We start from the raw sequence: 57,671 nt of genomic DNA on the forward strand, positions 1-57,671 counted from the left end.
CTTCTGAGCAGCTGACGCAGACCATGCAGTCTGCCCAAACGGTACTGCTGGAAGCCGGTGATTATGTACAGTTCAGCTACCACGGCCCGACCGGCGATCTGCAGGAGTTTATTCTGCTGATTTACGGCACCTGTATGCCAACGCTGGGGCTGACGCGTCGTCAGGGTCAGGATATTGAACGATTCCATACCCACGGTGGTAAGAAGCGCCAGGATCCGCCAAGCGAGATCCGCTGTGATTATCTGATTCCGATTCGGCGCCAGGCCTGATCGATAAGGGCGGCGTTACATTTTCGCCGCCCAACCGTCAAATGTCAGCGCTGCTGCTCATCCAGTGCCGGCGCATCAAGATGTGATACATCCCCCGCGGTTTCAACAATCCAGCCGGATGCCAGCCAGGCACTCTGTTGATGATCGACACGAGAGATCGAGCAGTTACGTAAGCGTAAACGACGCTCAGCACTGGGCGACAGGCCCAGAATCGTACTGACCAGCGCGCCCAGCGCCATACCGTGGCTGACCAGCAGTGGGCGACTTCCTTCCGGCAGCTCAAGGCAGGCATTCAGCGCTTCATGCATGCGCGACGCCAGCTCTGCCATCGACTCTCCCTGCGGAATACGGCCATTTTCGGTGCCATCAACCAGCGCCTTGCGCCAGCTCTCTTCCTCAGCGGTCAGCTCATCTAAAGGACGCTGCTCGAGCACGCCCATATTCAGCTCGCGCAGGCGCGGATCGAGAATTACGCCGCAACCGCAGGCGTCAGCAATAATCTCGGCTGTACGTCGCGTGCGGCCCAAATCACTGGCAATGACATGCGTAATTCCTAATGACTTGACGCGCTCTGCGACCTGAAAAGCCTGCTGCTCACCTTTGGCTGTCAGCGCGCTATCCGATTGTCCCTGAATGCGGCGTGCTGCATTCCAGACCGTTTCCCCGTGGCGAACAAGATAGACCTGTAACATGTAGTTTTTCCGTTATACTGCGACAAATTTGCGTAGAGGGTTCAAACAATTATGTACCATGTTGTCGCTGCAACCACCAATCCGGCAAAAATTAGCGCGATTTCTCAGGCGTTCAGCGATGTTTTCGGAGAGGGATCCTGCCATATCGAAGGTGTTGAGGTCGACAGTGGCGTAGCTGCGCAGCCAGTTACAAATACAGAAACGAGAACTGGCGCACGTCAGCGGGTGATGAACGCCCGACAGGTCAGACCAGAAGCCGACTTCTGGGTGGCGATTGAAGCGGGAATCGAAGAGAACAGCGCCTTTGCATGGATGGTCGTTGAGGATCAAAAACAGCGGGGCGAATCGCGTTCTGCCAGCTTTACCCTGCCGCCGATAGTGATGAAAGGTATCCATGAAGGTCGTGAACTGGGCGATGAGATGGCACGCCTGACCGGCATTGATAATATTAAGCATAAAGGCGGGGCAATTGGTGCATTCACCCATGGCTTACTGACGCGCACCAGCGTTTATCATCAGGCACTGATTCTGGCGCTCTGCCCGTTTCATAACGATATCTATCAGATCAAGCCGGACGACTCAGACCTTATCTGAACCATTAAGTAACTGCGTCTCCAGCCAGGTTTTCAGCACTGGCGGCGCAGCTTTCAGACTGTTTGATCCACGCGTAATAGTGGCGATACCGGCACCCAGTTCGGATTTCAGCTCGCGCTGGCTCATCTCCCCGCGCATTAACTCTTCAATAATCCGCAACCGGGTACCGTAAGACTCGCGCTCATCGGGCGTCATCATCAGCTGCAACAGCGGCATATGCAGATTGTCGGCAAACGCGCGTTGCATCAGCGTCACAAAACGCAGCCACTCGGCATTGTGCGGTTCTTCAGTAACCGGGATTGGGGATTGTGACGTCATAAAGGCTCTTCCGTACTCATTAGCGAGTACGGAAGAATAGCACACTCAATAACGGCGCTGCCACTCACTGTCAGAGAGGATCTTGTCTGACTTACTCATAAAGTGGCGATAGTAAGCATCATATGCCAGCACGTTCTTCACATAACCGCGCGTTTCCGAGAACGGAATGGTTTCAATAAACGCCACTGCATCCAGCCGACCGGCGCTGTTGCCCAGCCAGGTTTTTACCCGCGAAGGCCCGGCATTATAGGCCGCCGAAGCGAATATGCGGTTCTGATCAAACTGCTGGTAGACATGCTCAAGATACTGAGTGCCGATCTGAATATTGGTCTGCGGATCGAGCAGCTGACTGCTGTTTACATAGCCCGGAATACTGTACAGCTTCACGGTATGCTGAGCAGTGGCGGGCATAATCTGCATCAGGCCAGAAGCACCGACCGGTGAACCGGCTTTCGGATTCCATGCGCTCTCCTGGCGGGCAATGGCCATCGCGTAGCTCTGTGGAATCTGCTTGTCCTGGGTAAAGCGCTTAAACTGATCGTTCCACGCCAGCGGGAAACGCTCTTCCAGATGATTCCATAATTTTCCGCTGATGGTGGCCTGCACGCTCAGATCCCACCAGTCCTGCTCGAAAGCGTAACGCGCCAGCATCTGCTGTTCGGAAGAGGTTTTACTGGCGACCAGATAGGCCCACTCGGTGCGCGCCAGATTGTCCATATTCCAGTACATCAGCTCACGCACCCGCGCAATGGCATTGCCCTGCAGCAGGCTACCCTCAGGACGTGGCGCTTTATCCACCCGCAGCGGATACTCAACGCCGAGGCGCTGTGCGGCAACCATCGGATAGAATCCTCGCTCCTGCATCAGTTTCTGCAGAATGCCATCGGCCTCTTCTTTTCGTCCTTGCTCAATCAGCAGATCAGCCTGCCAGTATTGCCACTCATCTTTCTGTTTATCTTCCACCGGCAGACGAGCCAGCCAGGTGTTCAGCCCGCGGCGATCGTTATTACCCAGTGCCATACGCACCCGGCGTTCAATCAGCGAGGTGGAGCCGCTGCGCATCACCACATTGTCGCGCCAGCGCGCCTGTTCTGAGGTGATGTCATTGCCCATCAGACGCCAGGCGACGGCTTCATCCAGATCCTGCTTTTCCTGCTCGCTCATCTTTTGCAGGCGAACCAGCGACGGGATCATCGCCCGGGCATTTTCCGCATCCTGCCTCGCCACGCTGGCGAAGGCAATCGACGTTGCCTGGCGGGTAAAGTCAGTCGGCCCGACCGCGCGGGCAAATGATTCGACGCTGGCAGGATTGTTTTGCAGATCCATAACCGCATTGGCCATGGTCTGATAGTCGGACGGCAGCTGCTTCGCGAGATAGTTCACCAGGCTGGTATTACCGGCGATCATCGCCAGACGGATGCGTTCCAGCGTGGTGATGGGCGTCTGTTCACCGGCGCCCTGCCAGACGGAAAACAGTTTATCGCAGGTTGCAGGCAGCGAGCTTCCGGTCAGCCAGATCTCTTTCGCTCCGGTGTAAGCCACCTGCTGCTGGCCAGTGGCCCACCTGGCGTAGTACCAGTTACAGCGGGCGGAAACCGGTTTTGGTGCTTCGGGGCTGAAAGCCAGCAGGCCGCGCCAGTCCTCACGTCGGGCCAGTTCATTGACGAAACGGGAAGAGAGTGAGCGCACCGGCGGCAGCGTCGGGTGCTGCTTAATAAAATTGCTGACCGCCATGCTGGTTTCCTGATTCAGGTTTTGCGACAGCTGGCGATATTCAAGGTAAGGGTAAAGCGGGTAATCACGCAGCGTGGGCATCAGTTGCTCCACGGTATCCATCTGCTTATTGTCCCAGGCTTGTTTAATTTGCTGATAGCGCTGGCGCTGCGCATCTAATGAATCGGCTTGCACACTGCCAGCCATAACTGTCAGACAGGCTCCAACAATCCAGTACTGCCACTTGTCCGCCATGACCTTTACCACGTTAGCGCCTCTCTTAAGCCGATTGTTGAAAAAATTATACACCGGAAGGGTATAGCCTTTTCATGCTAACCAGGCATATCGCTTAACGCCATGACTCAAACAAATTTTTACCATCATGCCGCAGCAAAGATCAAAGACGCTCGGCAATCTCGAAGATAATCATGCCGACCGCGCTGGCGAGGATTAATCCGCAGAGAATAATCAATGTCATACGTACTGCGCTTATCTGCTTACTTTTTTTCATCAGTACACCCTCGAAAATTAATCCTGGATAGCTATCACATTAGCAAAAACTGCCTGAACCGCGCTTAAACACCACTATGCTGACATTAACGATGTAACCAATTATTAATCTTGATCAAATTATGCCAGCTAATAACAGGGCATCCTTGCGCCACACCCCGGCTCATTAAACAACTGGCTTTCAATATACTGCAATTATCAATCGATACAGCACAAGAAAACCAATTGCTTAATAAGTTCCGGCAGCGAATTTTTTTAAATTTCGATCTGGCAGAATTTTCCACTGGAGAACAACGCCTGCTTACTGGAGAAAAACGATGAGCAAAATGCCTCCCACCAACGAAACCCGTTGGTATCAGCTCAGCAGTGAAGAGACGCTCGAGGCGCAGAAGAGCCGCGAGAGCGGGCTGAGCGCCAACGAAGCCCACCAGCGCCTGATGGAACATGGCCCGAACCAGTTACCGGCGCGCGCCGGTAAAAATGCACTGATGCGCTTTCTTGCTCATTTCAATGACGTACTGATCTATGTCCTGTTGGCTGCGGCGGTGTTAACGGCCGTCATGGGCCACTGGGTGGATACCGCCGTCATCATCGGCGTGGCGGTGATCAATGCAATGATTGGCTTTGTACAGGAAAGCAATGCAGAGAAATCGCTGAAAAGTATCGAAAATATGCTCTCCGCATCGGCCCAGGTGTTGCGAAACGATACGCTGGTAACGGTTGATGCCAGCACGCTGGTGCCGGGTGATGTGGTGGTACTGCGTGCCGGTGACCGCATTCCGGCCGATATCCGGTTACTGGAAGCCCATAACCTGAGAATCGAGGAAGCGATCCTGACCGGCGAATCCATTGCCGTGACCAAACAGACCGCCGCGATTGATGACGAAGTGATGATTGGCGATCGCTATAACCTGGTGTTTTCTGGTACCACCATCAGCGCAGGCAGCGGTAAAGGCGTGGTGATTGCAACTGGCGCGGATACCGAGCTGGGTAAAATCAATCATATGATGGCCGATATCAAACAGCATCGCACCCCGCTACTGGTGCAGATGGATAAACTGGGCAAAGCAATTTTCGCCATTATCCTGGCGATGATGGCCGCACTGTTTGTGTTTATGCTGCTGTTACGCGATATGCCAATGGGTGAACTGCTGCTGTCCTTGATTGGCCTGGCGGTCGCGGCGGTGCCGGAAGGCTTGCCGGCAATTATCTCGATCATCCTGTCACTGGGCGTGCAGGCGATGGCAGGCAAAAAAGCCATTATTCGTAAACTGCCAACCGTCGAAACGCTGGGCGCAATGACGGTGGTCTGCTCCGATAAAACCGGTACGCTGACCATGAATGAGATGACGGTGAAAGCGGTCATCCTCGCTGATAAAAACTTCCGCGTGGAAGGTAACAGCTACCAGCCAACCGGCAACATTCTTGCAGAACATGACGATGTGGTCATCGATGCAACGCAGAATGCCGTTCTCAGCCACTTCTTGCGGGTCATCGACCTGTGTAACGAAAGCACCGTATTTAAAGATGAACAGGGCCATTGGGGCATTACCGGTGGGCCAACCGGCGGCGCGTTAAAAGTGCTGGCGGGAAAAGTCAGCCTGCCACCGCAGCCCTGTGCCCAGTTGGATAAAATCCCGTTCGACTCAGAATGGAAATACATGGCGACGCTGCACCAGATCGGCGCGGCGACCAACTTACTGATGACCGGCGCACCGGATGTGCTGATGAAGCACTGCCGCTACCAGCTGAGTGAAAACGGTATCGAGCCGTTAAACATCGCCCACTGGGAAGCCGAAATTGCCCGCTATGCACGCGAAGGTTTGCGTATGGTCGCAGCGGCCAGCCGTAAAGTGGATGCGCGTCAGACGCTGAGTCATGAAGCTCTGGGCGAAGAGATGGTGTTTGTTGGCATTGCCGGCATGATGGACCCACCGCGTCCGGAAGCGGTGACCGCGATTGCTGAATGTCATCAGGCCGGGATTCGCGTCAAAATGATCACCGGTGACCATCAGGAAACCGCGATGGCGATTGGCCGTATGCTGGGTATCGGCGACGGTAGTCGCGCGCTGACCGGCTACGCGCTGGAGCATATGGATGACGAACAGCTGGCCGATGCCGCCCAGCAGTATGACATCTTTGCCCGTACCAGCCCGGAGCATAAACTGCGCCTGGTGAAAGCGCTGCAAAGCCGCAATGAAATTGTTGGCATGACCGGTGACGGGGTCAATGACGCCCCGGCGCTGAAGCAGGCGGATGTTGGCATTGCGATGGGAATCAAAGGTACCGAAGTTACGAAAGAGGCGGCGGACATGGTTCTGACCGACGACAACTTCGCCACCATTGCCAATGCAGTAAAAGAAGGGCGTCGCGTTTACGACAACCTGAAAAAAACCATCCTGTTTATTATGCCAACCAACCTGGCGCAGGGTCTGTTGATTATTATCGCCATGCTGATGGGCAACCTGCTGCCGCTGACGCCGGTACAGATTTTATGGATGAATATGGCCACTTCCGCCACTCTCTCCTTCGGTCTGGCATTTGAAGCGGCAGAGAAGAATGCCATGCGTCGCCCACCGCGCAATGCGCGTCAGCACGTAATGGATGGTTATGCGGTCTGGCGCGTGGCGTTTGTCGGCACGCTGATTGCCATCAGCGCCTTCGCGCTGGAAGCCTGGTTGCAGCCACGCGGTTACAGCGCCGAGTTTATCCGTACCGTGCTGTTGCAGACGCTGGTCACCGCACAGTGGGCCTATATGCTGAACTGTCGTAAAACCGATGGCTTCTCACTGACGGCTGGCGTGCTGCGCAATCGTGGAATCTGGCTGGTCACCGGCGTGCTGGTGCTGTTACAGGCGGCGATTATCTATCTGCCACTGATGAACCGTCTGTTTGGTACTACCCCACTGCCAGTGCTGTTCTGGATCGTGCCGTTACTGGTCGCAGCGATGGTATTTATCATCGTTGAGATTGAAAAACCGCTGACCCGGAAATGGCGTAAAGCATAAGTATCACCAGGGCGGCGTTCTCGCCGCCCAAATCAATGATTCGCACTCTGCATACCCCCCCTACGATATAACGCTCCGCAAATCCCCCGCCCCATTTTTGCTCAACCCATGCTCAGATAACGTGCACCCTCACAACACTTCACTTATTAAAGCCATAAAATTTAATGAGTTAAATTTTGGCACGCGCTTTGCTCTGTTGAATTCCATCTTGTATACCAGATGGAATTCAGACTATGACATCAATCACAGGGTTTACGCTGCAGCAGTGGCAGCAACACTATCAGCACGATGCTGAAGCCATCAGCGACACGCTGGAAAATCTGCTGGCAACGCTGTCCACCGACGATACCGCCTGGCTCTGTCTGGCGACTCCGGCGCAACTGCGCGCACAGATCGCGCCGCTGCTGGCGGCTTATCGCAAAGACCCCGCCGCTTTGCCACTGTTTGGCGTGCCGTTTGCGGTTAAAGACAACATTGATGTCGCCGGCTGGCCAACCTCAGCTGCCTGTCCGGCGTTTACTTATCAGGCAGAAACCGATGCCGTTGCCGTTGCCCGCCTGAAAGCCGCCGGTGCGGTGGTGTTAGGCAAAACCAATCTTGACCAGTACGCCACTGGACTGGTTGGCTGCCGTTCGCCGTTTGGCGCCGTTCCCAACACCTTCGATGCGGCTTACGTCAGCGGCGGCTCCAGCTCCGGCTCGGCCTCGGTGCTGGCCCGCGGTCTGGTAGGATTTTCACTCGGCACGGATACCGCCGGATCGGGGCGCGTACCCGCTGGTTTTAACAATGTGGTCGGGCTGAAGCCGACAAAAGGCTGGCTCTCCGCCAGCGGCGTGGTTCCCGCCTGCCGCCTTAATGACACCATTTCCGTCTTTGCACTGACGGTGGAAGATGCGTGGACAGTTGCGGATATCGCAGGCGGCTATGACGAAAGCGATGCCTATTCGCGCCGCAATCCGGCGCTGGCACCAGCAGCCATGCCCGCCGCTGCGCGCTTCGCCATTCCGGCCAGCCCAACTTTCTTTGACGATCGGCAGGCCGAAGCCGCCTGGGAAACGGCGCTGGCGGCGCTGCGCGCGACCGGGGCCAGCCTGCATCCGATCGATTTTACCGCTTTTCATCAGTTGGCCGACCAGCTCTACGACGGCCCCTGGGTGGCAGAACGCACCGTAGCCGTCGGCGAAATGCTGCAACATCCGGAAAATATGGATCCGGTGGTATATGACATCGTCGCCAGCGGCGAGAAATACAGCGCGGTGGAGACCTTTAAAGCCGAATACCAGCGGGCCGAACTGACACGCCAGATTCAGCAAACCCTGAGCCAGTTTGATGCTTTGGTTGTACCCACGTCACCGACCATTCATACCCTCGAAGAGATGAAGCAGGAGCCGGTGCGCTACAACTCACAGTTTGGCACCTACACCAACTTTACCAATCTCGCCGACCTCTCGGCACTGGCGCTGCCTGGCCCGTTTCGCGCCGATGGCCTGCCAGCAGGCATCACGCTGATCGCGCCCGCCTGGCACGATCGGGCGCTGGCAACCTTTGGACAGCGCTGGCAGCAGCAGCAAGCGCTGACGCTGGGCGCCACCGGGAAACCTCAGCCTGCCCATCACCTCTCCCTGCCCGATTCCGCGCGGCATGTGCGGGTAGCGGTGGTCGGTGCTCATCTCAGCGGTATGCCGCTCAATCATCAGTTAACCACGCGTCACGCGGTGCTGGTGGAAGAGACGCAAACTGCGGCCTGCTATCGCCTCTGGGCGCTGGCGAATACCCAGCCGCCAAAGCCCGGCCTGGCGAAGGCGGAGGGTGGCAAAGCGATTACCGTCGAGCTGTGGGATATTCCGCTGGCGCGCTTTGGCGAATTTGTTGCAGAAATTCCTGCCCCTCTGGGTATCGGCACCCTGACGCTGGCTGATGGCCGGTCGGTGAAGGGCTTTATTTGTGAACCGGCGGCGCTCAACGACGCCACGGAAATCACCGAGTTTGGTGGCTGGCGTAACTGGCTGGCGCGCAAGGAGACAACCCATGTTTAAAACCGTTCTGGTGGCTAACCGTGGCGAAATTGCCTGCCGTGCTATCAGCACGCTGAAACGTCTGGGGATGACCAGCGTCGCGGTCTATTCCGCTGCCGATAAAAATGCACAGCACGTGAAAGATGCAGATATCGCTATCGCCCTCGGTGGCGATAAGCCGGGCGACAGCTATCTGCGCATAGATAAAATTCTTGCTGCCGCACAGCAGACCGGCAGTGAAGCGATCTGGCCGGGCTACGGCTTCCTGTCGGAAAGCCTGCCGTTTGCTGAGGCCTGCGAAACGGCCGGTATCGCTTTTGTTGGCCCCACCGCCGAGCAAATTGGTGAGTTTGGCCTGAAGCATCGCGCGCGTGAACTGGCGGCCGCCGCTGGCGTACCGATGACGCCCGGTACGCCATTACTCGCTTCGCTGCAGGAAGCGCTGAGCGCCGCCGACCGAATTGGCTATCCGGTGATGTTGAAAAGCACCGCTGGCGGTGGTGGCATCGGCCTGACCCGCTGCGCCGACGCCGCGGCGTTGAGCGCCGCGTGGGAAAGCGTACGCCGGCTTGGCGAACAGTTTTTCAGTGATGCTGGGGTATTTCTTGAGCGCTGCATTGATCGCGCCCGCCACGTTGAAGTGCAGATCTTTGGCGATGGCAAAGGTCGGGTGATCGCGCTGGGTGAACGCGACTGCTCGCTGCAGCGCCGCAATCAGAAAGTGGTGGAAGAGACTCCGGCCCCTAATTTACCGCAGTCTACCCGCGCCGCGCTGCTCGACTCAGCGGTTAAACTGGGGGAACTCGTAAACTATCGCAGTGCCGGTACGGTGGAATATATCTACGATGCCGAACGCGATGAATTTTTCTTTCTGGAAGTGAACACGCGTTTGCAGGTCGAGCATCCGGTTACCGAATGCGTGACCGGGCTGGATCTGGTGGAGTGCATGCTGCGCGTGGCCGCCGATGATCCACTCGACTGGCAGGCGATGAGCGCTGCGCCGCAAGGGGCGTCGCTGGAAGTGCGTATTTACGCCGAAGATCCGTTAAAAAACTTTCTGCCCAGTCCGGGCGTGTTAACCGAAGTCTGCTTTCCGCAGGATGTGCGCGTCGACGGCTGGATCAGCACCGGCACCGAGGTTTCCGCCTTCTACGATCCGATGATCGCCAAATTGATCGTCCACGCCGACAACCGCGCAGCAGCGCTGGCAAAAATGCAGCAAGCGCTGAATGAAACCCGACTGCACGGCATTGCCACCAATCTCGACTATCTGCGTCAGATTATTGCCACCGAAGCGTTTCGCGCCGGAAATGTCTGGACCCGGATGCTGGACAGTTTTACCCCGCAAGCCAGAGTGATTGAAGTCATACAGCCAGGCACCTGGAGCAGCATTCAGGACTATCCCGGCCGCCTCGGCTACTGGGATATCGGCGTACCGCCATCTGGCCCAATGGATGATTTCTCTTTCCGCCTGGCGAACCGCATTGTCGGCAATGCTGAAGAAGCCGCCGGGCTGGAATTTACTCTGCAAGGCCCGACGCTGCGCTTTCACAGCGATAGCATTATTGCCCTGACCGGTGCCGCCTGCCCTGCCGATATCGACGGTGTGGCGGTCGATTACTGGCAACCGCTGACGATAAAAGCCGGGCAAACCCTGACGCTTGGCCGTGCGCAGAACGGTTGCCGCACCTATCTGGCGGTACGCCATGGTTTTGATGTGCCGGAATATCTCGGCAGTCGTTCTACTTTCGCGCTCGGTCAGTTTGGCGGCCATGCCGGGCGCACGCTGCGTGTCGCCGATATGCTGGCCATTTCACAGCCAGAGCTGGATGCCTGCACCACGCCAGCGCCGGTCAGCGAGCCGCAAGCAATGGATCCTGCACTGGTGCCGGAATATGGTGATGAATGGCGCATCGGCGTGCTGTACGGGCCGCACGGTGCACCAGACTTCTTCAGCCACGCCTCCATCGACGAATTCTTTGCCAGCGAATGGCAGGTGCACTACAACTCTAACCGCCTTGGCGTGCGCCTGGTAGGGCCGAAACCGGTCTGGGCACGTGCCAACGGCGGCGAAGCCGGTCTGCATCCATCAAACGTACACGACTGTGAATACGCAATCGGCGCGGTGAACTTTACCGGCGACTTTCCTGTGATCCTGACGCGTGACGGGCCGAGCCTCGGCGGCTTTGTCTGCCCGGTGACTATCGCCAAAGCAGAACTGTGGAAAGTGGGCCAGGTGAAACCCGGCGATCGTATTCGTTTTCATCCGATTAGCATCGAAGAAGCGCTGGCGCTGGAAAAAGCCCAGACCAGCTCAGTCGAACGTTTAGCGCCAACGGCTTTGCCCACGTTTGCCCTGCCCTCGCTGGCAGAGACCACCCAGGGGTCGGCCACTCTGCTGGCGGCGCTTGAGGCTACCGCCACAACCCCATCTGCGGTTTATCGTCAGGCTGGCGATAACTACGTTCTGATTGAGTATGGCGACAACGTGCTGGACCTGGCGCTACGCCTGCGCGTTCATCTGTTGATGAGTGCCATTCAGGCCAGCGCGCAGCCGGGCATTGAAGAGCTTTCGCCGGGCGTGCGTTCGCTGCAAATTCGCTATGACAGCCGGATTCTTGGTCAGAAACCGCTGATTAGTATGCTGCTGACGCTGGAACAGCAACTCGGCGATGTCAGCGAGATGAAAGTGCCGTCACGCATTGTCTGGCTGCCGATGGCGTTTGAAGACGGCGCCACGCTGAGCGCGGTGGAACGTTACCAGGAAACGGTTTGCAGCACTGCGCCATGGTTGCCAAATAATGTTGATTTTATCCAGCGAATTAACGGGTTATCGCGCCGTGAACAGGTCAGCGAGATGATATTTGCTGCCAGCTATCTGATTTTGGGACTCGGCGATGTCTATCTTGGCGCACCGTGCGCGGTGCCGATCGATCCACGCCATCGCCTGCTCAGCTCGAAATATAATCCGGCACGAACCTTCACCGCTGAAGGCACCGTCGGCATCGGCGGTATGTATATGTGCATCTACGGCATGGATTCGCCCGGCGGCTATCAGCTGGTGGGCCGCACTTTGCCAATCTGGAATAAATTCCTGAAAAACGACCAGTTTACCGCCGGTGAACCCTGGCTGCTGCGCTTCTTTGATCAGGTACGTTTCTACCCGGTCAGCGAAGCCGAACTGGACGTGCTGCGTGAAGATTTCCGCGAGGGCCGCGCCCAGATCGCTGTCGAACAGACAACGTTTGATTTCGCCGAACATCGGCAATTCCTTGCCAACAACGCGCAGGCGATTACCGATTTCCGTCAGCATCAGGCCCGTGCTTTTGAGGCTGAGGTCTCCCTGTGGCAGCAGGAAGGAGAAGCTGCGCCGCTGACCAGCGAAGAGAATCTCTACCCGCCACCAGCCGATGACGGTGCGCTGCCGGTCAGCGCCGATATGAACGGCAATATCTGGAAAGTGCTGGTGAAACCAGGTGATGAAGTGGCAGAAGGCCAGCCGCTGATTGTCGTCGAAGCGATGAAAATGGAACTGGCAATTCATGCACCGCAGGCAGGTCGCGTGACGCGTATTGCCTGCCAGCCTGGTCGTCCGGTTAGCCCGGGTGACGCCCTGCTGTGGCTGGAATAAGGAGCGAATGATGCAACAGGCCAGCTTTCACCAGAAGCGCGGTAAAGGTCGCCCGGAAGTGCTGGCCGAGCGTATTTACCAGACGATCAAAAATGACATTTTCGACTTTCGTCTAATGCCAGGCGACCGCTTTAGCGAAAGCGAGATCGCGCAACGCATGGCGGTCAGCCGCACGCCGGTGCGCCAGGCGTTGTTCTGGCTGGAACGTGAAGGCTATGTCGAAGTGTGGTTTCGCAGCGGCTGGCAGGTGCGGCCGTTCGATTTTGAATATTTCGAAGAACTGTATGACTTGCGCATCGTGCTGGAGCGCGAAGCGGTGCGCCGCCTGTGCGGAATGCCGCCGGGGCGCTGCGCGGAACGGCTGGCGGATCTGAAAACATTCTGGATCGACCAGCCACGGCTGGAAGAGGGAAAAGCCGTCTCACTGCATGATGAAAGCTTTCATATGGCAATGGTCAGTGCCGCAGGTAACAGTGAAATGGCGCGCATTCATGCCGAATTAACCGAAAAAATTCGCATTATTCGCCGCCTCGACTTTACCCGTGAGGATCGGGTTGATGCCACTTATCGCGAGCACGCCGCCATTTTGCTGGCGGTGTTAACCCAACAAACCGAGGAGGCGCAACGCATCCTGACCGCTCACATTTCAGTCAGTAAAGCCGAGGTCAGGAAAATCACCTTACATATGCTTCAGCAGGCCAGGCGGCAAACCGCATCACCAGAATAATTCTAACCACTACTTTATAAGGGTTTTGTGAGATGAAAAGACGTTCACTGTTAAAAGCATTCGCACTTTCCGCCACGGTAGTCAGCATGGGGATGGCATGGGCAGCTCAGGCGGCAGAGACGATTAAAGTCGGCATCATGCACTCTCTCTCCGGCACCATGGCGATATCGGAAACGCCGCTGAAAGATGTCGCCTTGATGGCGATTGATGAAATCAACGCCAAAGGCGGCGTGCTGGGCAAACAGCTGGAACCGGTGGTGGTTGATCCGGCCTCAAACTGGCCACTTTTTGCTGAAAAAGCACGCCAGTTACTGACACAGGATAAAGCGGCGGTGGTGTTTGGCTGCTGGACGTCGGTATCGCGCAAATCGGTACTGCCGGTGTTTGAGGAGCTGAACGGCCTGCTGTTCTATCCGGTGCAGTATGAAGGTGAAGAGATGTCGCCAAATGTGTTCTATACCGGCGCGGCACCGAATCAGCAGGCGATTCCGGCGGTGGAATACCTGATGAGTGAAGACGGCGGCGAAGCGAAGCGCTTCTTCCTGCTCGGCACCGATTATGTTTATCCGCGCACCACCAACAAGATTCTGCGCGCCTTCCTGCACAGCAAAGGCATTAAGGACGAGGATATCAAAGAGGTGTATACGCCGTTTGGTTACAGCGATTATCAGACCATTGTTGCCGATATCAAAAAATTCTCAGCGGGCGGCAAAACTGCGGTGGTCTCGACCATTAACGGCGATTCCAATGTGCCTTTCTACAAAGAGCTGGCGAATCAGGGAATTAAAGCTACCGACGTGCCGGTTGTCGCGTTTTCGGTCGGTGAAGAGGAGTTACGCGGCATCGACACTAAACCACTGGTCGGAAACCTGGCCGCCTGGAACTACTTCCAGTCGCTGGATAACCCCACCAACGCCAAATTCGTCGCCGATTATCGCGCCTGGGCCAAAGCACGTAAGTTGCCGAATGCCGACACCGTGGTGACCAATGATCCGATGGAAGCTACCTATGTTGGCATTCATATGTGGGCACAGGCGGTAGAGAAAGCCGGCACTACCGAGGTAGATAAAGTGCGCGCCGCGATGGCCGGGCAGACTTTCGTCGCGCCGGATGGCTACACCCTGACCATGGATAAAACCAACCACCATCTGCACAAACCGGTGATGATTGGCGAAATCGAAGATAACGGGCAGTTCAACGTGGTGTGGCAGACCGAACAGCCGGTTCGCGCCCAGCCGTGGAGCCCGTACATCGCCGGTAACGACAAGAAGCCCGATCATCCGGTGAAATCAGGACAGTAACCCTGGCACAACGCCCCCTCCCGCATTATGGGGAAGGGGTTCAAAGAGTGGTAATTATCATGACGCGAATACTTTTAATGCTGGTGCTGCTGATCGGCACGCCATTCGCCGCTCAAGCTGGCCCGGCGGCTGACTACGCTGCTGCCAGCCGCAGCGAACAGGCAAAACTGTTACAGCAATGGGCGGCTACGCCTGACGCCAGCCGCCTGCCGCTGCTGGAGGCATTACGCGCAGAGTCGGTGGTCATCGATCAGCATAAACAGCCGTTCAGTACTCTCAATGGTCAGCTGACGCCGCTTGAAGGCGATGCGAAACCCAGTGGAACCACTAAAAAACTGTTCACCAATAACCGATTGCGCGTATTAACGATAAACGCGCTGGCTTCACACCAGTTAGTCAGTGATGACGCTGCCACACGCCTGCGCGCCGCACGTGCATTGCAAAATGATGCGGTCGCCGATCAGTTACCGCTACTGAGCCAGCGGCTGGCAGCAGAACAAAATGCTGATGTTCACACTGAGCTGGCGATAGCGCTGGCTAATCTGCAACTGAGCGACGGCAATCCGCAGGTACGACTTAACGCGGTAAAACTGCTGGGTGAAAGCAGCGATCCGCAACGACAGGCCAGCCTGCAACGGCTTACTCAGCCTGGGAATGAAGCCAGTGCCGAGGTGCGCGCCGCCGCCGCTGCCAGCCTGCAGCAAATTAAACAGCGTCTGATGTGGGGCGATTTACTCGGCCAGGCGTTTACCGGCCTGTCGCTGGGTTCGATTTTATTACTGGCGGCGTTAGGACTGGCGATCACCTATGGCCTGCTCGGGGTGATCAATATGGCGCATGGCGAAATGCTGATGCTCGGTGCCTATGCCACCTGGCTGGTGCAGTCGATGTTCCAGCGTTTCGCGCCGGAGTGGCTGGCTTACTATCCGCTGCTGGCGTTGCCGGTAGCATTCTTTCTGACCGCCAGCATCGGCATGCTGCTGGAACGCACGGTGATTCGTCATCTCTATGGTCGCCCGCTGGAAACGCTGCTCGCCACCTGGGGCATCAGCCTGATGTTAATTCAGCTGGTACGGGTGCTGTTTGGCGCACAAAACCTGGAAGTGGCTAATCCGGCGTGGCTGTCAGGCGGCCTGCAATTACTGCCCAATCTGGTACTGCCCTACAACCGTATCGCGGTGATTCTGTTTGTCGCAGGGGTGCTGATCCTCACCTGGCTACTGCTGAACAAAACCCGCCTTGGCATGAATGTACGTGCGGTCACGCAGAATCGCGCAATGGCCGACTGCTGCGGCGTGCCAACCGGACGCGTCGATATGCTGGCATTCGGCCTGGGATCGGGCATTGCCGGGCTGGGCGGCGTGGCGCTGTCGCAGCTGGGCAATGTCGGCCCGGAGCTGGGCCAGGGTTATATCATTGACTCCTTCCTGGTGGTGGTGTTGGGTGGTGTCGGCCAGCTGGCAGGCACGGTAGTGGCTGCGTTTGGCCTCGGCATCCTGAACAAAGTGCTGGAACCGCAAATCGGTGCGGTACTCGGCAAGATCCTGATTCTGGTGCTGATCATTCTGTTTATTCAGAAACGACCGCAGGGGCTGTTTGCATTTAAAGGACGGGTAACTGACTGATGACACAACCCATCACACTGAGCGTGGCGCAAAAAGCACCGCGGCTGACCATCGGGATCGGCACTGTCTTGCTGCTGGCGCTATTGATCCTGCCGTTTTTCGCTTTGTTGCCCGCGAATAATCCACTGGCCATCTCCACCTATACCCTGACGCTGATCGGCAAGATCCTCTGCTATGCGATTGTCGCCGTCGCGCTGGATCTGGTCTGGGGCTACGCCGGTTTACTGTCGCTCGGCCACGGCTTGTTTTTTGCGCTTGGCGGTTACGCGATGGGCATGTACCTGATGCGCCAGGCGGCGGGCGATGGCTTACCGGCGTTTATGTCTTTTTTGTCGTGGAGCGAACTGCCGTGGTTTTGGGCGGGCACCCAGCATTTTGCCTGGGCGCTGTGTCTGATCATGCTGGTGCCCGGTCTGCTGGCGCTGATCTTCGGCTGGTTTGCTTTCCGCTCAAAGATCAAAGGCGTGTACTTCTCGATCATGACCCAGGCGCTGACTTATGCTGGCATGTTGCTGTTTTTTCGCAATGAAACCGGCTTCGGCGGTAACAATGGCTTTACCGGCTTTACCACCCTGCTTGGCTTTCCGGTCACCGCCACCAGCACCCGCATCGGGCTGTTTATCGCCAGCGTACTGCTGCTGATAATCAGCCTCGGCATCGGTTTTGCGCTGGCACGCAGTAAGTTTGGCCGGGTGCTGACAGCGGTGCGCGATGGCGAAAACCGTCTGATGTTCTGCGGTTACGACCCAAAAGGTTTTAAGCTGTTTGTCTGGACGCTGTCAGCCGTACTGTGCAGCCTCGCAGGGGCGCTGTATGTGCCGCAGGTCGGAATTATTAACCCTGGTGAGATGTCGCCAACTAACTCTATTGAAGCTGCCATCTGGGTTGCATTGGGCGGGCGCGGCACCTTGATTGGGCCACTGTTCGGTGCCGCTATCGTCAACGGTGCCAAAAGCTGGTTCACCATGGCTTTCCCTGAATACTGGCTGTTTTTCCTCGGCCTGATGTTTATTCTTGTCACGCTGTTTCTGCCGCGTGGTGTTATCGGGCTGATACGCCGGAGGAAGCATGACTGATCGGCTGTTTACTCAAACCCACCCGGCGGATCGCTTCCGCCAGCACAGCGATCCGCTGCTGCAACTGAGCAATATCAATGTCTCATTTGATGGCTTTCGTGCGCTGACCGACCTGTCACTAAATATTGGCGTTGGCGAACTGCGTTGCATAATCGGCCCAAACGGTGCCGGAAAAACTACGCTAATGGATGTGATTACCGGCAAAACCCGACCAGATAACGGCAAGATCACTTACGATCAGGACACCGATCTCACTACCCTGTCGCCGGTAGAGATTGCCCGCATCGGTATTGGCCGTAAATTCCAGAAGCCAACGGTATTTGAAGCGCTGTCGGTGTTTGAAAATCTGGAAATTGCGCTAAAAACCGATAAATCAGTCTGGGCTTGTCTGCGCGCCTGGCTCAGCAGCGAACAGCGCGATCGCATTGATGAAGTGCTGAAACTGTTGCGTCTTGGCGCTGAACGCGCACGCCCGGCCGGGCTGCTATCCCACGGACAAAAACAGTTTCTGGAAATTGGCATGCTGCTGGTGCAGGAGCCTCATCTGCTGCTGCTTGACGAACCGGCGGCCGGTATGACCGATGCCGAAACTGACTATACCGCCGAGCTGTTTCGCAGCCTGGCCGGCAAGCATTCGCTGATGGTGGTAGAGCACGATATGGGCTTTGTTGAAACCATCGCCGATCACGTTACGGTGCTGCATCAGGGCCAGGTACTGGCAGAAGGTTCATTGCGCGAAGTGCAGGCCAATGAACAGGTTATCGACGTTTATTTGGGGCGCTGAAATGTTACAGGTATCTGAACTGAATCAATATTATGGCGGCAGCCATATTTTGCGCGGGCTGTCATTTGAAACTCGTCTGGGTGAAGTGACCTGCCTGCTGGGGCGTAATGGCGTCGGCAAAACCACCCTGCTGAAGTGTCTGATGGGCTTAATTCCGGCAAAATCCGGCACCATCAGCTGGAATGATAAGGTGATTAACACACGTAAACCTCATCAGCGCGTACAGGCTGGTATCGCTTATGTGCCGCAAGGACGAGAGATTTTTCCGCGCCTGACGGTAGAGGAAAATCTGCTGATGGGGCTGGCGCGATTTTCAGGTAACGAAGCCAGACAGGTGCCCGACGAGATTTATCAACTGTTCCCGGTGCTGCAAGAGATGAAATCCCGGCGCGGCGGCGATCTCTCCGGTGGTCAACAGCAGCAGTTAGCGATTGGCCGTGCGCTGGCCTGCAAGCCACAGCTGCTGATCCTTGATGAGCCAACTGAGGGCATTCAGCCTTCGGTGATTAAACAAATCGGTGCGGTGATCCGCCAGCTGGCACAGCGCGGTGATATGTCGATTCTGTTGGTGGAACAATTTTATGATTTCGCCGCCGAACTGGCCGACAGCTATCTGGTGATGTCGCGTGGTGAAATAGTGCAACGCGGGCGCGGTGACACAATGGAAGCCGACGGCGTACGTGGATTAGTAGCGATTTAAGGTTATTAATAGTGGCGTAAAATGATTCCACACATTTACGCCATATTTATCTTGCCGATATCGGTGAATCAAAAATAGATTGCGGTATTAAATAGAGATAAACATATCTGATAAAATAATATAATTATCGATATCAAGTAATTTATTATTTATTAAAAAATTATACTATTTCATCTCATCTCTGCTAATTATTTATATACTTAATTTCTTTCACCGAAAATTCCCTCTGCCTTGACTGGAGGCGCACGCATGTCTGTGTATCCGTTAACTACCGTACAGCAAGCCGTTTGGATCGATCAACTGCTGACGCCCGCTACCCCTTGCTATAATATTGGCTGCGTCTGGCAGATCCCTCATCAGGTTGAACTAAAGTTATTTCAGCAGGCCATCGCGGAAATAATGCAGCAGCATGACGTATTGAAATTTATTTTATCCGAGACGGAACAGGGCACCGTTCAGAGTATCAGCCATATTCATCAGATGACATTCAGCCATCATGATTTCAGCCTCGCAGAAGAGGCGTTAAACAGTAGCTGGAAGAAAATCCGTCAGCTATTTATTCAGCCTTTTCCCCTCTATGATTGCCTGCTGTGGCGCTGCCACCTGATTAAGGTCAGCAATAATTTATCGCTGTGGCTGCTTAATGGCCATCATCTTATTGCCGACGGCTCCTCCATTGCTCTGCTCAGTCGACTGATTCTCGAGCGCTATCAACAGCTACTGAGCGGCGAACCATTGACTGCGCTGCCAATCGCCAGTTACAGCGATTTTATTGAGCATGACCGGCAGTATCTTGCCTCGCCGCGTTATCAGCTGGATCGCGATTTCTGGCTCAGTCGCTTTGCCGATGTTCCGCCCTCGGCGCTGGAGCGACGTCAGGGGTACAGCGAGGAGATGACCTGGCCCAGCAGCCAGATTAGCCAAAGTTTGCCGCTGGCGCGCTACCAACAACTCGGCGACTACGCCGAGCGGCACGGCGCTTCGGTGATGCACTTTATGACCGCACTGCTCGCCTGTTGCATGGGGAGATTATGGCAGGTTGAGGATCTTACCATCGGGCTGCCCATTCATAATCGTAACGGCGCACGGTTTAAACAGACGCTGGGCATGTTCTCGTCGATGATCCCGCTGCGGCTAAAGCTGGACGATCATCACCCCTTTCCGGCGCTGATGCAGCAGGTTGCCACTGAGCTGCGCCGTAGCTACCGCCATCAACGCTTCCCGATTGCCGAACTCAACCGGCATCTGCGCCTCGGTCAGCAGGGCCGTCGCCAGCTATTTGATCTCAGTTTTTCTCAGGAGATTTTCCTGACGGATATTGATATCGGCGGAGGCGAACTGAGAAGCGTAGCCATGCATCATGGTCATGAACAGACGCCGCTGACTCTCTATCTGCGCCACTATCATCAGGCGGCAGAGCCGCAGCTGGAATTTCATTTTAATCAGGCGTGGTTCAGCGAACAGGATGCCGGGCGCCTGGCATCGCGCATTGTGCATCTGCTGGAGGCGGTGCTTGATGCACCGCCAGAGCAACCGGTCGCCCTGCTGCCACTGCTGTTAGCGCAAGAGCAGCAGCAAATTTTGCACTGCTGGAATAATAGCGATCGTCACTGGCCCACGCCGTTAACCCTCCAGCAGTTTTTTGAGCAACAGGCAGCACGCACTCCGGACGCGATTGCGCTATGCGGTGACAGCGCGCCGCTCAGCTATGCCAGACTTAATCATCGCGCGAATCAGCTGGCATGGTTTCTGCGCAGTACCGACCTGGCGGCTGATGACCGCGTGGCACTGTGCGTTGAGCGCGGTGCACAGATGGTGATTGCGCTGTTGGCGATACTAAAAGCAGGTGCGGCGTATGTACCGCTGGACCCGCAGTATCCGCAAGATCGTCTGCGCCATATGCTACAGGACTGTGGCGCGAAACGGCTGCTGCTCGATGATGCCGGACAGCGGGCGCTACGGGCGCTGAATGGCGAAGGCCCGCTGGCTTATCATCTGTATGATGACCTGCCGCAATGGCAACAGCAGAGTATTGAGAATCCGCCCCCTCTTCCCGGCGATATTTCCCGCACGCTGGCCTATGTTATTTATACTTCCGGCTCCACCGGTCAGCCGAAGGGCGTGATGATTGAGCATCGCGCGGTGATTAACCGCCTGATGTGGATGCAGCACCGTTACCAGTTGTCACCGCAGGATACGGTATTACAAAAAACGCCGTTCAGCTTCGACGTCTCGGTTTGGGAGTTCTTCTGGCCGCTGATGATCGGCGCAAGGCTGGCGCTGGCGAAACCTGGCGGACATCAGGATCCGGCCTGGCTCAGTAAACTGATCGCCACAGAGCAGATCACGACGCTGCATTTTGTGCCCTCAATGCTACAGCTGTTTCTACGTTATGGTGAGATGGCCGCCTGTAGCAGCCTGAAACGTATTTTTTGCAGTGGCGAAGCGCTGCCGCTGACGACGGTGGAACGCTGCCATCAACAGTTGCCGATGGCCGAACTGCATAATCTGTATGGTCCTACCGAAGCGGCGATTGATGTCTCATACTGGCATTGCCAGCCGGACGATCGCCGTCCGCTGATTCCGATCGGTTTTCCGGTTGCCAATACCCGACTCTATATTCTCGATCGGCACCTCCAGCTGCTGCCAGCTGGCGTGCGGGGTGAACTGTATATCGGTGGTATTCAGCTGGCGCGCGGCTATCTGAATCTTCCGGCGCTGACGGCAGAGCGCTTTATTGCCGATCCTTTTAGTGACGATCCGCTGGCGCGGATCTACAGAACCGGCGATGTGGCGCGCTGGCTGGAAGATGGCAGTGTGGAGTACCTGGGCCGTAACGATTTTCAGATGAAGATCCACGGCTTGCGCATTGAAGCCGGTGAGATCGAGCAGCAGATCTGTCGCTTCCCGTCGATCGCCGATGCGGTCGTGATGGCCTGCGATCATCATGACGGTGATAAGCGGCTGGTTGCCTGGGTAATTGCCCCGCCGCAGCCCGATTTAACCGAACGACTGCGCGCGCATTTACGCGCAACCTTACCGGAATATATGCTGCCAGGCAGCGTGGTTGCGCTTGAGGCTTTCCCACTTTCTGCTAATGGCAAGCTGGATCGCAAACGGCTACCGCCACCGCAACCGGTGATAATCGGTAAAGCGTTTTGCCCACCGGCCAACCAGCAGGAGCAGCAGCTGGCTGACTGGTGGCAGTCGCTGCTGGGGGTGGATCGCATCGATCGCGGCGACGATTTTTTCGCCCTTGGCGGCCACTCGCTGCACGCCATTCAGCTACTGCTGCTGCTTAAGCGCGCGGGCATCAACGCCGAGATGAAAACGCTGTTTATCCATCCGACGTTGCAGGCGCAGGCACAGGCGATTCACCGTAATCAGGCGGCCAGTCCGGCCGGCCTCGCTGATAACACCCCGGTTGCCATGCAGAAATTGCTGCGACAGCTTAATCAGCCAGCCGACAATTTTGTGCTGATTCAGCCGCTGAACACCGCGCTGACCAGCAACGATCTGTGGATGATTCATCCGGCGGTAGTTGGCTGTGAGATTTATCGTGATTTAGCACGCGCGCTGACCGGCCACTTTAACGCCATCGGCGTCAATAATTACAATCTGTTTAATCATCCGCATATCAGCGCGCTGCCGGCGCTGGCCAGCTATTATCTGCAACATATCTGCAATTATGGCCTGCCGCGCCATAAAACGGTCAGGCTGCTCGGCTGGTCGTTGGGCGGGATTATCGCGCTGGAGATTGCCGCCCAGCTGGAACAGCGCGGCTTTAACGATATTCACGTCTGCCTGCTTGATAGCCTGTACCAGACCGAGGTCCAACAGCATATTGTTCCGGGCATGCTGGCACCGATTCTGGCGATGATGGGAATTACAGGCGAAGCCGCCCGACGTGGGCAGCAGGTGGAGCAGACCGAGATCAATATTAATAATCAGTGTCTCAGCGCGCCACTGCGCCACAGCAAAGTCACGCTGTTTAAAGCCACTGAGTTTGTTGATTTAAGCCTCTCTGGCGGCATTGATGGACGTGAAATTCTCGCGATTGCTGATAACGGTCTGGCGCAGATTTGTCCGCAGCTGCAGATCATTCCGCTGGCGGTGAATCACCATTCCATCATTCTTTGCCATCAGGAGATAACCGACGCACTGACTCAGCCACAATACGATGCCAGCAGCCGGATTTTCTGATGTGATACGCCTCTGCTCTGGTGGTGCGCGAGGTTTACGCGACGTTCTGATTAAAGGTAATATCAGGAACTTGCCTGTGATGGGCTGCGCGCGAAGTTCACCTGCATCGCATCATCTGGCAGAGGATACTCATTTAAGGAACGTCACCATGGAAACCCGGCGCGACGAGCGCGTGAATAAACTGGCGCAGGCGTTAAAGCGCATCGACAAGATCCATCTGAAGGACGCCGCACAGTTGCTGGCCGTCTCCGAGATGACAATCCGGCGCGATCTGAACGAGCAGCCGTCAACGCTGGTGCTGTTGGGGGGCTATATAGTCAGCGATCCGCGTAACAGCCATGGTCACTACTTTGTCTCCGATCAACAGTCACAAAACGTCAGTAAAAAGCAGCAGCTCGGCCAGCTGGCCGCGGCGCTGGTTAACGCTAATGACACGGTATTTTTCGACTGCGGCACCACCATACCGTATGTGATCGATGCGATTGACGACAGCCTGCCTTTCACCGCCATCTGCTGCGCAATGAACACCTTTCTCGCGCTGAAAGAGAAAAGTGCCTGCAACGTCATTCTTAGCGGCGGTGAATTTCATCCGGACAACGCGATTTTCACCCCGGTTGGTCACCACCACGTGCTGGATGTACTCTGCCCTTCGCTGGCGTTAATTTCTGCGGCGGGCATTGATGCGGAGCAGGGAGCCACCTGCTACAACGTCAATGAGTTGCAGATGAAGCACTACGCATTGCAGCGCGCTCAGCGCAAAGTGCTGCTGGCCGACAGCAGCAAATTCGGTAAAGTGCTGCCGGCGCGCATCGGCGAATTGCAGCTGTTTGACAATCTGATCAGCGACAGCGCGCCACCCCGAGCGCTGGCGCAAAAAATGAAAGAGGCTGAGGTTCAGGTCATGACCTGAGGCAGGCGGCCTCGCCTTTCGCCTCTTTATATAAAACCGTCTTTCGGCAAAATCGACAGATTCCTCCGGGCATCGGCTGTGATTAAAGGCGGAAAACAGCTAAACTTCGTCATCTGAGTGGGCAGTCCCGCCCCAACAACAACACAGACCATAAGAGGCTCATTTTAACGTGGCTCAATTCGTCTATAGCATGCATCGCGTCGGCAAAGTGGTTCCGCCGAAGCGTCACATTCTCAAGAACATCTCCCTGAGTTTTTTCCCGGGCGCAAAGATTGGCGTACTGGGTCTGAACGGTGCCGGTAAATCTACCCTGCTGCGTATCATGGCCGGTATCGATAAAGATATCGAAGGTGAAGCGCGCCCGCAGCCTGGCCTGAAGATCGGCTATCTGCCGCAGGAACCGCAGCTCAATCTTGAGCATACGGTTCGCGAATCCATCGAAGAAGCGGTGTCTGAAGTCGTCGGCGCGTTGAAACGCCTCGACGAAGTGTACGCACTGTACGCCGAGCCGGATGCAGATTTCGATAAGCTGGCAGCTGAGCAAGGTAAGCTGGAAGAGATTATTCAGGCTCACGACGGCCATAACCTCAATGCCCAACTGGAGCGCGCTGCTGATGCACTGCGCCTGCCGGACTGGGATGCGAAAATCGCTAACCTTTCCGGTGGTGAGCGTCGCCGCGTGGCGATTTGCCGTCTGCTGCTGGAAAAACCAGATATGCTGCTGCTCGATGAACCGACCAACCACCTGGATGCTGAATCCGTGGCGTGGCTTGAGCGCTTCCTGCACGACTTCGAAGGTACAGTGGTGGCGATTACCCACGACCGTTACTTCCTCGATAACGTTGCTGGCTGGATTCTGGAGCTTGACCGTGGTGAAGGTATTCCATGGGAAGGTAACTACTCTTCATGGCTGGAGCAGAAAGATCAGCGCCTGGCACAGGAAGCCTCTTCCGAAGCCGCTCGTCGTAAATCGATTGAGAAAGAGCTGGAGTGGGTGCGTCAGGGTGCTAAAGGCCGTCAGTCTAAAGGCAAAGCCCGTCTGGCGCGCTTTGAAGAGCTGAACAGCACTGAATACCAGAAACGTAACGAAACCAACGAACTGTTTATTCCACCAGGCCCACGCCTCGGTGACAAAGTGGTTGAAGTTAACGGCCTGAGCAAGTCTTACGGTGACCGCGTACTGATCGACGATTTGACCTTCTCCGTACCGAAGGGCGCAATCGTCGGCATTATCGGCCCGAACGGTGCCGGTAAATCAACCCTGTTCCGCATGTTATCCGGTCAGGAACAGCCGAACGGCGGCAGCGTCGAACTGGGCGACACCGTTAAGCTGGCTTCCGTCGATCAGTTCCGCGACGCGATGGATAACTCAAAAACCGTCTGGGAAGAAGTGTCCGGCGGCCAGGACATCATGCGTATCGGTAATACCGAGATGCCAAGCCGTGCCTATGTGGGCCGCTTTAACTTTAAAGGCGTCGACCAGGGCAAACGCGTTGGCGAGTTGTCCGGTGGTGAGCGTGGCCGTCTGCATCTGGCTAAGCTGTTGCAGGTTGGCGGCAATATGCTGCTGCTCGATGAACCTACCAACGACCTGGATATCGAAACCCTGCGTGCGCTGGAAAACGCCCTGCTGGAATTCCCTGGCTGTGCCATGGTGATCTCGCATGACCGCTGGTTCCTTGACCGTATCGCTACCCATATTCTGGATTACCAGAATGAAGGTAAAGTCGAGTTCTTCGAAGGTAACTTTACTGAATACGAAGAGTATAAGAAACGCACCCTCGGCGCGGAAGCGCTGGAGCCGAAGCGTATTAAGTACAAACGTATGACCAAATAGCATCTCTCTTCTGAACGGGCGGCGTGAACACCGTCCGTCAGGAAAACAGATGTCATCAACGGGTGGCGTTTACGTCACCCGTTTTTATTGCGGGCGGCGTCCGCGACTCCAGTAGGCCATAAAGCTGATGGTATCCTGTGATAATCCGCACTCGCCGATCAGATAGCGGCGCAGATGTTTTACCGAACGGGACTCCGCCGCGACCCAGCCGTGAAAACGGATATCCTCACTGGCGGCACGATCCCAAAGAATTTCGCCCTCAGCTTCTTCACGTAATGCCTGCCGCGTCAGCGCATATTCCGGCAGCCTGACGTGCTGCTGAACCGCACTCAGCAGGGCTTCGCCATAGCTGGCACCGCTCTCTTCACGCGGCAGCCAGTGCACTTCAGCAAAAGCGAACTGGCTCAGATCGATGCAGTCACTTCGCTTCGGCACTTCGAGGAAAATCTGTACCTGCGGTGGCGTCTTACGCAGTGCCAGCTGCTCAAGAATACCTTTCGCCGCCGGTAGCGCCGTCTCATCGGCGATCACCAGCGCGCGTTCTGCCTGCGGATCGGGTTTCCACTCGTAACCGCCGCTGTCATCGCAATGGTCGCGATTTGGCGCAACAATCTGCAATCCGTCACCCGGCTCTGCCGCCGCTGCCCAGGCTGATGCTGGCCCCTCCGTGCCGTGCATCACAAACTCGACTTCCATCTCGCCGGCATCGGCATTCACGCGGCGAATTGTGTAAGTGCGTGCAATCGGGCGGCACTCTGCTGCCATCGCTTTGGCCTGCTCCCACCAGGAGCCTTCAACTGAAAAGGCGGCGGGCGAGCCGTTCAGGGCGGGAAACAGCAGCTTAATGCGCTGATCCGGCGCGTCCATCTTCATATGCCGGACTTCTTCTCCACTGAACACACAGCACAGCATTGATGGAGAGAGCAGCTGTTTGCGTGCCAGCACCACATTGAATACACGATAACCCGGAACCGCTGCCATACACCCGCCTTTGATTGAGTCAGGAAAAATCTTAAGCAAGCAGAATAGCAAAGCCAAATGATAATGAGAATGCTTATTAAGTTGATCTGTTGTTGATTTAAGGTTGGCTGGCCAGCCTGGTCGCCAGGCTGCGAAATCTATCGTGTCGTTAAGGGTTTTGGCCATGCTGATAAATCAGATCGGAGTGACGGCGGGGACAATAAATATTAGCGAACACAAATAAACCATCACTGCTACTTCGATATTGATTTTTAACCCCATGACAACCATCTCTTTTAAGTCAAATTACAAATCGGTTAGAATTTCATCAGTTAAACCATGGGAATGACAAGGAAAAAGGAATGACACGTCAATTTACCAATGAACTGGCACCGGAACTGCTGTCAACAATGGAGCAATCATCGTTTACGGCCCTGTACCGTATTGCTGTGGAGGGTAGCCACACCAGGGAGGGCGGAACGGTTCATGCCCCCTGGAATGGAAATCAGATCGAACTTTCAGATGGAACAAAAGTGAATGTTGCACTGCAAGGTGATGAGGTTGTTTATGCGGATGGCAGAACTGCGAAAATTATAACGGGAGCGGGTACGAGAAGTGAAGTCAATGCCCGCAGTGTGGCGCTCGTTGGTAGCCGTCTGGATAACGGTTATGAGATTATCAGCACTTTGTGCCATGGGCCAATGATTGTCGGGCGTGAAGGAGAAACGATGCCAGAAGATTTCCTGCCATCCAGCGAGGTGGCGTAATGGGAAATCGTTCTAACTGTTATGGGCGAGGCACGGCACTGGAGGGGGATAAAACAGCCTCGGGTGCTGAATGTATCGCCTCAATGTCCAATGATATCGAGCACGGACGAAGGGTTGTCCGTGTTGGTGATAAAACTACCCGATGCCCCAAATGTGGTGAGGCTGGGGTTATCGTATCCGGTGAACCCCGTGATACCAATAATGGAAAAATAGCGGCGGTAGACGGTTCAATTGTGCACTGCGGTTGCCCTTCCGGGTCGAACTGGATTATTGCGCCTGCCGGACAATGGGTTGGTAGAGGCCCGGATCCGTCTATTGCAGCCCTTGCAGCATGGGTTGCTGAACGTAAGGCCGCAGAAGAAGAAAAAGCCAAACAACTGGCTGAAGCACGTGACCGCAATCGTGTGTTCGCCAAATCCTGCCTGCGGGGTGAGGGCTGTAATGATGCCGGAGAAGATCAGGAACCTCATACCAATTTCGCTGTGATGGCATTTTATCAGGCCGTTCCCCCTGCTGATCCTGTATCAGATAATGATGTTGTCCAGCACGCTCAGACAGCCAGGAAAAAGAAAGCTGCAGAAGATATTCCAAAGCCGAAAAAGCGAAGCGCCCTGTATAAATGGTGGTTCGGTAATCATGAGGAGGTCGAATACCAGCGTGCAACAGCAGCAGCCACAAGTGCTGCTAACGCTCAGATGGCGGTTGAAGGAGCCAGTGTGCTTGGGCTGGTGGGTGGAAAAGCCATTACAACAGGAACATGGGCAGTAAAACTTGGTGAGATGGCTACAGGACTCGGAAGAGTAGCAGCCAGCGGCCCCGGTGCTCCCATCGCAGCAGTTGTGATGGGAATGATGCCCGGCAGACTGAACGACGGTGAACAGGACTTTATTGACCGGATGCGTCTGGAACAGATGCGTGAAGCGCCAAGCCGTGTGCGTTATACATGGGAACAAGATGATAAAGGTAATCCGGTTCCTCATGGCTGGCATACTCCACCCGGTAAAGATAGGGTGCGTGTGCGCAAAATGGAGTGGGACAGCAGCCGAAAAGCTTATACGTTCACCACAGAGGAAGATCCGCGTATTACCATTATCTGGACGCCCGACAGTTCAGGTGTCAATGTTCCTTCAAATACAGGTAACCAGAATCCGGTAAGGATACCGAATCCTGTTATTGTTAATCCGCTGCCGGAAGACACCGGGATTGAGGCTACAACCAGCCCTACGCCGGAAGAGAAAAAATTTGCAGATTATATTCTTATCTTGCCAATATCGGATATTCCACCGATATATATATATTTGCGCAACAGCTCTGGAGAGGTTACGGGTAAAGGTCAGAAGGTCAGCGGGATATGGCTGTTGGATGCAAATACCGGTAATGGTTCCCCGATTCCAAGCCAAATAGCGGATAAGCTGCGAGGCCGAACGTTTGCGAACTTTGACCAGTTCCGTGAAGCATTTTGGATTGAAGTATCTAAAGATCCTGAGTTATCAAGGCAATTTAAAGGTTCAAATATTATTAATATGAAGAAAGGGAAGGCTCCGGCAACGTATAGAGAGGGGCGAGTTGGAAAACGTATCAAGTTTGAGATTCATCATATCAAGCCGATAGGCCAAGGTGGTGAAGTCTATGACGTTGATAACATGGGCGTTACAACACCCCGGCGGCATATTGATATTCATTCTAATAAATAAGGTGGTTATATGAATAATAAAAAATCCATTTCTGATTATACTGAGCAAGAATTTTTAGCATTGGTTAGTAGGATCTACAATGCAGAAGAAGAAAGCGAAGAACAAGATGTAAATAATCTTTTGGAGTTTGAACGTCTGTGTGAACATCCAGAGGGTTCAGACCTTATTTATTATCCACGAGAAGGACGCGAAGATAGTCCAGAAGGTGTTGTTCAGGAAGTCAAAGAATGGCGTCAGGCCAACGGAAAACCGGGCTTTAAGAATTAGTCTCCAGCTGCATAAATGAGTATCGATCCGCGCTTAAGGGCGCGGTTTTAGTCGATCGCAGGAGTGATAAGAAATAGATAATAATATGTTTTTATTAAAATTACATACCGAAAAAATCACGCCTGTACACATTCTTACACACAAGAAAATTTTGTGAGATCACTCTTCTAAGTAGCATATTTAACTCATGTCATAGAAAAATGATTTTGTAGAAAAGTGTTCACCCTGTTCATTCTTGCTTTATATACTATATTTATTAATCACTTAAATGATAATCAGTTAGCTGATAACTCTTCACCATTACCTGCCCCCAGGATTAGATACAAGGCTCAGTTAATAATCTCGAATCCGGAACCGCTGCCATACACCCGCCTTTAATTTAGCCAGGAAAAATCTTAAGCAAGCAGAATAGCAAAGCCAAATGATAATGAGAATGCGTATTAAGTTGATCTGTTATGCATTAGTGGCTACTTGTAGAACTCCGTAAACACCGGCGAACCGATGGCATAGTCGATAAAACAGGCCAGCGCCGGTGAGTTCAGCTTACGGCTGGGATAAACCAGCCATAACTCATTGCCTTCGACTTCCCACTCCGGTAACACCTGTACCAGCGCATTATCTCGGGTTAAATCATGGGTTAAAAAGCGCGGCAGCAAGGTAATGCCCGCTCCCTGTAGCGCACATTCGCGCGCATACACCAGGTTGTCCGTCATATGCGTCGGAGGCAGTAGCCAGCTGTACCACTCCTCGCCGCGCTTCAGTAGCCATTCGCTCCAGGCGCGATGGGCAATACAGCGATGTTCCGCCAGCCGTTGCGGATGCAAAATCGGCGAATGCTGCGCCAGATAGCCCGGAGCCGCCACCAGATAGCGCTGGCAGTAGCCAATGCGCCGGCCAATCAGCGACGAATCCTGCGGCTTGCCGGTGCGCAGGGCGATATCAAAGCCATCCTGCACCAGATCTCGCATATCATCGGATACCGAGACTTCCAGCGTCACGTCGGGAAACTGCTGCTGAAAGCCGGCATTACAACGCGCCAGCAGCGTCGCGCCAATACCCGCCGGGCTGGTGATGCGCAACCTGCCGCTGGGGTTATCGCGCAGTCGCTCAATCGCCTGATCGGCGCGTTCGCTGGCCTGTAGCATCTCCTGACAGTGAATCAGGTAACGTTCACCAGCAAAGGTCAGATTCAGCTGGCGGGTGGTACGGTTCAGCAAACGTAAGCCGAGCGACTGTTCCAGCTGGCTGATGCGTTGGCTGACGCTCGATTTTGGTAGCCCGGCGCGGCGTGCCGCTGCAGTAAAGCTGCCGCCCTCTGCCACCAGCGCAAACAGCGCCATATCCTGTAACTGCTTAAACATGATTGTTCACCTGAGACGAACACTCTGTGATTGATTGTCCATCTTATCACTCCAGTTTACAGCATCTACAATTAACCCACTAACCTGAGGAGAATTGAGATGAATAACAGAGCGATTGCAATCAATCCGGAAAATCCACAGCAGTTTATTGAAATTCAGCCAGAGCGTCCGACGCCGGATGAATATGATTTGTTGGTGGAAGTGAAGGCCGCATCGGTCAACCCGGTGGATACCAAAGTGCATAAAGGCGCACAGAAGAATGGTCTGCAAGCGCCGCGGGTTCTGGGCTGGGATGCCAGCGCCGTGGTGCTGGAAACCGGCAGCAAAGTCAGCGGTTTCAAACCCGGCGACGAGGTTTATTATGCTGGCGATATCACTCGTCCGGGCAGTAACAGCACGCTGCAACTGATTGATGCGCGGATTACCGGTCACAAACCGAAAAGCCTCGACTGGGCAGCCGCTGCCGCTATTCCGCTGACCGCGCTGACCGCCTGGGAGGGCCTGTTTGAGCGGCTGAATATTCAGGATGCGCCGGAAGGTAAAACCCTGTTGATTGTTGGCGGCGCTGGCGGCGTTGGTTCACTGGCGATCCCGTTTGCCAAACTGCACAGCAAACTGAAAGTGATTGCGACCGCCTCACGCCCGGATTCCGTGCAGTGGTGCCTGGATCGCGGTGCTGACCTGACAATTAACTACAAGGATATGCCAGGCGAACTGGAGAAGCTGGGCCTGAAACAGGTGGATTATATTTTCTGCCTGAATGATACCGACGGCCACTGGGACACCATGGCGAAGCTGATTGCGCCGCAGGGCCATATCTGCACCATTGTTGAAAATGAGCAGCCGCTGGATATGAATGAGCTGAAGCTGAAAAGCGCGGCGCTGCACTTTGAGTTTATGTATACCCGCAGCATGTATAACACGCCGGATATCGCCCGTCAGGGAGAAATTCTTGATGACGTCGCCGCATTACTGGATGCCGGTAAAATTGCCAGCACGCTAAATGAGACCTTGCAAGGACTGTCAGTGGATACCCTGACTGAAGCTCATCAGCGTGTGCTGGAGGGCCATATGCGCGGAAAAGTAGTAATAGTGTATTAAGTATCAGCCTCTTTTTCTGGGGGAAATCCCCAGAAAAAGCCTTTTCCATTTCCAAACGATGAATGACTTATTGCCCATCAGGACAACGCCCTCCCCTCACATTAAATTGCCGATAAATTCACTTCTCTTGAACACTAAATATATTGAGTGATAATTAATTCACGACTTAACGTTAAAATAATCGCCAGAAAATCATAATCTGACCTGTTTGTTATTTTGCTGTCATGCCGATGTCAGCAGATAAAATATATAGTGACCTTTCAATATTCCCACTGGCCGACATTTTCGCCAGGCCAATAAGCGCGAAATATTTGCGAGGTAATTATGATCAACAAAATCATATTAATTATGGCTGGCGTGATTATTCTGGCGTTGGTCGCAATGCAACTCAGGTCATTGCCAGAAAAATCCGCCGCAAAATCAGCGACGCCGCCGTCAAAAGTTGGCGTAGTGACATTGCATAAACAGCCGGTCGAAATTACCACTGAATTGCCCGGCAGAACCATGCCATTTCGTCAGGCAGAAGTTCGGCCGCAAGTCAGTGGCATTATTCAGCAACGATTATTTATTGAGGGAGAAGAGATCGGCCTTGATCAACCGTTATATCAGATTAATGCTGCACTTTTCGAGGCAGAAGTCAGGCAAAGGCAAGCATCCCTGGCCCGCGCTAACGCCCAGCTACATATTGCCTCACAGCTACTGCATCGATATAACACCCTGGCTAAGCAAAATATTATTAGCCGTCAGGATTATGAAAATGCCGAGTCCGGCAAAAATCAATCTCAGGCTGATGTACTGGCGGCGCAGGCCGCGCTGGATACCGCTAATATTAATCTCTCTTTTACCCGCGTGCTTTCGCCACTGAACGGCATTATTGGCCGCTCGCGGGTGACTGAAGGTGCCCTGGTCACGGCTCAACAGGAAATGGCAATTGCCACTATTCAGCAAATTGATCCTATTTATGTCGATATCGTGCAGTCCAGCAGCGAACTGCTGCGTCTGCGGCAAATGCTCGACAGCGGTGAATTAAGCCGTGGCAGTGCAAAAATGTCCGCCAGCGTGCAGTTACGACTTGAAGACAATACGGAATACGCCCATCAGGGCACATTACAATTTGCCGAAGTAACGGTCGATCGCTCAACCGGATCCATTGTGCTGCGTGCCCTGTTTCCCAACCCGGAACGCCTGCTTTTGCCCGGTATGTTTGTTAAAGCGCGTCTGAACCAGGGTATCGCTGCCGAAGGATTATTGATCCCCCAGCGCGGCGTCACCCGCTCAGTACAAGGAGATTCGCTGGTTCTGCTGGTTAATGACAGCAATATCGTTGAGCAACGAGTTATCCGCACCGCACAGGCCATTGACGATAGTTGGTTAGTGACGCAGGGCGTTAAACCGGGTGACAGAGTCATTATCGAGGGCAGCCAAAGAGTAAAACCAGGGATGACGGTAGCGGTTGAGGAGTGGCGCTCGTCTGCGGATGACATCGCCACCGCTGCCGGAGGGCGCGCCTGATGGCTACTTTCTTTATTGCGCGTCCGGTTTTGGCATGGGTTATTGCCATATTGATCATGCTGTTTGGTGGCCTGGCGATGTTCTCGATGCCGGTCAGTCAATTCCCGGCCATTGCCCCGCCAACCATCAATATTCATATCAACTGGCCCGGCGCTTCAGCCAAAACCGGGCAAGATTCTGTGGTGCAGGTTATCGAGCAGCAGATGAATGGCCTTGATAATCTTGAGTACATGTCATCTGAAAGTCATTCTGATGGCAGCATGACCATCGTGTTGACCTTTTCTCAGCGTACCAATGCCGATACCGCGCAAGTTCAGGTGCAGAATAAAATCTCGCTGGCGCAACCGATGCTGCCGGTCGAAGTGCAACAACAGGGTATTCGGGTAACCAAAGCACCGGCAAATAACCTGTTGTTTCTTGGTTTTATCTCCAAAGATGGCAGCATGTCGCGCCAGGATATCGCGGATTATGTTGCAACATTTATTCAGGATCCGATCGGTCGCACCGCTGGCGTAGGGGACTTCCAGCTTTTTGGATCGCCTTACGCGATGCGGATATGGCTCGATCCGGCAGCATTATTTAAATTCAATCTGACGGCAACGGATGTCAGCCGCGCGGTGAGTGAACAAAATATTGAAATTTCATCCGGTCAGTTAGGCGGCCTGCCCGCCGCGCGAGGACAGGAAATAAACGCGACGATTCAGGGAGCAACGCGCCTGCAATATCCGGAGGAATTCGCTGCCATTCTGATTAAAACCAACAGCGATGGATCTCAGGTTCGCTTAGGTGACGTGGCAAAAGTTGAGCTGGGGGCGCAAAACTATGCGGTAACCTCCTGGTACAACGGGGAGCCCGCTGCCGGGCTTGCGGTGCGAGTTGCCAGCGAGGCGAATGCGCTTGATACCGCAAAAGCGGTGTATGCCACTCTTGATCAGCTGCGGCCTTTTTTCCCGCCGGGTTTTGAAGTCGTCACCAACTATGACTCGACGCCTTTTATTAGTCTCTCGATTAAGAATGTGGTGAAAACACTTATCGAAGCCATTGTGCTGGTCTTCGTTATTATGTTTCTTTTTTTGCAAAATTTAAGAGCAACATTGATCCCTACCTTAGCTATCCCGGTTATTTTACTCGGGACATTTGGCGTACTTTCTACCCTCGGTTACAGCATCAATACGCTGACCATGTTTGCGATGGTACTCGCTATTGGGCTATTGGTGGACGATGCCATTGTGGTGGTAGAGAACGTTGAGCGCCTTATGCAGCAGCAGAAACTGTCACCGGTACAGGCGACACGGCAATCGATGAAGCAGATTAGCGGCGCGCTGTTTGGTATGACAATGGTGTTATCCGCGGTGTTTATCCCGATGATGTTTTTTAGCGGTTCGACCGGCGTTATCTATCGTCAGTTCGCGATTACCATTATTACCGCGATGGTTTTATCGCTATTTATCGCCCTCATTTTTACCCCCGCCCTTTGCGCCACGCTGTTGAAAACGCCCACTGCCGATCGCCATCAGGGACGTTTTTTCCAAAACATAAATCGATTTATTGAGCAAATAACAGATCGTTACAGCAACCTGGTCGGTCACTGTATTACGCGTCCTTTACGACTTATCGCTCTGTATATTCTGCTGATTGTGGTAACGGTAGTGATGTTTATCCGCTTACCTGGCTCATTTCTGCCGCAGGAAGATCAGGCATTTTTGTTTGTGCAGATAACCACTCCCGCCGGCTCCAGTGCTGAACGCACACAGCAAATACTGCATCAAGCCAGTGAATACTTGCTGACGAAAGAGAAAGACACGGTTTTATCCGCATTTATCGGCTCCGGATTTAATTTTGGTGGGCGTGGCCAAAATACCGGGATGATCTGGGTGCGGTTATTACCCTGGGAGCAGAGAACCGCGCCGGCTCAGCATGCCGAAGCGGTTACGCAGCGGCTTAATGCCGTGTTCAGGGAGCAGCTCAGGGATGCAAACGTGGTTGTCTCAATGCCGCCATCGGTCAGGGAACTGGGTAATGTGGCAGGTTTTAATCTCCAGTTAATGAATCAGGCGGGCCTCGACCATCAAGCCTTTCTGGCCGCACGTAACTTGTTTATCGACCAGGCGCGTCAAAGCGCAATACTGGCGAATATTCGGGTAAATAGCGTTGAAGATGCTGCGCAATATCAACTGATAATTGATAAAGAGCGGGCCAAAGCGTTAGGTGTGCCATTAAATGAAATTAATCAAACATTATCACTCGCCTGGGGGTCGGGATATATCAATGACTTTATCGATCGCGGACGCGTCAAGCGCGTTTATATTCAGGGGCAGGCAGAATCACGTATGCAACCTGATGACCTGCACAAATGGTATGTGCGTAATGAACTGGGAAATATGGTGCCGTTTTCATCCTTCGCGGCGGCAGAATGGGGGGTGGGTTCGCAGAAGCTGACGCGATATAACGGCGTTCCCGCCTATAATATCCAGGGCGTTCCGGCGAGCGGTTATAGTTCAGGCGATGCGATAGCAGAAATAGAGCGCCTTGCCGCCACCCTGCCGGACGGTGTGGGCTACGACTGGACCGGTCTCTCCTATGAAGAGAGGAAAGCCGGGTCGCAGACGGCGATGCTGTACTTAATGTCTTTGATGGTGATTTTTTTATGTCTGGCAGGGCTTTATGAAAGCTGGAGCATTCCTTCAATTGTGATACTGGCGGTGCCTGGCGGCATTATTGGCACAGTACTGCTGATGCTGCTTCGTGGGCTGGCAAATGATGTTTACTTCCAAATTGGCTTACTGACCACCATAGGACTGGCGGCAAAGAATGCCATCCTGATTGTTGAGTTTGCCAAAGCACATTATGACTCAGGGGGAAGTGCCACTGAATCCGCTATGCTCGCCGCACGCCAGCGACTGCGGCCGATAGTCATGACCTCACTGGCTTTTATGCTGGGTGTTCTTCCGCTATTTTTTGCCAGTGGTGCTGGAGCAGCCAGCCAGAATGCAATTGGCACTGCGGTGCTCGGCGGAGTGTTAGCCTCGACTTTTCTGGTGATCCATTTTGTTCCGGTTTTCTTTGTTATTATTACCCGAATTTTTCGCATCAAGCGGAAAAATAAGCACGATGCCAGCATCTTTCCGCAGGTTTAAATCAGATTGACACACAGCCGCTGATTAATTCAGTTAATTACCAACAGGATATTAATACAGGAGTTGTCAATGGACAGACATCATGAAACAGTCGCTCACTTGTTAATCTGGATAGAAGAAAACATCCGTTATCCAATAAAAATAACTGACGTAGTTAAAAAATCAGGCTATTCAAAATGGTATCTACAAAAGTTATTTCGCAAGATAACCAATGAAAATCTGGCAAGTTACATCAGAAACAGAAAGTTAGAATTGGCAGCACGGGATCTCCATGAAACGGATTATAGCATTAGCTATATTTGTTATAGTTATGGCTTTGAGTCGCAGCAGGCGTTTTCACGCGTCTTTTCCAGGCGATTCAGGCAACCGCCGTTGAAATATCGTCAAAGTAAAAGAAATGTAAGCACCGCTCATTCTGTCAGCTTTGTCATCCCAGGGTAATTTTGATGACAGCTTCGATTGATACAGTAAAGCGATGAAACGCAATCAATAAATTTACAATGACAATATTAAATAAAGAGGAAAAGAGATGAAAATTAAGTCCATCGCCGCGCTCGCTGTTATTTCACTGTTTGCGACTAAAAATGTTATCGCAGCAGATCTTATTTCGTCTGATTACGGTAAAGAAAAAATAGGCGTCATTAGCGTTAGCGGCATGTCAACACCGTCAGAAGTATCAGGAAAGCTCAGAGAAAAGGCTGTTGAAGCCGGTGCAACCGCCTATAAAATTATTGCTACCGGAGGCAACAACAGGCAGTTTGGTGTTGCAGTTATCTATCGCTAAACAACGCTATTCCCGCTCACATATCTTCAATCGATAATGAGATTGCCTGTCTTTGATGGATTATTCTTCCCCATCAGGACAGGCAACGAAAACAATGATCACAACGCCTCAACTGAAACACGACTGGCAGATAAAATCGCCCTGTTACTGGCTATATCCGGGGCATTTATCCTCAAGGTGAAGCCAAAGGTATTTACGCCATTTTCACTGCGGGCAAAAGCTTCTCCGCCATGCATCAGGGCAACAGCCTTGACGATAGCCAGCCCTAATCCATGGTGAACACTGCTCAGATTACGCGCCTCATCGACACGATAGAAGCGCTCAAACAGTCGGCTTAAATGCTGAGGTTCAATCGGCTCCCCCACATTTGATACCGCAATGTAAGTAAAATTTCCTTGTTGTGACAATTCAACCCCGACTGAGCTACCTGCTAGCGCATAACGCGCGCTATTTTCCAGCAAATTAGCCAGTGCCCGATGAAAGAGTCTTTTATCAATCATTACCTGAACATCCCCAATCACATCGATATTGATATTTTTCTCGAGGAAAGAGGGTTCGACATATTCGCAGGTTTTGTGTGTTTCTTCACGCAGTGATACCTGACTGAGCTCAACCGCATGCTGACCAGCCTGAGCGTGTGAAAGGAACAGCATATCATTCACAATCGATGCCATACGCCCCAGCTCTTCCAGATTCGATTCAAGCAGTTCGCCAAGCTCGTCAGAGGCTCCCGGACGCGACAAGCCGAGTTGAGTTTGACCAATCAGATTAGTAAGAGGGGTTCTGAGTTCGTGCGCAACATTAGCATTAAAGCTTTCAAGCTGTTTCCAGGCGACTTCCTGACGCTCAAGGACACCATTAAAAGAGACCGCTAATGAATACAGTTCATCCGGCAAGGTATCACAATCAAGACGCTGGAACTGTTTGCCCGGTGCAAGGCAATTTGCCTGTTCGCTCAGTTTTCTTACCGGACGTAATCCATAACGTGCGAGAAAATAACTTAACATCACCACCAGAATCAGCCCTGCAAGTGAAATAAACACCAGAGAACGAGTGAATTCGTTAAGAGTTGCATAATAAGGTTTGGATTTAATCGCGACAATAAATTTTACTTCTGGTCTTTCCCCCAGAGGTTTGAGGGTCTCAACCAGAATATACAGCGGGTAGGATTCATTCTGATGATGAACAGTTGAAAACCCTTCGGGCAAGCCATCATAGTTTATTTTATCGGCTACTTCACCGCCCAAATTAAATTTTCTGTCTTTGCTGAGAACAAGATAGTCAACCTTCCTTCCTTCATGCTCGGTTAACGTCGCTATCTTATCTTTGACATTCGACCAGTGACTGGCACTTCCCTGGGTAGAAATATATTTTGCCATTAGCGAGTGACGGAAGATAAGTTCTTTCTGCATCAGGTTTTCCAGCGATGAGAATAACGATGTTCTCAAAAAGCAATTGGAAATCAACATAATAACAATCAGCAGTGTGGCAAACAGGCAGGTCAGCCGAAGGGAAATAGAGGTTTTCATGGCGCATACTCCCGATGAGTAATGCGCGAAGTGCGCGTTTCCAACACATATCCCATGCCGCGCGCAGTGTGAATAAGTTTATCCTCATAGGGTACGTCAATTTTATTACGTAACCTCTTAATGGCAACTTCAACCACATTTGCATCACTGTCGAAATTCATATCCCAGACTTCTTCAGCGATCATCATCTTCGACAGAATTTTTCCCTGATGCCTGGCCAGAAGACTTAATAATGAAAACTCTTTTGCCGTCAGATCAATGCGGATGCCAGCGCGAAAAACTTTCCGCGCAATAAGATCGATTTGCAGATCGTCAATGCACAGATGCTGAGGATCGCTGGCATCGGACATTTTTCGCCGCAGCAAAACCTGAATACGTGCCACCAGCTCAATCAATGAGAACGGTTTAGCCAGATAATCATCCGCTCCGGATCGCAGCCCTCGCACTCTTTCATCAACCGAACTTCTTGCTGATAACATCAAAACAGCCGTTTGTTTCACTGCCCTGATCTTTTCCAGCACGGCATAGCCATCGAGGCCTGGTAACATTACATCGAGGATGATCACGTCATAATCATGTTGTAGAGCCAGGAATAATCCTTCATTGCCATCTTCCGCAACATCAACAGAATAGCTCTGTTCAACCAGCGCACGGCGAATATAGGATGAGGTTTTTTGCTCGTCTTCCACTAACAGTAAACGCATAAGTTCGACTCTCCGTAGTCTTAAAGAACAGAACAATTTTACCTGTCTATTCTGTCAACTTACTTACGTCAAACTTGCAAATTTGTCAGCAAACCACGGTATAACCGGTTAGGGAATTCGCCTCAGCGATTCCCTAACATCTCCTTGACTAATTCGACGCAGCGCAGAAAACGACTGTCGTAATCATCCTCTTCAACATGCACAAATGGAACCTGGTTATCGTTAAGCATGGTGATAAGCAGATCCTGAAACTCCTTACGATCCACCGAGCTGCCGAGACTACGCAGACCGTCTGCCACCCATGGCACGTTATTCTCCACCAGGATCACCAGGTCAAAGCGGTACTCATCAATCAGCGCCTGCACAAACGGATGCTCACGCCCTTCATACTTTTTACAAAATGCCTGAGTAGTGACAAAATCGGTATCGATAAACGCCACTTTATTGGCATATTTAACTGCAAAATCAATATATTGCGCCTGACCCAGCGCGATTTTGTCGTAGTCCGAATATTGCAACGCCATCTCATCACCACCGAGATGCGAGAAGACGTAATCGCGACCAAACTCCCACGCACTGGTAGTATTAAAGATATTCGCCAGCTTATTAACCAGCGTCGATTTCCCGCTCGATTCGCCACCGAGAATCGCCACGGTGCGCACGAAGAACGGTTTCACTTCCGTCGGAATGTAGTCCCAGTAGCGGAAAGGATCCTGGCGAATCTGCGCACCGCTAATGTTCATAAACGATCGTTTTGGATCGATCAGCACCGATTCAATACCCAGATGCTCCGAATATTGTGCTGCGTCCTGCTCTTCGCTGGTATAAACGCGGTTTGGCTCAATACCCTGCTTCGCCATAAACGCCGTGATGCCCTGGCTCCAGACATCCCAGCCGTGCGGATAAGGCTCCATTCCCTCTTCGTTAAACGAGTGAATGCGAATATTTTTCTGATATTTAAATGTTTGCAGCAGCCAGCGCAGGCGGTCACTGATGGTCGGCTGTTGTGACATGGCACTGTTTTCAAACAGCATCTTATCGCGCGGTTCGTCATATCCCATAATGATATGCAGCTCATCCACCTGGCTACAGGCGCGCTGAATCAGATAGATATGACCGGTGTGTAACGGATAAAATTTACCGAACAGCACACCGACAGTTTTTTCACGACGCGGAAACTCCAGCCCCAAATAACGATGCAGCGCCTCCAGCTTTTGCGCGCTGGGGCTTTTGATTTTGGCATTCAGTAACTGACTGAGATAGCCTTTGGTCATGCCGCTGGCGTCCGCCACCTGTTGCAGAGTGTGGCCCTGCTGGCGAATAGCCGTTTTCAGATAATCAAATGACGACATGAACTGCCTCCTGCATATCAATCCGGAATACACTGACCACCTGACGCCGGGAATGCCCGGCGCAGGAAATTATAAATCTTCGAGAATCGCCAGCGCGTCAGCCAGTTTCTTTACACCAAATACCTGCATATTTTCCGGCGGTTTTTTCGGCACGTTAGCGGCCGGAACAATGGCGCGGCGGAACCCATGCTTGGCGGCTTCAGAAATACGCTCCTGACCGCTTGGCACCGGACGGATCTCTCCGGCAAGGCCGACTTCACCGAATACCACCAGATCCTGCGGCAACGGACGGTCGCGCAGACTGGAGACCATAGACAACATCAGCGCCAAATCGGCACTGGTTTCCGTCACCTTGACGCCACCCACCACATTGACGAACACATCCTGATCGGCCATTTGCAGGCCACCATGTCGATGCAGTACCGCCAGCAAAATCGCCAGGCGGTTCTGCTCCAGCCCCACCGCGACACGACGCGGATTGCCCATCATCGAATGATCAACCAGCGCCTGGATCTCAACCAACAGCGGACGCGTCCCTTCCCACAGCACCATTACCGAACTGCCTGAGGTCACTTCATCACCGCGCGACAGGAAAATTGCCGAAGGATTGCTGACTTCACGCAGCCCCTGCTCAGTCATGGCAAACACCCCCAGCTCATTCACCGCACCAAAGCGGTTTTTATGGCTGCGCAGCGTGCGGTAGCGAGAATCGGCATCGCCATCCAGCAGTACCGAACAGTCGATACAGTGTTCCAACACTTTTGGACCGGCCAGCGAGCCGTCTTTGGTGACATGACCCACCATTACTATCGCCACACCGCGCGTTTTGGCGAAGCGGGTCAGGTAAGCGGCGGTCTCACGCACCTGCGCGACGCTGCCAGGCGACGACTGAATATCCGCCATATGCATCACCTGGATTGAGTCAATCACCATTAGCTTCGGCTGTTCCTGCTCGGCGATCAGACAGATCTGCTCGATGCTGGTTTCCGACAGCATATTGAGATTTTCGGTGGGCAGGCCTAATCGATGCGCACGCATCGCCACCTGTTGTAGCGACTCTTCACCCGTGACGTACAGGGTTTTCATTCCTTCCGACAGCTTACACAACGTTTGCAGCAGCAGAGTACTTTTTCCTGCGCCGGGGTTACCGCCAATCAGGATAGCACTGCCAGGCACCACGCCGCCGCCGAGCACGCGGTCAAACTCTTTAAAGCCGGTGGTAAAACGCGGCAGAGCTTCAAGGCTGATCTCAGAAAGTTTCTGCACCCGGCTGGTGCCGGCGCTACCGGCGTATCCCGACAGACGCTCGTTACGCGCCACCGTGGGTGAAGCGGCAAGGCGCACTTCAGTAATGGTATTCCAGGCTTGGCAGGCGCTACATTGCCCCTGCCAGCGCGGATAGTCTGCGCCACATTCGTTGCAAACGAAGGCGCGTTTTACCGCTTTTGCCAAATTTTATCCTTAGATTAACGCTCTTCGTGAATCAGGCTGCCGCTGAGAATACAGAACACGCCCATCAAATCCGCATGGCGGATTGTCACTTCGGTTTTTTCATTTACGGTCGGTTTGGCGTGATACGCAATGCCAAGCGCGGATGCAGCGATCATCGGCAGATCGTTCGCTCCGTCGCCGATCGCCACGGTTTGATCTTCTGCGATAGCAAACTTCTTCGCCAGCTCCAGCAGCGTTTTCGCTTTATATTGCGCATCAACGATCTGGCCGATCACTTCACCGGTCAGCTTGCCATCACAGATCTCCAGCTCGTTGGCCGCCACCGCCGCCAAATGCAGCTTGTCACGCAGATATTCTGCATAGTAGGTAAAACCACCGGACGCGATAGCGACCTGCCAGCCAAGAGCCTGTAGCTTCTGTACCAGCGTGGTTAAGCCTGGCATTAATGGCAGCTCATCGCGAACCTGTTTGAGAATATTGGCGTCGGCGTCTTTCAGCGTGGCAACACGCTGACGCAGGCTGGCCGCAAAATCGAGTTCACCGCGCATTGCCCGCTCGGTCACTTCCGCGACCTGCTCACCGCAGCCTGCCAGTTTAGCGATTTCGTCGATGCACTCAATCTGGATAGCCGTCGAGTCCATATCCATCACCAGCAGACCCGGGGTTTTCAGATGAGGTATTTTGCCCAGCGGCGCCACATCCAGCCCGACGTCATGCGCCAGTTTGGTCGCGCGCGGCGTCAGCGACCCGGCCAGACGAATCACCTGATAATCATCCACGCACCAGGCGCTGACGATCACCATCGCAGCACCCAGCTGGTGCTGATACTGGGTCAGACGAGCTTTATCGAGCTGACGCCCGTAAAGCAACCAACCGGTACGCCCGGCACGATAATCCAGCGGCATCACTTCGTCGCCGCTAAGAGAAAGAGGTAAACCTGGCCAGAGAGAGACATCGGAAGGCAGGTCACACCAGGTCAGACGATTTGGCATTACAGCTCCTGTAGGGGACATATCAGGCTGCGTAAGGTTTCGCTACGCAACCCAAACAAAACCACGCAAGAGGCTACCTTGTATGCCGCGCTTCTGGCAACATAAACTGTCGAAAACAGCGTCTTCGCTGTTCACAAAATTCAAAGGTTAGAGATGGCTAAAGCTAAACTGAAATTTCGCCTGCATCGTACCGTGATTGTACTGATCTGCCTGACGCTACTGGTCGTACTGATGCAGGGCGCATCGTGGTTCAGCCTCGGCCATCAGATGGCGCGATCCGGCCAGGTAGAAGAGCTGGCGCGCACCCTGACAAAACAGGTGGCTTTTAGCCTGACGCCGCTGATGGAAAACAGCGAGGATAATCGCCAGCAGATTCAGGCGCTGCTCGGCCAGATGACCGATCGCAGCCGGATTCTGGATGCCTCGGTGTATAACGATGATGGCACTCTGCTGGCGCGTAGCGGCGAAAACATTAATGTGCGCGACCGGCTGGCGCTTGACGGAAAGCGCGCAGGTAGCTATTTCAATCATCAAATTGTGCAGCCGCTGGCAAGCAACGGCAGCCCGCTGGGATTCTTGCGCGTCACGCTGGATACCCACGTACTGGTGACCGAGGCCAAACAGGTCGACAACACCACCAATATTCTGCGCCTGATGATGCTGCTGGCGCTGGCGATTGGCATCATTCTGACGCGTACTCTGCTGCGTGATCGCCGCACACGCTGGCAGCAATCACCGTTCCTGCTGACCGCCAGCACTCCGGTTAAAGAGGACGATGAAGAAGAAGCTGACGCTGGCGAAACGGTAAAAGAAGAGAAAGCCTGATTACGAGGGAGTAAGTGAATAGGTAATGTTGCAGAATAACTGCCGGTTACTGGGGCGGTGAGAATACCGCCCCCGGGTTCAGCAGAGATTTACTCTTTGTCACCCAACAGCACTGATTCCAGCGCGATTTTAATCATATCGTTAAACGTCGTCTGACGTTCAGCCGCGGTGGTCTGCTCATGGGTACGGATATGGTCAGACACGGTACAGATGGTCAGCGCTTTAGCACCAAACTCAGCCGCCACACCGTAAATGCCCGCCGCTTCCATTTCCACACCGAGGATGCCGTATTTCTCCATCACGTCGAACATCTGCGGATCTGGCGTATAGAACAGATCAGCAGAGAAGATGTTGCCAACGCGCGCATCAACACCGAGCTGTTTAGCTGCGTCTACGGCGTTACGCACCATGTCAAAATCAGCAATCGCCGCGAAATCGTGATCTTTAAAACGCAGACGGTTAACTTTGGAATCGGTGCAGGCACCCATACCAATCACCACGTCACGCAGTTTCACATCCGCACGAACCGCACCGCATGAACCGACACGAATGATTTTCTTCACGCCAAAATCGGTGATCAGCTCTTTGGTGTAAATCGAGCAGGACGGAATGCCCATGCCGTGGCCCATTACGGAGATTTTACGGCCTTTATAAGTACCGGTGTAACCAAGCATGCCACGCACGTTATTCACTTCAACCGCGTCGTCGAGGAAAGTTTCAGCAATATGCTTAGCACGCAGCGGGTCGCCCGGCATCAGAACCACGTCAGCGAAATCACCCATCTCGGCGTTAATATGAGGCGTTGCCATTTAGTATTCCTTAATTAGTCAGTGTGGGGCCAGCAAGCGCGGCCCCGAAGTGGTTGCATTGTGCTGCAATCACAGCATATTTTTGCCGTAATCCATATCGGACAGGCCAAAGTATTTCGCCACGGTCTGGCCGATATCGGCGAAAGTTTCACGGTATCCCAGCGAGCCTGGCTTCACATTCGGGCCGTAGATCATAATCGGAATGTGCTCACGCGTATGATCGGTACCTGGCCAGGTTGGGTCACAACCGTGGTCGGCGGTGAGGATCAGAATATCGCCCTCTTTTACCAGTGCCATCAGCTCCGGCAGACGACGGTCAAACAACTCCAGCCCGCCGGCATAACCCGCTACGTCGCGACGATGGCCCCAGGCCGAATCGAAGTCAACGAAGTTGGTAAAGACGATGGAGTTATCCGGTGCGGATGCCATCTCTTTAATCGTGGCATCAAACAGCGCATCAAGACCGGTGGCTTTGACCTTTTTGGTGATACCAACATGGGCATAGATATCGGCAATTTTACCCACCGAAATCACTTCACCGCCCTGCTCATCCACTAGCTTTTTCAGCATGGTTGGCGCTGGCGGCTCTACCGCCAGATCGTGACGGTTACCGGTACGCTCGAACTGACCGGCTTTATCACCCACAAACGGACGCGCAATCACGCGGCCGATGTTATAGCCGCCTTCGGTCAGCTCTTCACGAGCGATTTCGCACAGCTCATACAGACGGTCGAGGCCGAACGTCTCTTCATGACAGGCAATCTGGAACACCGAGTCAGCAGAAGTATAGAAAATCGGCTTGCCGGTTTTCATATGCTCTTCACCCAGCTCATCAAGCACTACGGTGCCGGAAGAGTGGCAGTTACCGAGGTAGCCCGGTAAATTGGCGCGCTCTACCAGCTTGTCCAGCAGTTCCTGCGGAAAGCTGTTCTGCTTGTCACTGAAGTAGCCCCAGTCAAACAGCACCGGTACACCGGCGATTTCCCAGTGGCCCGACGGTGTATCTTTACCAGACGACAGCTCGCTGGCGTAGGCGTAAGCACCAATAATTTCGGCGTTAGGATCCAAGCCCGGCGGGAAAGTGCCCGTGGATTCTTCCGCGGCTTTGCCGAGGCCCAGTGCGGTCAGATTTGGCAGATGCAGTGGCCCTTTACGCCCATGATCCGCTTCACCTTTAAAGCACGCCTCAGCAATGTGGCCCAGGGTATCCGAGCCTTTATCGCCGAACTTGTCGGCGTCTTTGCTGGCACCGATTCCGAAGGAATCAAGCACCATGATAAATGCACGTTTCATCCTGCTCTCCTGCGTATCAACGCGATGAGGATTAAAAAATAGCGATCAGAATAGTATGACGCTTATTCAGTAATTCTGCGATAGATAACTGGTGTAGATTGCGGCGCACTATCGCTGACTGCGATCGCCGATTTCAGCGCCAGGGCAGCTTCCTGCCAGCTGGCCTCGCTGGAGGCGTGAATAATTGCCAGCGGACGCTGCGCATCAATCTGTTCACCGAGCTGTGCCATATCGCTCAGTCCAACGCTGTAATCAATGCTGTCGCTGGCGCGGCGACGGCCACCGCCCATCGATACCACCGCCATACCCAACGCGCGGGTGTCCATGGCGCTGACGATGCCGGAGCGATCGGCATAGACCGCTTTGCTCAGCATCGGCGCTGGCAGATAGCGGTCGAGATTATCAATAAAGTCAGTCGGGCCGTTTTGCGCCGCCACCATGCGCGCAAAGATCTCTGCGGCTTTGCCGTTATCCAGCACCGCTTGCAGTTTAGCGCGGGCATCTTTTTCATCGACGGCCAGTGAACCCGAGATCAGCATTTCGGCGCTCAGCGCCATCGTCACTTCATACAGACGTGGATTACGGTAAGCCCCGGTCAGGAACTGCACCGCTTCACGCACTTCCAGCGCGTTACCGGCGCTGGATGCCAGCACCTGGTTCATATCGGTCAGCAGCGCGGTGGTTTTACAGCCTGCGCCATTCGCCACGCCAACAATCGCCTGCGCCAGCAGCTCAGATTGCTCGAAGGTCGGCATAAAGGCACCGGAACCCACTTTGACGTCCATTACCAGCGCATCGAGACCTTCGGCCAGCTTCTTCGCAAGGATTGACGCGGTAATCAGCGGAATCGAGTCAACGGTAGCGGTGATGTCACGCGTCGCGTAGAAGCGCTTGTCAGCCGGTGCCAGCGAGTTAGTCTGGCCAATAATCGCCACGCCGACATCCTTGATGATGCGGCGGAATGTCTCATCATCCGGGAAAATATTAAAACCAGGAATCGCTTCCAGTTTATCCAGCGTACCGCCGGTATGGCCCAGCCCACGGCCAGAGATCATTGGTACATAGCCGCCGCAGGCGGCAACCATGGGACCCAGCATCAGCGAGGTCACATCACCGACACCACCGGTCGAATGTTTATCGACGATCGGGCCATTGAGATTCAGCGATTGCCAGTTCAGCACCGTACCCGAATCACGCATCGCCATGGTCAGCGCCACACGTTCAGGCAGGGACATATCGTGGAAGTAAATGGTCATCGCCAGTGCAGCGATCTGCCCTTCAGAAACGGTGTTATCACGTACGCCATTAATAAAAAAGCGGATCTCATCTTCGTTCAGTGGCTGGCCATCGCGTTTTTTGCGGATAATTTCTTGCGGCAAAAACAAGGTAAACCCCCTGTTTAAAAAGGTAAGTGGGCGAGAAGTCTCTCGCCCGGATTATCTCGGAATACGGTGCAATCTCATTGAAAACGGCGACGGCGTGCTTGCCGTCGTTACTGATTAGTAAGCAGATTTACTGGCTGCAACCTGATGACCGGCCGCGTTCAGCAGGCTGGTTAACAGGCTGGAAGCGCCAAAGCGGAAATGGCGCGCATCGGCCCAGTCGCTGCCAAGGATATCGTCAGCCAGTTTCAGGTAGATGGCGGCATCTTCTGCGCTGCGCACGCCACCAGCAGGTTTAAAACCGACGTCAGCTTTAACGCCTTTATCGCGGATAACCGTCATCATAATTTCGGCGACTTCCGGGGTGGCGTTAACCGGCACTTTACCGGTTGAGGTTTTGATAAAATCAGCACCGGCATCGATGGAGATTTCAGAAGCCTGACGAATCAGCGCCGCCTCTTTCAGTTCACCGGTTTCGATAATCACTTTCAGCAGCACATTGGCCGCCGCGCACGCCTCTTTACAGGCTTTCACCAGCTCAAAACCAACTTCGCTGTTGCCAGCCATCAGTGCGCGGTAAGGGAACACCACGTCAACTTCATCCGCGCCATAGGCAATTGCCGCACGGGTTTCTGCCAGCGCGATAGCAATATCATCGTTGCCATGCGGGAAGTTAGTGACCGTCGCGATGCGAATGTCCGGCGTTCCCTGCTCACGTAAGGTTTTACGGGCGATCGGGATAAAACGCGGATAGATGCAGATGGCAGCAGTGTTGCCAGCCGGGGATTTTGCCTGATGGCACAGCGCGATCACTTTCGCGTCGGTATCATCATCATTCAGGGTAGTCAGATCCATCAGTTTCAACGCGCGCAGCGCTGCAGCGGTTACATCAGTCATATTACTCTCCAAAACAGATTTAATGAGCCTTCCGACACAGGCCAGCTTCTATGTTATTATTCTAACAGTCCCAGCCCGCCATTGATGTGCGTTAACTCACAGTTGATTAAGAAACGTCTGCCATCATTCTACTCTGATTGTGACTTTAATCACATTAAATCAACCAAAGCCCGGCCCTTAAAAACAAAAAAGCCGCGATGAAGATCCCTCATCGCGGCAATGTGATAATTTTCACATTTTAGTTACAGCGCGAGGAATACCCCGGCAATACTGGCACTCATCAGGTTAGATAAGGTACCGGCTATCACCGCTTTGATTCCCAGACTGGCGATATCGTGGCGGCGATTCGGTGCCATGCTGCCCAGCCCACCGATCAGAATGGCAATCGATGAAAGGTTAGCAAAGCCACACAGCGCAAAAGAGATTATCGCTTTAGTGTGATCGGAGATGACCTGCAGACCGGCAGCTGCCACTACCGCATCTTCTTTCAGATAGGCACCAAAATTAAGATAAGCAACGAATTCGTTCACGATCAGCTTCTGGCCGATAAACGAACCCGCGATCATGGCCTCTTCCCACGGCACGCCAATCAGAAACGCAACGGGTGCAAACAGATAACCGAGAATCAGTTCCATCGACAATTGCGGATAGTCAAACCAGCCACCGATACCAGAAAGAATTCCGTTCAGTAACGCAATCAGCGCGACAAAGGCCAGCAACATCGCACCGACATTCAGCGCCAGCTGCATACCCGAAGAAGCACCCGAGGCTGCCGCGTCAAGGATGTTGGCGGGCTTATCATCTTCCGCCACCATTTCAGCCGCATCGCGCTTGTCGAGGCTGGTTTCTGTTTCCGGCAGCATCAGCTTGGCAAACAATAACCCGCCAGGTGCGGCCATAAACGAAGCGGCGATCAGATATTCCAGCGGCACGCCCATCTGAGCATAGCCCGCCAGTACTGAGCCTGCTACGGATGCCAGTCCACCAGACATCACGGCAAACAGTTCGGAACGGGTCATGGTGGCGATATAAGGACGTACCACCAGCGGCGCTTCGGTCTGTCCGACGAAGATATTTGCCGTTGCCGACAGCGACTCTGTACGCGAAGTCCCCAGCAGTTTATGCAAACCACCACCGAGCAGACGAATCACCAGTTGCATAATACCGAGGTAATAAAGCACAGCGATTAACGAGGAGAAAAAGACAATAATTGGCAGTACGCGCAGTGCGAACACAAAGCCGCCGCCGCCGAACAGTTCAAACATTTTGTCCGACGCCAGGCCGCCAAACAGGAATGAAATCCCCTCATTACCATAGGCAATCACGCTGGAAACGCCCTGCGACATGCCCAGCAGCACGCTGCGCCCAACCGGTACATACAGCACTAATGCACCGATACCCACCTGCAATAAGAAGGCACCCAGCACCGTACGGAGTTTGATAGCTTTGCGGTTAGTCGACAGCAGGACGGCAAACAGCATCAGCGCCACCATGCCAATCAATCCCATGATAAGTTGCATTTTTCCCTCGTTATAATTTAAAAGTCGCGAAGTGACACGCCGAACAAAAATGGCGGATGTGCAAAAAGTCTTAAGCGCGGGCGATTATAACCACAGGGAAGCAGAAGGCACGGATTGAAGTCACACAAAAATACAAATAGAAGCAATTGTAAATTCTATAGGGTGATCTAAGTCACATTACTAGATGTGAAACAGGCGGCGGGTATTCTCACGCAGGGTATCGCGAATCAGTTCAGGCGCTTCATGACGTAATTCACACAGCGTTTGCCAGACATTAACTACCCGTTCCGGGCGATTAGGCTGGCCCTGAAATCCACACAGCGGCATATCCGGCGAATCGGTTTCCAGCAGCAGCGAAGCCAGCGGTAAACGGGCGATGGTCTCACGGGTTTTACTGGCGCGCGGATAAGTAATCGTACCGCCAACGCCAATCGCATAACCGGCTTTGATAAACGCTTCGGCCTGTTGCAGGCTACCGGCAAAACCATGAATCACTCCCCGCCGCGGCAGCTCAATGCGCCGCAGCTGCATCGCCAGTTTATCGTGCGTGCGCCGCGAGTGCAGAATCACCGGCAGATCATAATCACGTGCCAGTTTCAGCTGCGCGTCCAGCAACGCCTGCTGCTTATCAAACAGCGGATTCTCGATATAGAGGTCGAGTCCTATTTCGCCGATCGCGACCAGCTTTTTCGGGCGCTGCTTCAGATGCTGCTCCAGCAAAGCCACGGCGGCATCATTATGCTCAGCAATCGCCATCGGATGCAGTCCCAACGCGGCATACAGCGGCGGATAATTATCGGCCAGTGCCAGCACCTGTTGAAAACGCGATGCGGCAACCGCAGGAACAATAATTTTTTCCACTCCCGCCGCAGTTGCCCGTTGCAGGCTGTCACTTTCATGCTCGCTGAAGGGCGGAAAATCAAAATGACAGTGGGTATCGACAAAACTCATGCGCGTGATCCCTCATCATAGTCTGCATCATTGCCGGCAACCGGATCGCGAATAATCGTGGTGTTAGCTGGCTGATTCGCCACCGCAGCAGGTGGCATGACAAACCGCGGCCGCAGGGGCGTCTCACTGTCACTCAGCCACTGACCGAGGGTCGCGAGAAAATAGCGGCCACAGCGGCGTCCTAAATGATAATCCTGATTCAGTGAAGCTATCCGACTTCCCAGTGCACTGCTGGCCAGCGGTTTCGGTGGAAAGATCTCCAGCACCCGCAGTTTACCTGGTGGATTATCAATAAATTGCTGAGTGTCATGATAGCTTTGCTCATGCTGCTGCATCACATTGACCAGGGGCCGCAGCGCACTTTCGCTCAGCCAACGCTCCATACGTTTGATCCACTGTGGGGTATAATGCATCTGCGAAGGCACGGTGCGGATCACCACGATGGTATCCGCGCCCCGCCGTGCTGCTTCACGAACCGGTATCGCATCGCTGATGCCGCCATCCAGATAACTGATACCGTCCAGATCGACACCCGGCCGATAGAATCCCGGAATAGCGCTGGATGCTTTAATAATATTCAGCCAGTTATCAGCCGTTGGCGCAAAATACCCCGGTGTATAGTCATCACTGCGGCAGGCACACATATAAAATTCTTTGCCGCTGCTTAACATCTTTTGTGCACTGGTAATTGCCAGCGGAAACTCTTTCGCTGTGATATCCAGTAACCAGTCGAGATCGATCAGATGACCACCGCGCACAAAACGCAGCGGATTGAAAAACAGTTTATTGGTGGTATAGCGGGTGATGACCCGACGCGCATAGCCAGGTTGAGCACAGACAAAAGCCGACAGATTTTGTGCTCCGGCAGAGGTACCGAGCATCAGATTAAAGGGATTGAAATGCGCACGCTGAAATTCATCCAACACGCCAGCGGTAAAAATGCCACGCTGCCCACCGCCTTCGCAGACCAGCGCGATTTTACCTGGTTTAAAAGGTTTTAATGCCAGTGGCTCAATATTGCCCAGCGTAATGGGGATGCGTTTGCCCAACAGCTCATTCCTTAAAGATGCTTTTCCGATGTTTTCTGCGTGTTGCAGCTTAACGGAGTTATAACATCTGAGGACAAGCGATGACAAACCAGGTAGCCCTTATTGCAAAGGCTCCTTTGCAACAGTGACGTTTGGCTCGCCGTGCTGCTGCTCTCTGCCGTAATCCTCCTGGAGAATTCCGGAGAACCAGTCATTATTCCCTGCGACCCAGGCGCAATCGTTATCAAACCATTCCGCCCATATTAACCACAGTTGGCCTTTCCATTGCTTGTACTTACCAACGATGATGTCGCTATTCATGACTGGTCTCCGCTAACAGAGCTTAATCGAAACAGATATCCGATTTAACTAAGGTCTTTTACGACCGGTAAACAGGCTGACGAGGAACAGAATGATACCAACGACGAAGACAATTTTCGCTGCCCACGCGGCTGTACCCGCCAAACCACCAAAACCTAATGCGGCTGCAATCAGCGCAACGATCAGAAAAATAATACCCCAACGAAACATAAGCCTCTCCTTCACCATAGTTAAAATCGAACTGCCTGTCTCAATACCGTTCGGAGAAATAATCCCTCGAACCTATTCTCTTTCTTTTTTGGTTAGTGACCTTATTGCGCGGCTTTTATCAAGCCGCGCGGTACTGAAGATTAAGGTTTGACTACCACGTCATTCTTAACGCTTTTCACGCCTTCAATGGCTTTAGCAATTCCTTCAGCACGCTCTGACTGTGCTTTATTCTCAACCGTACCGGAAAGCTGAACCACACCGTCGTTGGTTTCTACTTTCACATTACGTGACGGCACAATGTCGTCTGCTAATAGTTTAGCTTTAATTTCGCTGGTTGTAGCGGCATCACCTGCATAACCACTCATTGACTGAGATTTACCGTCTTTAACGTGCAGTTTGTCACTGACGGATTTAACGCCTTCAACTTTCTTGGTCAACGCGACCGCTTTTTCAGCCTGATCCTGAGAGGTAACGAAACCGCTCAGGGTTACCACGCCAGAATGGGTCTCGACTGAAATATCGGTGCTTTTGATCGCATCGTCGTCAACCAATGCTGCTTTTACTTTCGCTGTGACTGAGCTGTCGCCCATGTAGCCATCGACTTTTTTCATAGAACTATCGATTTTAGAACCCGCGCTTTCGGTAGTGCTTGCAGCCATAGCGGAACCGCTAATCAGCGCAGAACCTACCATTACAGCCATCAGAGTTTTTGCAATCTTAGTCTTGTTCATCGATATATTCCTTCTTTCTGTTGATGCGCCCACAATCGTGAGATTTACAGCTACAAACGGCGTAACTGTTGAAACGGGGATTGGGTAAAACACCACATGAATCAGCACCCGATAGAAATAATCATAGTCAACGATCAGGATTTAGCAGGCGTTTATGGTTTAAAAACCGGCAAAAGCCGAAAAACAGAGGTTTTTTAGGAGGAGTCTGTGTGAAAAGGGCAAAGAGTGAGCGGTTTTACGCGTCCGCAATTAAGCATAGCTCAAAAAAAAAGGAGAGTGTCCGGTTAACCGGACACTCTCCACATTACCGTGCGACAGGATTAATGTTCGCGGGTTTTGCGGAACACCACATCAGGATAACGTTCCTGAGTGATATTCAGATTTACCATGGTAGGGGCGATATAAGTCAGGTTGTCACCGCCATCCAGCGCAAGGTTAACTTCGTTTTTGCGTTGGAACTCGTCGAACTTCTTCACATCGTCACACTCTACCCAGCGGGCAGTGGAGACGTTGATCGACTCATAAATCGCTTCGACGTTGTACTCGCTCTTCAGACGCGCAACCACCACGTCGAACTGCAGCACACCGACCGCACCAACAATCAAATCGTTGTTATGCACCGGACGGAACACCTGTACCGCGCCCTCTTCCGACAGCTGGACCAGTCCCTTCAGCAACTGCTTCTGCTTAAGCGGATCGCGTAAACGGATACGGCGGAACAGCTCTGGCGCGAAGTTCGGTATACCGGTGAACTTCATGTTCTCACCCTGAGTAAAGGTGTCGCCAATCTGGATAGTGCCGTGGTTATGCAAGCCGATAATATCGCCTGGAAAAGCTTCTTCCACGTGCGAACGATCGCCAGCCATAAAGGTCAGCGCATCAGAAATCACCACATCTTTACCGGTACGCACCTGGCGCAACTTCATGCCTTTTTCGTATTTACCGGACACAACGCGCATAAACGCCACGCGGTCACGGTGTTTCGGATCCATATTGGCCTGAATCTTAAACACGAAGCCGGTGAACTTATCATCAGCAGCGGTCACGATGCGGGTATCAGTTTTACGCGGCATCGGAGACGGCGCCCACTCAACCAGACCATCAAGCATATGGTCGACGCCAAAGTTACCCAGTGCAGTACCGAAGAATACCGGCGTCAGCTGGCCTTCAAGGAAAGCTTCTTTATCAAACTCGTGCGACGCGCCCTGTACCAGTTCCAGCTCTTCACGCAGTTGTACGGCCAGGTCTTCACCGATTGCGGCATCCAGTTCGGGATTATCCAGCCCTTTAATGATGCGCACTTCCTGAATGGTATGACCTTTACCGCTCTGATAAAGATAGGTTTCATTTTTATACAGGTGGTAGACGCCTTTAAACAGCTTGCCGCAGCCGATTGGCCAGGTGATTGGTGAACAGGCGATTTTCAGCTCGCTTTCCACTTCATCCAGCACTTCCATTGGATCGCGGATATCACGGTCCAGCTTGTTCATAAAGGTCAGGATTGGCGTATCGCGCAGACGGGTGACTTCCATCAGCTTACGGGTACGATCCTCAACGCCTTTTGCGGCATCAATCACCATCAGACAGCAGTCGACCGCCGTCAGCGTGCGGTAGGTATCTTCAGAGAAGTCTTCGTGACCTGGGGTATCCAGCAGATTGATCAGGCTTTCACGATAGGGAAATTGCATTACCGAGGTGGTGATCGAAATACCACGCTGCTTTTCCATTTCCATCCAGTCGGATTTAGCATGCTGGTTGGACCCGCGACCTTTAACCGTACCGGCAGTCTGAATCGCCTGTCCGAACAGCAGCACTTTTTCAGTGATGGTGGTTTTACCGGCATCGGGGTGAGAAATAATGGCAAAAGTGCGGCGGCGAGCCACCTCTTGCATAAACGGTGCATTTGACATGGGGAATCTTCTGGTCTGATGTGGTGATACTGCGGCACAAACCGCGCGGACAGCAGTCACCAACGATTAATCATCAATGGCCGGCATTTTCGCCGATCCGAGGGCTATAAACAATCCAGAACGCCGCTTTATCGGTCATAAAAGGCTAACAAGCCGCCATACGGCACCTTCAGCAACCTGCTGCTGTAACCATTTTTGCGGACGATTTGCCTTTTTCTACACTGGACTGGCCTCAGAATGGGGATAACAATTGTTGATTAGCAGTGTAGGGCAGAAAAGTGCCCGCGCCAAGCATCGAGGATGAGGGATAAAGTTACGCCAGCCCGCCGCCTTCGACCAGCAGGCTGGTGATTTCGGCAAACACGCTGGTGTGCACCAGCGTGTCGTTCTGGCAGGCGGCAAAATGATCACTCATGGTTCAGGCGTCCTGTCCGTAGGATTTAAAATTAGCGTGCTTTTCAGCTCGTCCCACTGCTGTAACTCTTGCTCGCTTAGCCCATGCTGTGATGAATAGGTTATCACCAGCAAAACGGCAGTATCAGGCACCTGCACTGCCAACTGTCGTTGAAACAGGTATTGCCCATGATGTTCAAATTCGCTAACAACTTCTATCGCGCGTATCTGCCGCAACGGGCCTGCGCTGATACGTTCGAAAGCGGACTGTTTAACCCGCCCCATTTGTTCGCGCAGGGTGGACCATTGCTGATTAAATGCCTGTTCAAAGTCACAATCTTCCGGAATAGGTCCACGACTGATAACAATGGAAATACCATCCTGATCGTTGCGTAATATATTTAAACTATTATCCAGCCAGCTCCTGTTACCAACAGAGAAGGTTCCTTCCTGAATATGATATTTCATTATAATTAACTCATCTTAGATAAAATAAAAAACTTCATGTGAAATTTTCATTGCGATGTTTATTAATTACCATAAGCACTCTTTTAACTTATAAAAATCTCCATTTAAAATTTCATCTAAATTCTCTGAACGATAAATTTATGGCGCATCCCGCTTGAACCGCCTCTGAACTCCATCGGGTATCAGCACATTTTTCTCAGCAATCAAAGAGGTTTGGATACCATTCAGACATAGAGTAAACCCAGGAGATAACAACGCGTAACAACGTGAAAAAAGCTATTTATCCTTCCACACTCCCTTTTGAGAAAAAATAATCTTATTATCTTTTATGATCTCTATCTTAGCCTCATCCAGATAAACTCGATAACTGAATTCTTTATTAGAAAACTCATATCCCGAAACAACACCAGAGTAGTTGACAGAATAAAATGATGTTCCAGAAAGATTTATCACATTATTATCAGACTTTCTGATACCAAGATATGAAACATTATTACACGGCTTACTCACAACCTCACAATTATTCGTTACTGTCACAATATAATCTTTGGTTTCTAAGGTATTATGCGAATGGGTTTCGGCAGCCTTCCTGGTTAAAAGATACTCTTTAGGAATATAATACTTACCATGCATTGGTAGAGTTAAAACCGTCCACTTTAAATGATCACCCTCGATAGTTAACTTGGCTTTTCCATCTTTTCCACCAAAAGATGAGTTAAAGGTTACAAGTGAAATATATTTACTTTGTGCTACTCCTTTAATATTTATCTCATCATCATTCACGCAGTCAATACGATTACCATATTTTGTGATAAAACAGTAGCGCCCACTCACCTTTTGTAGGTTCTGTATGAGCTGTAGCTCAAAGGTAGACTCTGGTATTTTCTTATTATCATAGAAAACTTCTCCATACCATTTCCCCGTGAAATTTTCGAGTGCAAATGACGACGGAGAGAGAAAAGTATAAAGCAAAATAAGATAAGACATTGAAAATTTCATTCTAATATAACCTCTGAACAATTATCTACACGATTAAGCCAGCCAGTCAAAAACTTAACATTTTTAGTTTCATTGACTGCTAATTCTCTATAATATTCCTTTCTTATATCTGTAATTCTTGACGTGAGAATACTGCTATCTCCTACACTATTCATTGCTTGAATTGTCTTAGGCCCTATAACTCCATCTAATGATAAATTTTGATTAAATTCCTCATTAAGCAACTTCTGGATTTTCTTTCCTGCGCCACCCGAAGTGATTGTCCAGTCATACGACATTAACGCGAGTTTAGGGTTCTGAATTTTATCAAAACCTCCAGCATCCCAATATCTTTTTTTATATATAATTTCAGCTTGTTCGTTAGAGATTTTCTTTAAATTATCCAATGTTGGTTCCAGGTCAAGATCCT

At 52.9% G+C, this 57,671-nt stretch carries 47 protein-coding genes (2 of these 47 cut by a window edge); 23 read left to right on the forward strand and 24 right to left on the reverse strand.

Annotated features, from left to right (window positions below; all coding sequences use genetic code 11):
- Positions 1–269, forward strand: the final stretch of a protein-coding gene (gene robA / locus ACP3TC_RS18295; RefSeq protein WP_426816985.1) for an MDR efflux pump AcrAB transcriptional activator RobA. The gene continues 607 nt to the left of window position 1, outside the view; the window shows 269 of its 876 coding nt (coding positions 608–876); the start codon falls outside the window, past its left edge; it ends in the stop codon at positions 267–269.
- A 44-nt stretch (positions 270–313) separates the two neighbouring features.
- Here the strand turns inward: robA and gpmB are convergent, their stop codons facing one another.
- Entirely contained in the window at positions 314–961 is a 648-nt protein-coding gene (gene gpmB / locus ACP3TC_RS18300; protein WP_426816986.1) for a 2,3-diphosphoglycerate-dependent phosphoglycerate mutase GpmB, read from the reverse strand.
- Positions 962–1,012: 51 nt separating this feature from the next.
- Here gpmB and yjjX point away from each other — a divergent pair, with 51 nt between their 5' ends.
- Positions 1,013–1,555 (forward strand): inosine/xanthosine triphosphatase, encoded by a 543-nt coding sequence (gene yjjX, locus ACP3TC_RS18305; RefSeq protein WP_426816987.1) that lies wholly within the window; start codon positions 1,013–1,015, stop codon positions 1,553–1,555.
- Here yjjX and trpR read toward each other — a convergent pair.
- Positions 1,541–1,873 carry a trp operon repressor gene (trpR, locus tag ACP3TC_RS18310; RefSeq protein ID WP_313855593.1) on the reverse strand — a complete coding sequence of 111 codons (333 nt, stop codon included), beginning with the start codon at positions 1,871–1,873 and terminating at the stop codon, positions 1,541–1,543. The genes yjjX and trpR overlap by 15 nt on opposite strands.
- Positions 1,874–1,918: 45 nt before the next feature.
- Positions 1,919–3,841 (reverse strand): murein transglycosylase, encoded by a 1,923-nt coding sequence (sltY, locus tag ACP3TC_RS18315; protein WP_313855591.1) that lies wholly within the window; start codon positions 3,839–3,841, stop codon positions 1,919–1,921.
- A 581-nt stretch (positions 3,842–4,422) separates the two neighbouring features.
- Here sltY and ACP3TC_RS18320 point away from each other — a divergent pair.
- The 12 genes from ACP3TC_RS18320 to ettA all read left to right on the forward strand — a co-directional run bounded on the left by ACP3TC_RS18320 (position 4,423) and on the right by ettA (position 25,913).
- Positions 4,423–7,104 (forward strand): cation-transporting P-type ATPase, encoded by a 2,682-nt coding sequence (locus tag ACP3TC_RS18320; RefSeq protein WP_426818299.1) that lies wholly within the window; start codon positions 4,423–4,425, stop codon positions 7,102–7,104.
- Positions 7,105–7,337: 233 nt separating this feature from the next.
- On the forward strand, positions 7,338–9,140 hold the full coding sequence (gene atzF / locus ACP3TC_RS18325; RefSeq protein WP_426816988.1) for an allophanate hydrolase: 1,803 nt from the start codon (positions 7,338–7,340) through the stop codon (positions 9,138–9,140).
- Positions 9,133–12,750 (forward strand): urea carboxylase, encoded by a 3,618-nt coding sequence (uca, locus tag ACP3TC_RS18330; RefSeq protein WP_426816989.1) that lies wholly within the window; start codon positions 9,133–9,135, stop codon positions 12,748–12,750. Before atzF ends, uca begins: the two co-directional genes overlap by 8 nt.
- Before the next feature lie 10 nt (positions 12,751–12,760).
- Positions 12,761–13,477: a GntR family transcriptional regulator gene (locus tag ACP3TC_RS18335; RefSeq protein ID WP_313857578.1), complete on the forward strand. Its 717-nt coding sequence runs from the start codon at positions 12,761–12,763 to the stop codon at positions 13,475–13,477.
- Positions 13,478–13,509: 32 nt separating this feature from the next.
- Positions 13,510–14,778, forward strand: coding sequence for an urea ABC transporter substrate-binding protein (gene urtA, locus ACP3TC_RS18340; protein ID WP_426816990.1), 1,269 nt, complete (start codon positions 13,510–13,512; stop codon positions 14,776–14,778).
- Between the two features lie 59 nt (positions 14,779–14,837).
- A complete protein-coding gene (urtB, locus tag ACP3TC_RS18345; RefSeq protein ID WP_313855584.1) occupies positions 14,838–16,403 on the forward strand; it encodes an urea ABC transporter permease subunit UrtB in 1,566 nt (521 codons plus the stop codon).
- Positions 16,403–17,479 (forward strand): urea ABC transporter permease subunit UrtC, encoded by a 1,077-nt coding sequence (urtC, locus tag ACP3TC_RS18350; RefSeq protein WP_426816991.1) that lies wholly within the window; start codon positions 16,403–16,405, stop codon positions 17,477–17,479. Before urtB ends, urtC begins: the two co-directional genes overlap by 1 nt.
- Positions 17,472–18,263 (forward strand): urea ABC transporter ATP-binding protein UrtD, encoded by a 792-nt coding sequence (urtD, locus tag ACP3TC_RS18355; protein WP_426816992.1) that lies wholly within the window; start codon positions 17,472–17,474, stop codon positions 18,261–18,263. The genes urtC and urtD overlap by 8 nt, the downstream gene beginning before the upstream one ends.
- 1 nt (position 18,264) lies before the next feature.
- Positions 18,265–18,963 carry an urea ABC transporter ATP-binding subunit UrtE gene (gene urtE, locus ACP3TC_RS18360; RefSeq protein WP_426816993.1) on the forward strand — a complete coding sequence of 233 codons (699 nt, stop codon included), beginning with the start codon at positions 18,265–18,267 and terminating at the stop codon, positions 18,961–18,963.
- Between the two features lie 249 nt (positions 18,964–19,212).
- Entirely contained in the window at positions 19,213–23,166 is a 3,954-nt protein-coding gene (locus tag ACP3TC_RS18365; protein ID WP_426816994.1) for an amino acid adenylation domain-containing protein, read from the forward strand.
- Positions 23,167–23,314: 148 nt separating this feature from the next.
- Positions 23,315–24,076 (forward strand): DNA-binding transcriptional repressor DeoR, encoded by a 762-nt coding sequence (gene deoR, locus ACP3TC_RS18370; RefSeq protein WP_313855575.1) that lies wholly within the window; start codon positions 23,315–23,317, stop codon positions 24,074–24,076.
- Between the two features lie 169 nt (positions 24,077–24,245).
- Complete coding sequence (ettA, locus tag ACP3TC_RS18375; RefSeq protein ID WP_313855573.1) at positions 24,246–25,913, forward strand: energy-dependent translational throttle protein EttA; 1,668 nt, start codon at positions 24,246–24,248, stop codon at positions 25,911–25,913.
- A gap of 84 nt (positions 25,914–25,997) precedes the next feature.
- Here the strand turns inward: ettA and ACP3TC_RS18380 are convergent, their stop codons facing one another.
- On the reverse strand, positions 25,998–26,894 hold the full coding sequence (locus ACP3TC_RS18380) for a siderophore-interacting protein (RefSeq protein ID WP_426816995.1): 897 nt from the start codon (positions 26,892–26,894) through the stop codon (positions 25,998–26,000).
- A gap of 341 nt (positions 26,895–27,235) precedes the next feature.
- Between ACP3TC_RS18380 and ACP3TC_RS18385 the strand changes: the two genes are divergently transcribed.
- From ACP3TC_RS18385 to ACP3TC_RS18395, 3 genes are read left to right on the forward strand one after another with little or no spacing between them, the layout of a single operon-like run.
- Positions 27,236–27,640, forward strand: a complete 405-nt coding sequence (locus ACP3TC_RS18385) for a hypothetical protein (protein ID WP_426816996.1) — start codon at positions 27,236–27,238, stop codon at positions 27,638–27,640.
- Positions 27,640–29,334 carry an S-type pyocin domain-containing protein gene (locus ACP3TC_RS18390; RefSeq protein WP_426816997.1) on the forward strand — a complete coding sequence of 565 codons (1,695 nt, stop codon included), beginning with the start codon at positions 27,640–27,642 and terminating at the stop codon, positions 29,332–29,334. Before ACP3TC_RS18385 ends, ACP3TC_RS18390 begins: the two co-directional genes overlap by 1 nt.
- A gap of 9 nt (positions 29,335–29,343) precedes the next feature.
- A complete protein-coding gene (locus ACP3TC_RS18395) occupies positions 29,344–29,601 on the forward strand; it encodes a bacteriocin immunity protein (RefSeq protein ID WP_426816998.1) in 258 nt (85 codons plus the stop codon).
- A gap of 467 nt (positions 29,602–30,068) precedes the next feature.
- Here the strand turns inward: ACP3TC_RS18395 and ACP3TC_RS18400 are convergent, their stop codons facing one another.
- On the reverse strand, positions 30,069–30,965 hold the full coding sequence (locus ACP3TC_RS18400) for a LysR family transcriptional regulator (protein WP_426818300.1): 897 nt from the start codon (positions 30,963–30,965) through the stop codon (positions 30,069–30,071).
- A gap of 96 nt (positions 30,966–31,061) precedes the next feature.
- Between ACP3TC_RS18400 and ACP3TC_RS18405 the strand changes: the two genes are divergently transcribed.
- The 5 genes from ACP3TC_RS18405 to ACP3TC_RS18425 all read left to right on the forward strand — a co-directional run bounded on the left by ACP3TC_RS18405 (position 31,062) and on the right by ACP3TC_RS18425 (position 37,496).
- Positions 31,062–32,063, forward strand: a complete 1,002-nt coding sequence (locus ACP3TC_RS18405; RefSeq protein WP_426816999.1) for a zinc-binding alcohol dehydrogenase family protein — start codon at positions 31,062–31,064, stop codon at positions 32,061–32,063.
- A gap of 324 nt (positions 32,064–32,387) precedes the next feature.
- Positions 32,388–33,575 (forward strand): efflux RND transporter periplasmic adaptor subunit, encoded by a 1,188-nt coding sequence (locus ACP3TC_RS18410; protein WP_313855565.1) that lies wholly within the window; start codon positions 32,388–32,390, stop codon positions 33,573–33,575.
- Positions 33,575–36,712: an efflux RND transporter permease subunit gene (locus ACP3TC_RS18415; protein WP_426817000.1), complete on the forward strand. Its 3,138-nt coding sequence runs from the start codon at positions 33,575–33,577 to the stop codon at positions 36,710–36,712. Before ACP3TC_RS18410 ends, ACP3TC_RS18415 begins: the two co-directional genes overlap by 1 nt.
- 69 nt (positions 36,713–36,781) lie before the next feature.
- Positions 36,782–37,153 carry a helix-turn-helix domain-containing protein gene (locus ACP3TC_RS18420; RefSeq protein WP_313855563.1) on the forward strand — a complete coding sequence of 124 codons (372 nt, stop codon included), beginning with the start codon at positions 36,782–36,784 and terminating at the stop codon, positions 37,151–37,153.
- Between the two features lie 88 nt (positions 37,154–37,241).
- Positions 37,242–37,496, forward strand: coding sequence for a DUF1471 domain-containing protein (locus tag ACP3TC_RS18425; protein WP_313855561.1), 255 nt, complete (start codon positions 37,242–37,244; stop codon positions 37,494–37,496).
- Between the two features lie 98 nt (positions 37,497–37,594).
- Here the strand turns inward: ACP3TC_RS18425 and ACP3TC_RS18430 are convergent, their stop codons facing one another.
- From ACP3TC_RS18430 to serB, 5 genes are all read right to left on the reverse strand, one after another.
- The gene (locus ACP3TC_RS18430) at positions 37,595–39,025 is read right to left on the reverse strand and encodes a heavy metal sensor histidine kinase (RefSeq protein WP_426817001.1); all 1,431 of its coding nucleotides are present in this window, start codon (positions 39,023–39,025) and stop codon (positions 37,595–37,597) included.
- A complete protein-coding gene (locus ACP3TC_RS18435) occupies positions 39,022–39,729 on the reverse strand; it encodes a heavy metal response regulator transcription factor (protein ID WP_313855558.1) in 708 nt (235 codons plus the stop codon). The genes ACP3TC_RS18430 and ACP3TC_RS18435 overlap by 4 nt, the downstream gene beginning before the upstream one ends.
- Before the next feature lie 122 nt (positions 39,730–39,851).
- Entirely contained in the window at positions 39,852–41,081 is a 1,230-nt protein-coding gene (nadR, locus tag ACP3TC_RS18440; RefSeq protein WP_313855556.1) for a multifunctional transcriptional regulator/nicotinamide-nucleotide adenylyltransferase/ribosylnicotinamide kinase NadR, read from the reverse strand.
- A 69-nt stretch (positions 41,082–41,150) separates the two neighbouring features.
- Positions 41,151–42,533, reverse strand: a complete 1,383-nt coding sequence (gene radA / locus ACP3TC_RS18445) for a DNA repair protein RadA (protein WP_313855554.1) — start codon at positions 42,531–42,533, stop codon at positions 41,151–41,153.
- A 14-nt stretch (positions 42,534–42,547) separates the two neighbouring features.
- Positions 42,548–43,525, reverse strand: coding sequence for a phosphoserine phosphatase (gene serB / locus ACP3TC_RS18450; RefSeq protein WP_313855553.1), 978 nt, complete (start codon positions 43,523–43,525; stop codon positions 42,548–42,550).
- Positions 43,526–43,678: 153 nt separating this feature from the next.
- Between serB and ACP3TC_RS18455 the strand changes: the two genes are divergently transcribed.
- Positions 43,679–44,350, forward strand: a complete 672-nt coding sequence (locus ACP3TC_RS18455; protein WP_313855551.1) for a YtjB family periplasmic protein — start codon at positions 43,679–43,681, stop codon at positions 44,348–44,350.
- 89 nt (positions 44,351–44,439) lie between these two features.
- Here ACP3TC_RS18455 and deoD read toward each other — a convergent pair whose 3' ends face one another.
- From deoD to tssI, 14 genes are all read right to left on the reverse strand, one after another.
- Positions 44,440–45,159, reverse strand: a complete 720-nt coding sequence (gene deoD / locus ACP3TC_RS18460; protein ID WP_052902444.1) for a purine-nucleoside phosphorylase — start codon at positions 45,157–45,159, stop codon at positions 44,440–44,442.
- Positions 45,160–45,228: 69 nt separating this feature from the next.
- On the reverse strand, positions 45,229–46,452 hold the full coding sequence (deoB, locus tag ACP3TC_RS18465; RefSeq protein ID WP_426817002.1) for a phosphopentomutase: 1,224 nt from the start codon (positions 46,450–46,452) through the stop codon (positions 45,229–45,231).
- A 62-nt stretch (positions 46,453–46,514) separates the two neighbouring features.
- A complete protein-coding gene (gene deoA / locus ACP3TC_RS18470; protein WP_313855547.1) occupies positions 46,515–47,837 on the reverse strand; it encodes a thymidine phosphorylase in 1,323 nt (440 codons plus the stop codon).
- A gap of 114 nt (positions 47,838–47,951) precedes the next feature.
- Positions 47,952–48,731 carry a deoxyribose-phosphate aldolase gene (deoC, locus tag ACP3TC_RS18475; RefSeq protein WP_313855546.1) on the reverse strand — a complete coding sequence of 260 codons (780 nt, stop codon included), beginning with the start codon at positions 48,729–48,731 and terminating at the stop codon, positions 47,952–47,954.
- 242 nt (positions 48,732–48,973) lie between these two features.
- On the reverse strand, positions 48,974–50,251 hold the full coding sequence (locus ACP3TC_RS18480) for a NupC/NupG family nucleoside CNT transporter (RefSeq protein ID WP_313855545.1): 1,278 nt from the start codon (positions 50,249–50,251) through the stop codon (positions 48,974–48,976).
- 180 nt (positions 50,252–50,431) lie between these two features.
- Positions 50,432–51,202 (reverse strand): TatD family hydrolase, encoded by a 771-nt coding sequence (locus ACP3TC_RS18485; protein WP_426817003.1) that lies wholly within the window; start codon positions 51,200–51,202, stop codon positions 50,432–50,434.
- Positions 51,199–52,251, reverse strand: a complete 1,053-nt coding sequence (locus tag ACP3TC_RS18490) for a patatin-like phospholipase family protein (RefSeq protein ID WP_426817004.1) — start codon at positions 52,249–52,251, stop codon at positions 51,199–51,201. Before ACP3TC_RS18490 ends, ACP3TC_RS18485 begins: the two co-directional genes overlap by 4 nt.
- 99 nt (positions 52,252–52,350) lie before the next feature.
- Positions 52,351–52,551, reverse strand: coding sequence for a CsbD family protein (locus tag ACP3TC_RS18495; protein ID WP_313855540.1), 201 nt, complete (start codon positions 52,549–52,551; stop codon positions 52,351–52,353).
- A 48-nt stretch (positions 52,552–52,599) separates the two neighbouring features.
- Positions 52,600–52,761, reverse strand: a complete 162-nt coding sequence (locus ACP3TC_RS18500) for a DUF1328 domain-containing protein (RefSeq protein WP_017800599.1) — start codon at positions 52,759–52,761, stop codon at positions 52,600–52,602.
- A 140-nt stretch (positions 52,762–52,901) separates the two neighbouring features.
- Positions 52,902–53,492 carry a molecular chaperone OsmY gene (osmY, locus tag ACP3TC_RS18505; RefSeq protein WP_426817005.1) on the reverse strand — a complete coding sequence of 197 codons (591 nt, stop codon included), beginning with the start codon at positions 53,490–53,492 and terminating at the stop codon, positions 52,902–52,904.
- A gap of 320 nt (positions 53,493–53,812) precedes the next feature.
- On the reverse strand, positions 53,813–55,402 hold the full coding sequence (prfC, locus tag ACP3TC_RS18510; RefSeq protein ID WP_313855535.1) for a peptide chain release factor 3: 1,590 nt from the start codon (positions 55,400–55,402) through the stop codon (positions 53,813–53,815).
- A 411-nt stretch (positions 55,403–55,813) separates the two neighbouring features.
- Entirely contained in the window at positions 55,814–56,263 is a 450-nt protein-coding gene (locus ACP3TC_RS18515; RefSeq protein WP_426817006.1) for a DcrB-related protein, read from the reverse strand.
- Between the two features lie 276 nt (positions 56,264–56,539).
- Positions 56,540–57,262: a hypothetical protein gene (locus ACP3TC_RS18520; RefSeq protein WP_313855531.1), complete on the reverse strand. Its 723-nt coding sequence runs from the start codon at positions 57,260–57,262 to the stop codon at positions 56,540–56,542.
- A protein-coding gene (tssI, locus tag ACP3TC_RS18525; RefSeq protein WP_426817007.1) for a type VI secretion system tip protein TssI/VgrG crosses the window boundary here: on the reverse strand, positions 57,259–57,671 show its 3' end. Its footprint extends 2,146 nt past the window's final position; 413 of the gene's 2,559 nt are visible here — the last part of the coding sequence; its start codon lies off the right edge, out of view; it ends in the stop codon at positions 57,259–57,261. Before tssI ends, ACP3TC_RS18520 begins: the two co-directional genes overlap by 4 nt.

It is taken from the genome of Winslowiella sp. 2C04 (assembly GCF_050037805.1).
In the GTDB taxonomy this organism is placed as follows: Bacteria; Pseudomonadota; Gammaproteobacteria; order Enterobacterales; family Enterobacteriaceae; genus Erwinia; species Erwinia toletana_A.

Excerpts from the sequence above, each read along its gene's own strand:
- gpmB (WP_426816986.1), bottom strand. The coding sequence starts at position 961 with ATGTTACAGGTCTATCTTGTTCGCCACGGGGAAACGGTCTGGAATGCA.
- yjjX (WP_426816987.1), top strand. The coding sequence starts at position 1,013 with ATGTACCATGTTGTCGCTGCAACCACCAATCCGGCAAAAATTAGCGCG.
- trpR (WP_313855593.1), bottom strand. The coding sequence starts at position 1,873 with ATGACGTCACAATCCCCAATCCCGGTTACTGAAGAACCGCACAATGCC.
- sltY (WP_313855591.1), bottom strand. The coding sequence starts at position 3,841 with ATGGCGGACAAGTGGCAGTACTGGATTGTTGGAGCCTGTCTGACAGTT.
- ACP3TC_RS18320 (WP_426818299.1), top strand. The coding sequence starts at position 4,423 with ATGCCTCCCACCAACGAAACCCGTTGGTATCAGCTCAGCAGTGAAGAG.
- atzF (WP_426816988.1), top strand. The coding sequence starts at position 7,338 with ATGACATCAATCACAGGGTTTACGCTGCAGCAGTGGCAGCAACACTAT.
- uca (WP_426816989.1), top strand. The coding sequence starts at position 9,133 with ATGTTTAAAACCGTTCTGGTGGCTAACCGTGGCGAAATTGCCTGCCGT.
- ACP3TC_RS18335 (WP_313857578.1), top strand. The coding sequence starts at position 12,761 with ATGCAACAGGCCAGCTTTCACCAGAAGCGCGGTAAAGGTCGCCCGGAA.
- urtA (WP_426816990.1), top strand. The coding sequence starts at position 13,510 with ATGAAAAGACGTTCACTGTTAAAAGCATTCGCACTTTCCGCCACGGTA.
- urtB (WP_313855584.1), top strand. The coding sequence starts at position 14,838 with ATGACGCGAATACTTTTAATGCTGGTGCTGCTGATCGGCACGCCATTC.
- urtC (WP_426816991.1), top strand. The coding sequence starts at position 16,403 with ATGACACAACCCATCACACTGAGCGTGGCGCAAAAAGCACCGCGGCTG.
- urtD (WP_426816992.1), top strand. The coding sequence starts at position 17,472 with ATGACTGATCGGCTGTTTACTCAAACCCACCCGGCGGATCGCTTCCGC.
- urtE (WP_426816993.1), top strand. The coding sequence starts at position 18,265 with ATGTTACAGGTATCTGAACTGAATCAATATTATGGCGGCAGCCATATT.
- ACP3TC_RS18365 (WP_426816994.1), top strand. The coding sequence starts at position 19,213 with ATGTCTGTGTATCCGTTAACTACCGTACAGCAAGCCGTTTGGATCGAT.
- deoR (WP_313855575.1), top strand. The coding sequence starts at position 23,315 with ATGGAAACCCGGCGCGACGAGCGCGTGAATAAACTGGCGCAGGCGTTA.
- ACP3TC_RS18380 (WP_426816995.1), bottom strand. The coding sequence starts at position 26,894 with ATGGCAGCGGTTCCGGGTTATCGTGTATTCAATGTGGTGCTGGCACGC.
- ACP3TC_RS18385 (WP_426816996.1), top strand. The coding sequence starts at position 27,236 with ATGACACGTCAATTTACCAATGAACTGGCACCGGAACTGCTGTCAACA.
- ACP3TC_RS18390 (WP_426816997.1), top strand. The coding sequence starts at position 27,640 with ATGGGAAATCGTTCTAACTGTTATGGGCGAGGCACGGCACTGGAGGGG.
- ACP3TC_RS18395 (WP_426816998.1), top strand. The coding sequence starts at position 29,344 with ATGAATAATAAAAAATCCATTTCTGATTATACTGAGCAAGAATTTTTA.
- ACP3TC_RS18405 (WP_426816999.1), top strand. The coding sequence starts at position 31,062 with ATGAATAACAGAGCGATTGCAATCAATCCGGAAAATCCACAGCAGTTT.
- ACP3TC_RS18410 (WP_313855565.1), top strand. The coding sequence starts at position 32,388 with ATGATCAACAAAATCATATTAATTATGGCTGGCGTGATTATTCTGGCG.
- ACP3TC_RS18415 (WP_426817000.1), top strand. The coding sequence starts at position 33,575 with ATGGCTACTTTCTTTATTGCGCGTCCGGTTTTGGCATGGGTTATTGCC.
- ACP3TC_RS18420 (WP_313855563.1), top strand. The coding sequence starts at position 36,782 with ATGGACAGACATCATGAAACAGTCGCTCACTTGTTAATCTGGATAGAA.
- ACP3TC_RS18425 (WP_313855561.1), top strand. The coding sequence starts at position 37,242 with ATGAAAATTAAGTCCATCGCCGCGCTCGCTGTTATTTCACTGTTTGCG.
- ACP3TC_RS18430 (WP_426817001.1), bottom strand. The coding sequence starts at position 39,025 with ATGAAAACCTCTATTTCCCTTCGGCTGACCTGCCTGTTTGCCACACTG.
- ACP3TC_RS18435 (WP_313855558.1), bottom strand. The coding sequence starts at position 39,729 with ATGCGTTTACTGTTAGTGGAAGACGAGCAAAAAACCTCATCCTATATT.
- nadR (WP_313855556.1), bottom strand. The coding sequence starts at position 41,081 with ATGTCGTCATTTGATTATCTGAAAACGGCTATTCGCCAGCAGGGCCAC.
- serB (WP_313855553.1), bottom strand. The coding sequence starts at position 43,525 with ATGCCAAATCGTCTGACCTGGTGTGACCTGCCTTCCGATGTCTCTCTC.
- ACP3TC_RS18455 (WP_313855551.1), top strand. The coding sequence starts at position 43,679 with ATGGCTAAAGCTAAACTGAAATTTCGCCTGCATCGTACCGTGATTGTA.
- deoD (WP_052902444.1), bottom strand. The coding sequence starts at position 45,159 with ATGGCAACGCCTCATATTAACGCCGAGATGGGTGATTTCGCTGACGTG.
- deoB (WP_426817002.1), bottom strand. The coding sequence starts at position 46,452 with ATGAAACGTGCATTTATCATGGTGCTTGATTCCTTCGGAATCGGTGCC.
- deoC (WP_313855546.1), bottom strand. The coding sequence starts at position 48,731 with ATGACTGATGTAACCGCTGCAGCGCTGCGCGCGTTGAAACTGATGGAT.
- ACP3TC_RS18480 (WP_313855545.1), bottom strand. The coding sequence starts at position 50,251 with ATGCAACTTATCATGGGATTGATTGGCATGGTGGCGCTGATGCTGTTT.
- ACP3TC_RS18485 (WP_426817003.1), bottom strand. The coding sequence starts at position 51,202 with ATGAGTTTTGTCGATACCCACTGTCATTTTGATTTTCCGCCCTTCAGC.
- ACP3TC_RS18495 (WP_313855540.1), bottom strand. The coding sequence starts at position 52,551 with ATGAATAGCGACATCATCGTTGGTAAGTACAAGCAATGGAAAGGCCAA.
- ACP3TC_RS18500 (WP_017800599.1), bottom strand. The coding sequence starts at position 52,761 with ATGTTTCGTTGGGGTATTATTTTTCTGATCGTTGCGCTGATTGCAGCC.
- osmY (WP_426817005.1), bottom strand. The coding sequence starts at position 53,492 with ATGAACAAGACTAAGATTGCAAAAACTCTGATGGCTGTAATGGTAGGT.
- prfC (WP_313855535.1), bottom strand. The coding sequence starts at position 55,402 with ATGTCAAATGCACCGTTTATGCAAGAGGTGGCTCGCCGCCGCACTTTT.
- ACP3TC_RS18515 (WP_426817006.1), bottom strand. The coding sequence starts at position 56,263 with ATGAAATATCATATTCAGGAAGGAACCTTCTCTGTTGGTAACAGGAGC.
- ACP3TC_RS18520 (WP_313855531.1), bottom strand. The coding sequence starts at position 57,262 with ATGAAATTTTCAATGTCTTATCTTATTTTGCTTTATACTTTTCTCTCT.